This window comes from Streptomyces avidinii (assembly GCF_014650695.1).
Lineage (GTDB): Bacteria > Actinomycetota > Actinomycetes > Streptomycetales > Streptomycetaceae > Streptomyces > Streptomyces avidinii.
Map to the genome: position 1 here is coordinate 521,798 of NZ_BMVL01000005.1, position 57,542 is coordinate 579,339.

Consider the following 57,542-nt stretch of genomic DNA (forward strand, 5'->3'; position numbering starts at 1 on the left):
GGCGATCGCCCGCGAACTGGCCCGGCTGCCCCTGCGGATCGCCCTGGTCGACGCGTCCGACGACGTGGGGAACGGCACCTCGAAGGCCAACACCGCCATCCTGCACACCGGTTTCGACGCGGTGCCCGGCTCCCTGGAGTCCCGGCTCGTCCGCGAGGGACATCGGCTGCTCTCCTCGTACGCCGCCGACAGCGGCATCCCGGTGGAACCGCTCGGGGCGCTCCTCGTCGCCTGGGACGAGGAGCAGCGGGCCGCGCTGCCGGGCCTCGCCGACAAGGCCGTCCGCAACGGGTACCGCGCGGCGCGCATCGCCCCCGCCGAGGAGGTCCGGGCCCGCGAGCCGGAGCTCGGCCCCGGGGTACTGGGAGCGCTCGACGTGCCGGGCGAGTCCGTCATCTGCCCCTGGACGACCACCCTCGCGTACGCGACGCAGGCCGTGCGCGCCGGGGTCGCCCTCCACCTCAACTGCCGCGTGCAGCACATCACCCCGGGCGACGTGCACACCCTGGCCACGAGCCGGGGACCGCTGCGCACCCGGTACCTGGTCAACGCGGCCGGCCTGTACGCCGACGAGATCGACCGGCTCCTCGGCCACGCGGACTTCACCGTGACGCCCCGCCGCGGCCAGCTGATCGTCTTCGACGAGCTCGCCCGCGGCCTCGTACGGCACATCCTGCTCCCGGTACCGGGAGCCCTCGGGAAGGGGGTGCTCGTGTCGCCGACGGTCTACGGGAACGTCATGCTCGGGCCGACCGCCGAGGACCTCGACGACAAGACGGACACCGGATCGACCGCCGAAGGGCTCGCGCTGCTGCGGGAGAAGGGCCGGCGGATCCTACCGGCGCTCCTGGACGAAGAGGTCACCGCCGTGTACGCGGGCCTGCGGGCCGCCACCGGCGACGAGGACTACGCGATCCGGGCCCACCCCGCGCAGCGGTACGTCACCGTGGGCGGGATCCGCTCGACGGGGCTGACGGCCTCGATGGCGATCGCCGCCCACGTGGTGGAACTGCTCGCAGACGGCGGCCTGCCGATGGCAGGGGCGCGGGACCTGGAGCCGGTGCGGATGCCGAACCTGGGCGAGGCGTTCCCCCGGCCGTACCGCGACGCGGAGTTGATCGCGCGGGACCCCGAGTACGGCCGGATCGTCTGCCACTGCGAGCGCGTGACCCGCGGGGAGATCCGCGACGCGCTGGCCGCGACCGTCCCGCCCGGTTCGCTCGACGGACTGCGGCGGCGCACCCGCGCACGGGGCGGCCGCTGCCAGGGCTTCCACTGCGGGGCCGCCGTCCGCGCGCTGTTCGAGGAGGCCCGCCGGTGAACCGCGACCGCACGGTCGACGTCCTCGTCGTCGGCGCCGGCCCCGCCGGGCTGGCCCTGGCCGCCCGCCTCGCCACCGCGGGCGCGGGCCACGTGGAGGTTTTGGAGCGCGAGGAGGACGCGGGCGGCGTGCCCCGGCACTGCCACCACGGCGGCTTCGGGGGCCCGGTACGCCCCTGGCTCACCGGCCCGGCGTACGCACGGCGCGCCGTGCGGGCGGCGGTCGAGGCCGGGGCCGCCGTCCGTACCGGTGTCACCGCCACCGGCTGGGCCGGCGCGCTGTCCCTGGAGACCACCGGCCCGGCGGGCCCGGAGCGGATCACCGGCCGGGCCGTCGTCCTCGCCACGGGTGCCCGGGAGCGCCCCCGCAGCGCCCGGCTGGTGCCGGGCTCCCGGCCGGCCGGTGTGCTGACCACCGGGGAGCTCCAGCAGGCAGTGCACCTGTACGGCCAGGACGTCGGCCGGCGGGCGGTGGTGGTGGGCGCCGAGCCGGTGGCCCGCCACGCCGTACGCACCCTGCGCCGGGCGGGCGCGGAGGTGGTGGCCGTGGTCACGGAGCGCTCCCGCGGCACCGCCGTGCCGGGAGTCCCGCTGCTCACGGCCACGACGGTGGGCGAACTGCGCGGCCGGGGCCGCCTGTCGGGCGTGGCCGTTCGCCACGAGGACGGCCGCTCGGGGGTCCTCGCCTGCGACACGGTGGTCTTCACCGGCGACTGGATCCCCGACCACGAGCTGGCGCGCCGCGGCGGCGTCACCCTGGACCCGGGGACGCGCGGCCCCTCCGTGGACGCCTCCTTCCGTACGTCGGTGCCTGGGGTCTTCGCGGTCGGCAACGCCCTGCACGGCGTCGAACCCGCCGCCACGGCCGCTGCGGCCGGCGCCGCCGCCGCGGCCCCGGTCCTGGCCCGCCTCTCGGGTGCGCCGTGGCCGGAGCCCGGTCCGCGGCTGACCGTCCGGGCCCCGCTGCTGTGGGTGGCCCCCAACCGGCTCACGAACCTCACGGACCTCACAGACCTCGCGGGGCGGCCGCTGCTGCTGCGGTCCGGGGAGCCGCTGACCAACCCGGTGGTGACGGCCGCCCAGGACGGCCGGCTGCTGTGGAGACGGCGCCACCCGGGCCGGGTGCCGCCGTCTCGGTCGCTGCGCCTCGCACCGGGATGGACGTACCGGGTCGACCGGGCGGGCGGTCCGGTCGTGCTGGGCCTCGGCTGACGGCGGCCCGTACGGTGCGCCCACCACGCGGCGACGGCCGCCGGGGCCGATGATGGGTGGTGTCCCGGTACCGATCAACCGATCACCGGAACCGATCACCGGGACCGAGGTGGGTTGCCGATGCCCCGCATCACCCCCGACGGCGCCGGGCGGCGACGCCGACGGCATCTGCTCCTGCGACGACCGCTCGGCACCTGGACGGCCGTGGCGGTCACGGTGGCCGTCCTCGTCGCCGCCAATGTGGCCGTGCACCTCTGGTCGGGCCTGTGGGGCGTGCTTACTGCCCTCGTCGTCAGCGGCCTGCTGCTCGGTGTGCTCCGCGCGGCCGGCGGGACCCTCGCGGACGCGGGCCTGGCCCCCGGCACGTACGCCCGCGGTGCGCGGTGGGCGCTGGCCCTGATCGGCCTGGTCGGTGTCGTCTACCTGGCCGGAGCCCTGCTGCCGGCCACCCGGGGGCTGTTCGAGGACCAGCGGTACGCCGGGATGGACGGGGGCGAGGTGCTGCTGCGCGCCTTCGTACTGGTGCCCCTCGGCACGGTCCTGGTCGAGGAGGTCGCCTTCCGCGGGGTGCTCTACGGCTTGGTGCGCCGCGCCCGCGGGGCGGTGTGGGCGACCGTCGCGTCGAGCGCGCTGTTCGGGCTGTGGCACGTGCTCCCGTCGCTGCACCTGGCGACCGCGAAGCCTGCCGTGGGCACGGTCGTCGGTCAGTCGGCGCTCGGAGCCGTTCTGGCGGTCCTGGGTGCCGTGCTGTTCACGGCGGCAGCGGGCGTCCTCTTCTGCGAACTGCGCCGCCGCAGCGACAGTCTGCTGGCCCCGATCGGCCTGCACTGGGCGGTCAACGCGCTCGGCTACCTCTTCGGCTTCCTGCTCCGCTGACCGGGCTCCGCCGGCCGGGCTACTGCGGCGGCGAGACGATGTTCCTCAGCCGGTCCAGATCCTGGGCCGTGAACCCGTCGGGCCGCATCACGGCGTTCCACGCATCGACGTACGCGGCCTTGTACGTGTGGCCGTGGCCGTCCGGAACGCCCGTGGAGAACGGCAGGTCGGCGGTGACCTGCCAGAAGGTCACGAACGGGATCCAGACCATCGCCTCCAGCACGTCCGAGCCGGGCGCCTCACCGATCCAGTCGGGCTCGGTGAGGGCCAGCCGCGGGCTCCACCAGACGATCGGGTCGGACGGGTGCATGAGGTAGAGGACCCGCGTGCCGTCCCACGGCCGGTCCGCCGGAGGCATCCCGGCGGCCGGATCGTCGGTGAACCGGACGGTCCGGCCGTCCCGGAAGACGGGCCCGATCTCGGAACTGCCCGGGTCGCGGTCGTCGCTGAACTCGCGGAACAGGGTGTTGAAGTTGGGCGGGCCGGCGAACAGGGTGCCGGCGGTGCGGTTGCGCAGGTCGTACTCCCCGCTGAAGGCCGTCTCGCCGCCGAACGACCCCAGGCTCTCACCCGCCACGAACAGCCGCGGGCGCTGGTCCTGGGGCAGCTTGGACCACTTGTCGTAGACCGCGTCGAAGAGGTCGCGGCCGGCCTCGCGCGCCTTGGACTGGTCGACCAGGTACGACATCCACGAGGGCAGGTACGAGTACTGGATCGCCACGCTGGCGGAGTCGCCGTTGCCGAGGTACTCGAACGAGTCCACGGCGGCGGGATCCACCCAGCCGCTGCCCGTGGTGGTCATCACGAGCAGGTTCTCGCGCTGGAATCCGCCCGCCCGTTCGAGGTCCGCGACGGCCCGCTCCGCCCGGGTCTCCGTACTGTCGGATGTCTCCAGTCCGGCGTAGGCCCGGACGGGCTCCTGCGCCGTGCGCCGGGTGAACGCGCCGATCTCCTGGGCCGTCGGTCCCTTGCCGGTGAACGCCCGGCCCTCCCTTCCCAGCGAGTCCCACGGCACCAGCGAGCCGGGCCCGCCCGAACGCAGGGACGACGTGGGCTGGTGCACGCCTTCCGGGGTCTCGGTGTCACGCAGCGAGAAGGCCTCGTTGGAGGCGTTGACGAAGCCGGACAGCAGCAGCCCGGAGAACGCGGCCCACGCCAGCCCCACCACCAGGACCCAGCCGACCACCCGCGCCGCCCGCCGGCCGATCCAGCGCCCGAGCAGACGGGCGGCCCGGTGGTACAGCGCGCGCAGACCCCGCCCGGCCAGCAGCAGGAGCAGGAAGACGAGAACCGCGACGAACGGGCAGGCGACAACGGTCAGGGCGTTGTGATCGGTGACCCCCATGAGCCGGCGGATCTCGTGCTGCCAGTACTGGCCGAGCCCGAAGGCGATACCGAAGAGCACGACCGCGCCGACCGCCAGGACGAGCCAGGACCGGCGTGAGGGAGTGCGCGCGTCCCGGTCTGCGAAGGCGCGCCACACGAAGGCGGCGACCACGCCCAGCCCGTAGCCGATGGCCGCGCTGATGCCGCAGACCAGACCCTGGAGTACGCCGCCGCGGGGGAGCAGTGACGGGGTGAAGGACAGGCATGCCAGCAGGAGCGCGCCCCAACAGCCGGGCAGCGTCAGGCGGGGCAACCAGCGGTGCGTGCGCGGAGCCGGTCCGTCCGAAGGAGGAACCGGCTGGTCATCGGTCATGGCGCCCTCCGTGGACATCGTCCCCCCGCCCGGTCGCTCCTGCCATCCGGAGCCGGCGGCCCCGGCCGCTCACTCCTCGCCGGTGGGCCGTTCGGACGGAGCGGGAGGGGTCCACTGCGCTCCGGTGCGCAGCCGGAACGCGGCGACGGCGGCCTCCACGGTAGGGAAGAAGTGCCGGGGATCGATGGTCCGGGTGAGTTCGTACCGCTCGATCTTGTGCCGCACGGGGTCCTTGAGTTCGGCGAACACCAGGTGCACGTCCTTCGCGTTGAGCGACTCGTCGAGCTCCTCCAGGACGTCGGCGGCGGTGGTGTCCACGTCGGTCATCGGCTCGGCGGCGACCACGATCCAGCTGGGCCGCGGATCAGCGGCCGCCAGCCGCCGGACCTGGTCCCGGAAGTTCTTGGCGTTGGCGAAGAAGAGCGGGGCGTCGAACCGGTAGATCACCAGGCCCGTCAGCTGCTCGGCCCGCGGGTACGAACGGACGTCGTGGTAGCCCTCCAGGCCCGGCACCCGCCCGAGCACGGTGGCGTACGGCCACCAGGCGCGCCGGAAGACGTTGAGTACCGACAGGGCCACGGCGATGGCGATGCCGGGCAGTACTCCGAGCAGGGCCACGCCGGCGAAGGCCGCGAAGCACAGCAGGAACTCCGCCCGGCGCTGGCGCCACAGCCGCACGGCCCCCGGGATGTCGGCCAGCGACAACGACGCGGTGATGACGACGGCGGCCAGGGCCGGCTGGGGGAGGTTGCGGAACAGGCCCGGCGCCAGCACGAGCATGAGGATGATGAGCGCCGCTCCGACGACGCCGGTGAGCTGGCTCCTGGCCCCCGCCCGCTCCGCCACCGCCGTTCGGGACCCGCTGGTGCTGACGGGGAAGCCCTGGAAGAGCGCGGCCGCCAGGTTGGCCGCGCCGACGCCCGCCATCTCCTGGTTGCCGCGGACCTCCTGCCCCGTGCGCGCCGCGAAGGCGGACGCGTTGGAGATCGTGTCGGCCAGGGACACCAGGGCGATGCCCAGCGCACCACCGAGCAGCGGCACGAGGTCGGCCGCCCGTACGTCGGGGATCGTGAACGGCGGGAAACCTTCGGGCAGCACGCCGACCAGGCCGACGCCGTGCGCGCCGAGGTCGAGGACGGTGGTCGCGGCGATCGCCAGGACCACCATCGCGAGCACCGCGGGGATCTTCGGCAGGAAGCGCTGCAGGACCAGGATCAGGGCGATCCCGCCGAGGCCCACGGCGGCAGCGGCCGGCACAGCCGCCCCGTCGGCGAGTTGCTGGACCAGGCCGACGCACTCGCCGATGAGGCTGTCCGCCTCGACCTTGAAGCCGAGCAGCTTGGGCAGTTGGCCGACCAGAATGGTCAGGGCCAGGCCGTTCATGTAGCCGATCATCGTGGGTTTGGAGATGAGGTCGGCGATGAAGCCGAGCTTCGCCACCGAGGCCAGGATCATGATGGCCGCCACCATGAGCGCGAGCATCGACGCCAGCGCGACGGCCCGGTCGGGATCACCGTCGGCCGCCACGAGCGGCAGCACGGTCGCGGCGATCATCGGCCCGAGCGAGGAATCCGGGCCGAGCACGAGAATCCGGGACGGCCCGAACACCGCGTACCCGAGCAGACAGAGGATCGTCGTGTACAGGCCGGTGATCGCCGGCAGGCCCGCCAGCTCGGCGTACGCCATGCCCTGCGGCACCAGCAGCGTGGTCAGGACGACCCCCGCGACCAGGTCCTTCGACAACCACGCGCGCCGGTACGAGGACACCGCGCGGACCCCCGGGACGTAGCGCAGGCGGGCGAGCACTCCGCGGCTGCCCGGCCGCCCGGTCACGGACCTGGTCACGGACCCGCCTTCCTCAGCCGGCCTTCGACCGGCGGGCCACGAGCTTGCCCAGCTCCCATACGAGCAGGAGCGCGAGGCCGGCCAGCACCGCCCAGCCGAACTGCCGCGCGTCGATCTCGGTCGTCCCGAGGATGCGCTGGAAGCCGTCCAGTTGGGTCACGAGCACCGCCAGCGCGAACTGGGCCAGGGCGACCCAGTTCATCTGTTTGCTGTCGAACGTCGACGTCGTCAGCACGGAATCCGTCTCGCTGCGGCACTCGAACGCCGCGACGATCAGGCAGAGCGAGAAGGCGGTGAAGGCGATCGACCGGCCCGTCGCCGTGCTCCCGTAGCGGCTCTCTCCGAGCTGGATCAGCCCGAGCAGGAGGACGGTGACCGCCAGTCCGCCCAGTCCGACCGTGACCAGCACGGGCCGCGTCAGCACCGACTCCCCGCGCGGCCGCGGTCTGCGCCGCATGAGTCCGGCGCTCTCCCGGTCGAAGCCGAGCGCGAAGCCGAACGAGGCGTTGACGACGAAGTGGATCCACAGCACCTGCGGAGGGGTGAACGGCTCACCCGCGGCGATGTTGAAGACGGTGGCGCCGAGGAACGTCAGCACGAAGGTGACCAGCAGGAGTAGGACGAACCGGATGTACTTGGTCAGGTTGTCGTAGATCGTCCGGCCCTGCTCCACGGCGTAGACGATGGTCGCGAAGTTGTCGTCGGAGAGGATCATGCGGCCGGCGTTCTTCGCCACGTCCGTGCCGCTGCCCATGGCGATACCGATGTCGGCGGCCTTGATGGCGGGCGCGTCGTTGACGCCGTCCCCGGTCATCGCCACGACCTCGCCCTTCTTCTTGAGCGTGTTCGCGAGCAGCACCTTGTGTTCCGGCGCGACCCGCCCCACCACCCCGATCCCCTCGATGCGGGCGAGCTGCTCCTCCTCGCTCATGGCGGCGAAGTCGGAGCCGAGCACCGCCTCGCCGGGGATCCCGATCTGCCGGGCGATCGCCGCACCCGTCGTGACGTCGTCCCCGGTCACCAGGCGGACCCGGATGTGCGCCGCCTGCGCGTCGGCCACCGCGGCCCGGGCCTCCTCACGGGGCGGATCGACCATGCCGACGAGACTGGTCATCCGCAGCCCGGTGACGTACGCGAGCAGGTCGCCGTCCGGATCGAAGCCGTCCGGGTCCAGGTCGCGCATGGCCGCGGCCATCACCCGGCGCCCCTCGCCGCCCATCCGCTCGCTCTCCTCCTCGGCCCGGCGGAGCAGGTCGGCGTCCCAGGGGACGCTCTCGCCCGCCGCGAGCGCGGTGGCGGCCCGCGCCATCACCGCCGGGGCCGCTCCCTTGACGAAGCAGCGAACGACCGGCCGCCCGGAGGCGTCGACCGCCGAGTGGAAGGTGGCCATCAGCTTGTACTCGGGGTCGAACGGGAGGGTGGCGAGGCGGGGCAGCGCGTCCCTCGTGGCATCGGTGTCCAGGCCGGCCTTGTGCGCGAGCACCAGCAGCGCGCCCTCGGTGGGGTCGCCCACCACCGCGCCGTCCACCAGCTTGGCGTCGCTGGCCACCACGTAGGGCAGGATCGCGTCCTCGATCCCCGCGGCGGACCCGGCCGCGTGGTGGACCTTGCCCTCGAGTCCGTAGCCCGTGCCCGAGACGGTGTACCGGTCGGTCGGGCTCAGCACCTCGACGGCGGTCATCTGGTTCATGGTCAGGGTGCCGGTCTTGTCCGAGTTGATCGCCGAGGTGAACGCCAGCGTCTCCACCGACGGCAGCTCCTTGACGATGGCGTTCCGCTTCGCCAGGTTCAGACTCCCGACCGACAGGATCGCCTGGGTCACCGTCGGCAGTGCCTCGGGGATCGCCGCGATGGCCAGCGAGACCGCGCTGACGAACAGCACGTCCCAGGCCTGGTCCCGCTGGCGTCCCAGGGCGAACATCACGATCATGGTCAGGCCCGCAGCCGCCGTGATCCACAGGGTCAGCCGGTCGAGCTCCCTGGTCAGCGGCGGCACCTCCTTCTCGGTGGCCGCCAGCATTCCGGAGATCTTGCCGAGCTCGGTGCCCGCACCGGTCGCGGTGACGACCATGACGCCGCTGCCGTGGGTGACCGGGGTGTTCATGAACGCCGTGTTGGTCCGGTCCCCGGGCGAAAGGTCGCTGCCCGGCAGCGCGCCGGTCTGCTTCGCGGCCGGCACGCTCTCGCCGGTGAGCGCCGACTCGTCGATCTGCAGGGCGCTGGCCTCGACGAGACGTCCGTCCGCCGGCACCTGGTCCCCGGCGGAGATCAGCACGACATCGCCCCCGACGAGCAGTTCGGCGGGGAGCTCGGCCTCCGTACCGTCCCTGCGCACCCGCGCCGTCGCCTTCATCATCGACTTCAGCGCGTTCATGGCGCTCTCGGCCTTGCCCTCCTGGCGCAGACCCACGACCGCGTTCAGCAGGGTCAGCACGATCAGCAGGATCGCGGTGGTCCACTCCTGGATGACCAGCGAGACGATCGCCGCGGCCACGAGGACGAGCTGCATGTAACTGCGGTACTGCGCAAGGAAACGGCGCCAGGCCGGAGTCCGCTGCTCCTCGGGCAGCGCGTTCGGGCCGTGCGCGGCCAGGAGCTCGGCGGCCCGCGCGGCGGACAGGCCGGACTCGGGATCGACACCGAACGCCGCCACGACCTCCTCGGGGGAGCGCGCGTACCAGCTGTCCCCGGCAGCCCGGGACCGTTCCGCCGGGGAATCCGACCGCACCGTCATGGTTGTGCCTCCGATCCGGGGCCGCGGACGCATCCGGGCCGGCCGTACGCCGTACGCCGTCCGAGGGCCGCTAGCGGCCCTTCTTCCTCGCCCTGCCCTTGGCCCTGGCCCTGCCCCTGCGCCCGGCCCTGTCCTCGTCCCCGTGTCCGCCGGCCCGGGCCCCCGCCGGATGCCGGGCGGCGTACGGATCGGCCGGCGCCCCGGCAGGGGCCTCCCGCTCCAGGCCCCGTTTCGCGACGAGGAGGTCCTTGCGCACCTCCTCCGCCACCTCGGGGTACTGCGGATCGATCTCCATCAGGGTGTGCGCGAGGATCGCCGCCGCGGAGATGCGCGCGAACCACTTCCGGTCCGCCGGTACGACGTACCACGGCGCCCACTTCGTACTCGTGGCCGACAGCATCTCGGAGAAGGCGTCCTGGTAGTCGTCCCACCGGCGCCGCTCCCGGACATCGGCGGCGGAGAACTTCCAGTTCTTCTCCGGCAGGTCGATCCGTTTCAGGAAGCGGGTGCGCTGCTCCTCCTTGGACAGGTTCAGGAAGATCTTCACCACCTTGAACCCGTTGTCCGTGAGGTAGTGCTCCCAGCGGTTGATCTCGCGGTAGCGGCGGTCCCAGAGGCCCTCCCCGAGCGCGCGCTCCGGCAGCTTCTGGCGCAGGAGGACCTCGGGGTGGACCCGTACGACGAGGACCTCCTCGTAGTGCGAGCGGTTGAAGATGGCGATCTCGCCGCGCGAGGGCAGCCGCCGGGCGTAGCGCCACAGGTAGTCGTGGTCGAGTTCCTCGGCGGACGGCACTTTGAAGCTGCTGACCCGGACGCCCTGGGGGTTGACGCCGCTCATCACGTGGCGGATCGTCCCGTCCTTGCCGCCGGCATCCAGCGCCTGGAGGCAGAGCACCACGCCGTACGTGCCCTGGGCGGCCAGCCGTTCCTGGTACTCGGCGAGCAGCGACACTCCGGTCCGCAGCAGCTCGACGCCGTCCCGCTTCTTCATGCCGGCCTTGTAGCGGGGGTCGAAGTCGCGGGCCAGGTGCACCTCGGATCCGGGTCGTACCCGCAGTGGCTCGATGAAGTCGGCGATGCGTTCTGCTCTGTGGTCCGCCATCAGCCCTCGGCCTCCCCCTTGCGTGCCGGGCCGGGAACGGCGCGGAAGGCGGCGGCGAGCGCCTTCCGGGACCTGCGCTCGGCCAGGATCGGGACGTAGTTCCTGACCCGGGCCCCGCGGAAGGAGTCGTAGGCGGCCGTGACCGCCGCCTCCACGGTGGCCGGGTCGACCGAGGGGTAGGCCGTCCTCAGCCGCTGGACGGTGTCCCGGACGGACGCGAGTTCCTCCGCAGGGGGCTGCACCTCGGCGGATTCCGGTGCCCCCGGTTCGTCGAGAACCTGGCCGGTGCCGGCCCGTTCCGCGCCCGCGAGCGTTTCAGCTGCCATGTCCCACGACCTTCGGACCGTCGATCCGCACATTCCCGCCAACGGATGTGTCTCGGGGTCATTCTCTGCTCAACCGGACAAGATCGCCCTCTGTCGGACCGGAGGCGTCCTCAGCGCGCGGCAAGCCGCTCCATGAGGGCGGCGCTGCGCGCCAGCACCTCGCGCTCCTCGCCGGTGAGCTCCAGCTCGATGGCCTGGGCGAGCCAGCCCGCCCGGCGCCCGCGCTCCGCCTCCAGAGCGGCCTGTCCCGCGGGCGAGAGCTCCACCAGGGACTTGCGGCCGTCCGTGGGGTGCGCCCGGCGGACGACCAGCCCCTGTTCCATGAGCAGCCCGACCGAGCGGGCCATGGACTGGGGCCGTACGCGCTGATCCGCCGCCAGATCGCTGGTGGTCATGGCCCCGTTGCGATCGAGCGTGCCGAGCACGGAGGCCTGGCCGAGCGGGATCCGGTCCTCGTGCTTCACGCGCCGCGTGAGTTTGCCCATCGCGGTACGCAGTTCGGTGGCGACGGCGGCGGGTTCCGGGATGGGCATACGGCACTTTAACCGGTGATCGCCAGCCAAGCTGTGCAGGTCAGCTGCACAGCAGAGCTGTACAGCCCAACTGAACAGCAGAACTGCACAGCTGAACTGAACAGCATTGCTGTAGAGTCGATGGTGTCGCGGCACGCGCCAACGGTGTCGCAGCAGGCCGCGGCGTGCGTCAACGCGAAGGACCTCCCATGGCTTCCACCGCAGTCGAATCCACCGTCATCCGGTCGGTCACCGCCCGCAGGATCCTCGACAGCAGGGGCAACCCGACCGTCGAGGCCGATGTCCTCCTCGCCGACGGATCCCTCGGCCGCGCCGCCGTCCCCTCCGGCGCCTCCACCGGCGCCCGGGAGGCCGTGGAGCTGCGCGACGGGGATCCCGGGCGCTGGCACGGCAAGGGTGTCGACCGCGCGGTCGCCCACGTCAACGGCGACATCGCGGCAGCGGTCGTCGGGCGTGACGCCGACGACCAGGCGGGTCTCGATGCCGCGCTCGTCGCGCTCGACGGCACGGCCGACAAGTCCCGGCTCGGCGCCAACGCGCTCCTCGGCGTCTCCCTCGCCGCCGCGAAGGCCGCGGCGGCGGCCCACCGCCAGCCGCTCTACCGCTACCTCGGCGGCGCCGACGCCCGCCTGCTCCCGCTGCCGATGATGAACATCGTCAACGGCGGCGCCCACGCCGACAACCCGCTGGACTTCCAGGAGTTCATGATCGCTCCGATCGGTGCGCAGACCTTCGCGGAAGCCGTCCGGATGGGCTCCGAGGTCTTCCATACGCTCCGTCGCGATCTGCTGGCCGCGGGGCACGCCACGGGCGTCGGCGACGAGGGCGGCTTCGCGCCCGCACTCCGCAGCGCCGAGGAAGCGCTCGACTTCGTCATGTCGGCCATCGAGCGCACCGGCTACCGGCCCGGCACGGACATCGGCCTGGTCATGGATCCGGCCTCGTCGGAGTTCTTCCGCGACGGTGCGTACGTGTACGCGGGCGAGGGGGTGCGCCGCACGCCCACCGAACACGCCGACTACCTGGCGAAGCTGATCGACGCGTACCCGGTCGTCTCCATCGAGGACCCGATGGCCGAGGACGACCTCGAGGGCTGGCGGGAGCTCACCGCCCGCGTCGGGGACCGCTGCCAGCTCACCGGCGACGACGTGTTCTGCACCAACGAGAATCTGCTGCGCGAGGGCATCCGCACCGGCGTCGGCAACTCCGTCCTGGTCAAGGTCAACCAGATCGGCACCCTGACCGAAGCCCTCGCCACGGTCGCCACCGCGCACCGCGCCGGCTGGACCGTCGTCATGTCGCACCGCTCCGGCGAGACGGAGGACACCACGATCGCCGACCTGGCGGTGGCGACGGGCTGCGGTCAGATCAAGACCGGCTCGCTGTCCCGGTCCGACCGTACGGCGAAGTACAACCAGCTCATCAGGATCGAAGAGGAGCTGGGCGCAACCGCGCGGTACGCGGGCGCAGCGGTGCTGGTCCGTTCCTGACGAACTGCGACGCCCCGGTGCGCGCGGGGGGAATTCCGCTGATCACTCCGCCGTGCCGGCGGCGTCGCACTCCGCGGCGCCGCCGCGGATGACCTCCGTGCACAGAGCGGATTCGACCTTGCCCAGGAGGCGGGTCAGTTCGGCGCGTTCGGCGGCGTCCAGGCCGTCCAGGGTCTGGCGTTCCAGTTCGCCCCAAGCCCTGCGGACCTCGACCAGCAGCCCGCAGCTGGCATCCGTCGCCTCGACCAGCGAGGCCCGCCGGTCCGCGGGGTCCGGGCGGCGTCGCACGTGACCGGACTGCTCCAGGCGCTGGAGCATCTTGGTCACCGTCGACGGGTCGAGGCCGACCGCCTTGATCAGCTCGGACTGGCGCACGGCCCCGCTGTCCCAGAGGTGCATCATCAGGAACTCCTGCCCCGGGTGCAGCCCCAGGTCCCGCAGGACCCGGCCCGCCGCGATCCGGTGGAGTCGGGCGACCCGACTGATCGCATGACTCACCGGGCCGTCCAGCACCGCGCCGGGCACCGCCGCGCACTGCGCGGCGGCGTGCGGCTCCTGTACGGATTCCGCGGTCATGGGAGTGCTCCTCCTGGTCGGTCCGTCCGGCAGGTCCGGAGGGGGTTCTCGACCTGATTCTACCTACTGCCCACATTTTACTTTGGTCGGCCAAGTAATGAGGTACGCTGCTTCCCGGAGCCAATCATTGGCCGACCAATTAACTATGTGAGGCAGAAATGACCAGCGCTTTCGAACCGGTTCACGTAGCCGGCGCCACCCTCTCCAACCGGATCGCCCTGGCGCCGATGACCCGCAGCCGCGCGGGCGCGGGCGGCATCGCGACCGGCCTCGTCGCCGAGTACTACACCCAGCGCGCCTCCGCCGGCCTGATCATCAGTGAGGGGATCCAGCCCTCCGTCGTCGGACAGGGCTACCCCTTCACCCCCGGCCTGCACAACGCCGAGCAGGTCGCGGCCTGGCGCGAGGTCACCGACTCCGTGCACGCGGCAGGCGGCCGGATCTTCGCCCAGCTGATGCACTCCGGCCGCATCGGCCACCCGACGCTGCTGCCCGACGGCCTCGTCCCCGTGGCTCCGTCCGCGGTGGCCGCCCAGGGGCAGCTCTTCACCGGCGACGGCATGAAGGACTTCGTGACGCCCCACGAACTGACCGGCGCCGAGGTGCGGGAGGCCATTGCCGACTTCGCGGAGGCCGCCCGCAATGCCGTGGAGGCCGGTTTCGACGGCGTCGAGCTGCACGGCGCCAACGGCTACCTGATCCACCAGTTCCTGGCCCCCGGCTCGAACCTGCGCACCGACGAGTGGGGCGGGCCGGTGGAGAACCGGATCCGCTTCGCCGTGGAGGCGGTCGAGGCGGTAGCCGCTGCGATCGGCGCCGAGCGCACCGCGCTGCGCGTCTCGCCCGGCAACCCGTACAACGACATCTCCGAGCCCGACCCGCAGGCCGCATACGAGGCGCTGGTCAAGGAGATCGACGGACTCGGCCTGGCCTACCTCCACGTCCTGGAGTACGGCCCCGAGGCACGCGAGGCCACCCTCGCCCTGCGCAAGCAGTTCTCCGGACCGTTCGTCCTGAACCCGGCCACCGAAGGCCCCACCGACCACCGCGCCCTCAGCCTGATCGAGGACGGCGTCGCCGACCTCCTCGCCTTCGGCGCGCTCTTCCTGGCCAACCCCGACCTGCCCGAGCGCCTGCGCACCGCGGGCCCGTACAACACCCCGGACCCCACCACCTTCTTCGGGGGCGACGCCCGCGGCTACACCGACTACCCGACGCGCTAGCCGTCCGTCCCCCGGGGCTCCGGCAGGATGACCCCGTGAAGCTCATACCGGGAAGCCATGACAGCGCAACCCGCCTTGCGGCGGCCGCGGCCGCGCTGGTGACCGTGGGCGCGGGGCTGGGACTGCGGGCCGCGGCAACGGGGAGCGTGGCGAAGTACGGCGGGGACGCGCTGTACACCGTCCTGCTGCTGATCCTCGTCGTTCTCGTCGCGCCCCGGCTGACGCCCCTGCGGGCGGCCGCGACCGCGCTGGCCGCCAGCTGGGCCGTCGAGTTCCTCCAGCTCACCGCCCTGCCGGCAGACCTATCCCGGCACAGCACCGTGGCCCGCCTGGTGCTCGGTTCCACCTTCAACGCACCCGACCTGTTCTGGTACGCGGCCGGCGCGGCGGCCGGCTGGCTCCTCCTCACGGCGCTGCGCCCGTCAGGCCCGTACGGGAGGGCGCCCATGGCCTTCGGCGCGGGATCGCCGTCCCGCGGCCGTTGACGCGTTCCGTACGGGGCTCGCGCGTGCGACCCGTCAGTGGGACAGGAGGGCGTTGAGGCGGGCGGCCTGGCGCGTCAGGTGATCGCGCTCGGCCAGATTGGGAGCCCTCCGGGCCGCCTCGGCGTACAGCCGCGCCGCTGTCACCGGGTCGCCGTCGCGCTCGCGGAGGTAGGCCTCCACCGCGGCGCGGCGCGGCACGGCGTCGTCCAGCGCCGCGAGCGCCGCAAGCCCGGCGCGCGGGCCGTCGGCCTCACCGACCGCCACCGCCCGGTTGAGCCGGACGACCGGGCTGTCCGTCAGCCGGGTGAGCTCGTCGTACCACTCGACGATCTGCACCCAGTCGGTCTGCTCGGCGGTGGGCGCGTCGGCGTGGAGCGCCGCGATGGCGGCCTGGGCCTGGAACTCGCCCAACCGGTCGCGGGCGAGGGCCGTCTGCAGGATCCCGATGCCCTCGGCGATCGACGCGGTGTCCCAGCGGCGGCGGTCCTGCTCGGCGAGCGGTACCAGGCTGCCGTCGGGCGCCGTCCGGGAGGCCCGCCGGGCGTGGTGCAGGAGCATCAGGGCGAGCAGCCCCGCCACCTCGGGGTGGTCGATCGAGGCCGCGAGCTGCCGGGTGAGCCGGATGGCCTCGGCGGCGAGGTCGACGTCGCCGGAGTAACCCTCGTTGAAGACCAGGTAGAGGACGCGCAGCACGGTGGAGACATCACCGGGCCGGTCGAACCGCACGCCGGAGACGGTGCGCTTGGCCCGGCTGATGCGCTGCGCCATGGTCGCCTCGGGCACCAGGTAGGCCTGGGCGATCTGACGGGTGGTGAGCCCGCCGACGGCGCGCAGCGTGAGCGCGACCGCGGACGACGGCGTCAGTGACGGGTGGGCGCACAGGAAGTACAGCTGGAGGGTGTCGTCGACCGAGGGCGCGGGCCCGGGCGGCGGCTCCTCCTCGACGAGGTCCTCACGCCGGCGCCGGGCGGAGTCCGACCGGGCGGCATCGAGGAATTTGCGCCAGGCGACGGTGACCAGCCAGCCCTTCGGGTCCCGCGGCGGGTCGGCGGGCCAGGTCCGGACCGCTTCGATCAGCGCCTCCTGCACGGCGTCCTCGGCCGCCGCGAAGTCGGCTCCGCGGCGGACGAGGATGGCGAGGACGCCGGGAGTGAGGCTCCGGAGCAGAGCCTCGTCCATGGACGAGGTCACTCGGTGATGGTGGGGTGCGAGCCCAGGAACGGACGCAGTTCGAGCCACTCGTGGATCGGCTTCCCGTCCGCGCCCGGCGCGGCCGACAGCTCTCCGGCCAGCTCGACGGCGCGCTCGTAACTGTCCACGTCGATCACCATCCAGCCGGCGATCAGGTCCTTGGTCTCCGCGAACGGGCCGTCGGTGACCGGCGGCCGCCCCTCACCGTCGTACCGGACGAAGGTCCCCTCCGGGGCGAGGGCCTGGCTGTCGACGTACTCGCCGGTCTCCTCGAGCCTGGCCGCGAAGTCGTTCATGTACTTCACGTGGGCCGAGATCTCCTCGGGCGTCCACTTCTCCATCGGCACGTCGTTGACCGGAGCCGGGGCGCCGCGGTAGTGCTTGAGCATCAGATACTTGGCCATGGTGGTTCTCCTCGGTACTGGTGCGACCACCATTGTGGTGGCCTTCACCCCGGGGACGAAGCCGGCCACGGGTTCTCGACATCCCCGTCCGAAGTTTTTCGGCGGACGACAAGGGGTGTGCTGAAGGCGGCTCCGATCGGAACAAGGTCGAGCTGTGCTTCACCCCGACCTACGCCTCCTGGGCCGGACGGACCACCTCGGCTGAAGCATCAGCCGAGTGCAGGGCTGGAAGCCGAGCACCACCCTGGCAGGGGTTCCGCATAGGGCAGGAGACGTTCGGCCGCGGGCACCGCCGTTCCCCGAGGCCGCGGGCTCGGGGTAGAGACGCGGAAGGCCCCGCACGGAACCGGGAGGCCGGGTTCACGTTCGGGGCCGCGCTCACGGGGTGGGGCTGTCAGACTCCGGTCAGGGTGTACGTACCCGTGCCGTCCTGCCTGCCGCTGGAGTACTGGCGGATGAGCTCCCCGTCCGCGTACCGGTCGTGGCCCATCATGGAGCCGGTGTACTTGTTCTGCAGACCGATCTTCGAGCTGCCGGGCACGTCGCGGTAGATGTAGAACCGCTGGAGGTCGTCCTGCCCGCAGGTGGCCGTTGTCAGGTAGGCCTGCTCCTGGTTGGCGATGTTCGCGGGGATGGTCGCGCATCCGCCGTTGCCCCAGTTCCACAGGGACGCCTCGAGGACTCCGTTTTTCTCCGTCACGTTGCACAGGCGCCAGTTGTCGAGGTGGGCGCTGAAGAAATTGGATTCGCGCAGGCGGACGCCGTCGTTGGCCAGGAGCGGTGCGCTCCAGTTCAGGGGCTTGCCGGGAACGTCGATCTTGTAGGCGCCGGGTTGGCAGTTCAGGGCGGCGCGCGGGGCGGGCTTGGCGGCCTGGGTGGCCTTCATGCTCTGGGCGGCCCTGGCTGCTGTTTCGGCGTTGTCGGCGTCGTGCTTGGCCTGGTCGGCCTTGGCCGAGGGGACGGGACCTGCCGGGCGTATCGCGGTGGCGGCGGGGGAGCCGCAGTCCAACAGGCCCTGGGCCTTGGCCATGATGCTGTCGGCGGGGACCTTGTCCTCGCAGCGCACCGCGCCTTCTTCCAGTGCGGTGTAGGTGGTGTAGCTGCCGGTGTCGGCCCCTTCGATCCACTTCAGCGCCCAACTGCCGTCGTTCTGCTGGACGCGGTTGCAGTTGAGGCTGCCGTAGGTGCCGGTGACCTTCTTGGTGCCCTTGTACACGCCGTAGTAGCCGGGCTGGAAGAAGCTCCAGTTCACCGTGTCGGACACGCTGGACGTGGAGGAGTAGTCGACCTGCACGTTCAGGCCCAGAGTCGCGCCCACGCTGCCGAGGGCCTCGACGGCGAAGCTGCCCTGAATGTTGGCGTTGAGGCCTACCGAGACCGAGATGGTGGTCTGCGTGCTGGTGGTGACGGAGTGGCTTCCGGTCGTGCCCTGGGTGACGTACCAGCCCTTGAAGTGGGTGACCGTGGGGGCGACTTCGGTGGTCTTGATGAAGGGGTGGCGCTTGCCGAGGTCGGCCGCCGTGCATGCCTGCCCGGCGGCGACGGTCGAGGCCGCGGTGGTGGTGGCCGGTTGGGCGGTGGCCGGTTGGGCGGCGGTGAGGCCCATAGTGGTGAGTGCGGCGGTGGCGCTCACGACGGCGGTGATGGATCCGCGTATACGGCCAACTTGGCTTTTGCGACGCATTGTTGTCTTCCCCCTGCTTTTCCGGCTCGGTCGGGTCGGTGGTCGGTCGCTCGGGCCCGGCCGACGGTAGCTCACCGACGGGGCGAGGCGGGAGATCAGAATGAGCCGGAAACGATCACTAGGGGCTCTTACCGCCCTTCGGTGCGGGCTGTAGCGTGCGGCTTCGATCCCCGATTGGGCCAGGGCATGTCAACTCGACCTGAAGGAACGCTCGTTGAAGCGCGTGAGATCACTCCTGGCGGTGCTTGCCTCACTCGCACTGACCGCGACGCTGATAGCCCTGACCGGCTCACCGGCCGTCGCCGCCCCTGCCACGAGCCGGGCGGCCCCCCAGGGCCACGGCACGTGCGCGGCGACCGCGCCCGGCTCCAAGTCCCAGCGGCGGGGCATGGTGTGGTCCTGCCCAGAGGTAGGACCCGCCCCCGCGTGGGTCGCCTCCCGCATGACCCACAAGGCCGCCCCGGCTACGTCCACGGCCCGGGCCGCCGGCCCCGGCGGCGGCCAACACGACGGCCGCACCCCGGAAGAGCTCTGCGCCGATGCCTCCCCCGCCGCGGTCGTCTCCAACCGCCTCGCCTACTGCGTACGCGGCGCAGCCAGATACACGCGCCTCGGTGCGGACAACAAGGTCGAGGGCGAAGCCATCGTGGGGATCCTCATCAGCTCCGGCATCAAGGAGACCCCGAACGCGGCCTGGCAGGAGAAAGTCCACGTCGTGGCCCTCAAGATGGAGAACATGCCTGACGGTGTGTCGATAGCCGTCAGTTCCACCTGCAGCGGCATATGCACTACGCAGGGACCCGCCTGGGGCGGTTCGGCCGTGGTACTACGCGAAGACGGCGAGGGCAGGAGCGACGGGGTACTCGGCTACAGCTCTCCTGTCGGCAAGGGCAGCAAGGCGCCGCATATCCGGCCCTCTTACCACTTGGTCGGCAGAATCCTCGGCGGCGGCATACCCCAACCCCCGGTCAACGCGGACCATCCCGGCCCCTCCCTGCGCTGTGACGACCAGGTCACCAGATGGCCCGGCTGCATCGTGGAAGGGCACAGCATCCTCGACCGTGAGCCCGTCCAGGTGATCATCGCTGACTGACCGTCCGCAGCGTGTCCCGCGACCTGGGCCGATGCCAGCGATCTTTCCGGCGGGCAGGCCCAACGTTTCCCGGGAAGTACGGCTTCAGCCCGGCCCACTCCGCGTCACTGAGAACTTTCCGTCCCACATGCCTGGGAACGAGTTCTCGTCTCGGTTCGTCACCGACCCATCAGGCAGGCCCTAGTCAAGTTCGAAGGGGTGCGGGTCGGGTGCCAGCGGGTGGCGTATGACGCCCTTGAACAGATCGAGCACACGCTCGTGCACGTCGCCCACGCGGTCGACCACCCGCACCCGGACCAGCACCGTCTCGATCTCGGACAACGCGCGCTCGGCGAACCAGGCCAGGAACATGATTCCCTGACCGGGAATCGGCCGGCCGGCCCCGATCAGGTCGAGCCACAGGTCCTCGCGATCGACCAGTCCCCGCGCGACGCAGGCCCTGATGGCGTCATCCCTGTTCAACCAGGACGAGGGACCCTCGTCGGGGTCTGCATGTCGGCTCCCCCTGTCGGCACACAGGGGTCCTGCCCGACTCGGCACCGGAGTACGCGCGCCCCGTCCGGCTCAGCCGCCGATGTCCCGGCTGTGGAAGTCCGCCAGGGTCTCGCGCCGCATGAGGAGGCGGGCCCGGCCGTTGTCGACCGCGACGACCGGCGGGCGGCCGACCATGTTGTAGCCGGAGGCCATGGACACCTGGTACGCGCCCGCCACCGGTAGGGCGAGCAGGTCGCCGGGGTGGACGTCCCCGGGCAGTTCCACGTCGGCGGCCAGGATGTCGCCCGCCTCGCAGTGCCTGCCGACCACCGTCGCCACGCACGGCGCGGTGGGGGAGCGGCGGCCGACGAGGCGGGGCGCGTAGCGCACCCCGTACAGGGCCGGCCGGGGGTTGTCGCTCATGCCGCCGTCCACGGCGACGAACACGCGGCCGCCGGTGCGCTTCACGGCGAGGACGCGGTACAGGGCGACCCCCGCCGGACCGGCGACCGCGCGGCCGGGCTCGATCGCCAGCCGTGGGACGGCGAGCCCCGCCGCCGCACAGCTCTCGATCAGCTCGGTACGGAGTCTGCGGGCCAGGGCGGCGACGTCCAGCGACGGGTCGCCCGGACGGTACGCGATGCCGTGGCCGCCGCCCATGTCCAGCTCGGGCAGGACGACGCCGTGGGCGTCGCGGACGCGGGCCATCAGTCCCACCATGCGGCGCGCGGCGGCGAGGTACGGTCTGACCTCGGTGATCTGGGAGCCGATGTGGCAGTGGAGCCCGGTCAGTTCGAGCTCCGGCCGCCCCAGGATCCGGGCGATGGCGTGCTGGGCGGAACCGTCGGACAGGGCCAGACCGAACTTCTGGCCGTCGGCGCCGGTACGGATCTTCTCGTGGCCGCCGGCCATGATGCCGGGCACCACCCGGACCATCACCTTCTGCGGACCGCCCGTTCCCACCGCTGCGGCCAGCCGGGCGATCTCGGACGGGCTGTCGATGACGATCCGGCCCACCCCGAGCCGTAGCGCCGCCTCGATGTCGCGCGGGGATTTGACGTTCCCGTGCAAGGCGATGCGGTCCGGCGGGAAGCCCGCGGTGACGGCGAGTTCGAGCTCGCCCGCCGAGCAGACGTCCAGCCCGAGGCCCTCCTCGTCGACCCAGCGGACCATGGCCCGGGACAGGAAGGCCTTGGCGGCGTACAGCACGTCGGCGTCGGGGAAGGCGTCCCGGTAGCTGCGGCAACGGGCCCGTACCTCGCCCTCGTCCAGCACGTACACGGGGGTTTCGAAGCGGTCGGCGATCTCGGCGAGCGACACCCCTCCGACGGCGAGCCCGCCGTGCGGCAGGCCGTGTGCGGAGGCCGGCCAGACGGACAGGTCGTCCGTGCCCGCGGTGGCTTCGGACAGTGCGGCAGTGGTCATGAAGTTCCCCCTCGGGCGAGGCGGACCGGGAACCGGTCCGGCCGCTGAGTCGCCGTGGTCGCCCTGGTCGCCGCCCCGGTCGCCGCGGGAGCCGACAGTGTCGGATCGACGGTGATCAGCTCCGCGCCGAGCGGCTCGCACAGCTCGCGCAGCAGGGACTCGGACAGCCGGATGTACCCCTGACCCCCACCGAGGGTCGCAGCCAGCCGCTCCGGGCGGGTGAAACCGACGGCCGTACGTACCCCCAGTGGGGTGCGGAACAGCCGGACCACCGCCCCGGCGCCGGTTCCCGGCCGGACGGGCACGTACAGCAGCCCGGCCGGGGTCCGTTCTTCGGGCTCGGGGTCGTCTTCGTACTGGAACAGGCACATGGGCTCTCCCTGGGGAACCGCGAACGATGGGTGAGCCCCGGGCGGCGCGGGGAGGCGGTCCGGGGCACGTGATCGAAGCTATCCCCGCCCGGGGGCCCTCCGCGTGACGTCCTGACGCCACCTTGACGGACATCGGCCGACTCCATACACATCGCTGACGGAGGCCGGGCCGTGGCATCAGGAACCCGTACGGGTTTCCCGTTCCGGCGTCAGAAGCGCGTCAGCGGTGCGTCCGGCCGGACCGCCACCGCTGTTTCATGGACGGCGAGAGCCGACACAGGAGCAGAGGGGCGGGCGAGCGTGCGAGGAAGAGTGGTGGCGGGGTCCTGCGGTTCCCTCGGAAGCCTGACGGCCCTGCACCGGGCGGCCGCCGAGGCCCGGGCGCGGGACGCGGAGCTGTGGGTCGTACTCGCCTGGCAGCCGCCGATCGGCGGACCGGGTTCCAGGGGCTCCACCGGCGGTACGCCGCTGCTCGCCGGTTGTCGCGACGCCGCGGTCGAGCGGCTGCGAGGGATCCTCGACACCGCCTTCGGCGCGAGCCCGCCGGGCGTGCACCTGGCCGGGCTGACGGTCCGGGCCACCCCGGGTGCGGCGCTGGTGGACACCGTCCGCGACCCCGGTGACCTGCTCGTCGTCGGTACGGGCTCACGCGCCCCCCTGCTCCGCGCGCTGCGCCCGTCGGTGGCGCGCTACTGCCTGGCCCACGCCCCCTGCCCGGTCCTCGCCGTGCCGCCCAGCCCGCTCCAGGCCGACCTGGACGCCGTGCACCGGCGCAATGTGTGGCGCCGGCCGCTGGACGCCGGGGACCTGACCCGGTGAACGCCCCGCCCCGGCGGCCCCTCGTACGGGACAGGGGCCTAGAAGCGGCTCGCCCGGTGACGGGCGCGGCGGTTGCCGCCGCGGTGGACGAGCAGCAGGGCCAGCACCATGGGTGCGATCAGGAGGGTCATCGTGGTCATGGAAGTGCACTCCTCTCCTCGTGGTCCGTTCTCCCGCACGTGTGGCCGCCGAGAGGTATCCGAAACCCCCGGATCACCCCGATGCGCGCGGAATCAGCCCATCCGGATATCGGCGTCCCGCCCGGCTCCACGGCGCTTCCCGGACCCCTGCCGAGGTGAGAGGGCCACAAGCCGCCCAGGGGTGGCACTGGAGGAGCGCCCGGGTCAGGCCATGCGCCCCCGCACGCCTCCCGCGGAGACGTTCCCGCACGGTGGTAGCTGGGCAGCCGCTTGGTGCTGATCGATCGTCACGTGAGGGGAAGCCGATGACCAAGGTCCTGGTGCTGCACAGCGTGTGCCTCGTGAGGTCCGCTCTGGCCGCGTTGCTGAGATCCGAAGGCGACTTCGAAGTCACCTCCTCCGGCTGGCGGGCCGCCGCACGCCAGGCGGAGTTCTTACGACCCGACGTGGCGGTCGTGGACCTCGACTGTCCGGGGGTCTCGGCCGCACTCCTCGCGGACGCCGGGGCCACCCGCCTGCTGCCCGACTCGTCCGTGTCCCTGCTCGTGCTCGCCCGGGCCGACAGGCCCGGCTCGCTGCGGCGCGCCTTCCTGACACGGGCGCGCGGCTACGTCGACAAGGACGGTTCGCCCGAGCGGCTGGTCCGGGCCATCGGCAAGGTCGCGGCGGGCGAACGGTTCATCGACGCCACACTCGCGTCGGCCTTCATGGAGGCCGATCCCATGCCGCTCAGCCCCCGCGAGCTGAGCGTTCTGGCGCGGGCCGCCGAGGGGGACTCGATCGCGGAGATCGCGCACGCCCTGCACCTCGCCAGTGGGACCGTACGCAACTACATGGCCGCCGTGACCCGGAAGACCGGCGCCCGCAACCGGATCGACGCCATCCGGATATCCCGGCGGGCCGGCTGGGTCTGAGCCCCCGGACCGGGTTTCCCCGGATCCCGCCTCATTCTTGTGCGTTCCACATACCCACCAGATCCCGGTACAGGGGCGACCTGGCCGGGAGTTCCGCATGCGTGCCGCACACCGCCCGGGTCCCGTCGAGTACGAGGACCCGGTCGGCCCTGGCGGCGGAGGAGATGCGGTGGGCGACCACCACCAGGGTGCCGGGGCGCTCGGCGAGCGCCCGCTCGGCGCGCGCCTCGGCCCGGGGGTCGAGGTGACAGGTGGCCTCGTCCAGCAGCAACAGGGGGGCGGGGGAGAGGTAGGCGGCGGTGAGGGCGAGGTGCTGCCGCTCGCCCGGGGAGAGCCGGCCCGGGTCGACGGGCGCGTCCAGTCCGCCGAGCCGGGCCACGAGCGCGTCGGAGCCGAGGGCGGCCGCGGCCCGCTGCACCTCGCCCCCGGTCACCGGGCCGGGGCACAGATGGGTCAGGTTCTCGCGGACCGTGCCGGTGAAGACGTACGCCTGCTGGGGCAGCAGCGTCCGGCGCACGTCGGGGCCGCCGGGGCCGTACCCCGGGGCGCCCCGGGCGGGGGCGCCCGCCACCCGAACGGTGCCCCGGCCGGGCGGCAGCAGGCCGGCGATCAGGGCTGTGAGGGTGGACTTGCCGATCCCGCTCGGCCCCACCACGGCCAGGTGTTCGCCCGTCCCGACCACCAGGTCGAGGCCGTCGATCACCGGGTGGGCGCGGGGGCCGTAGGCGAAGCGGACCCGATGCAGTTCGACGGCGGGTGCGGACGCGGACGCGGGTGCGGACGCGGGTGCGGACGCGGCCTGCGCCGGCTGCGCGGGGACCGGGGTCGTCCGCGCAGTGCCCGCCTCCGTCCGCGTATGCGTCCCCGCCCCCGTCCCCGCCCCCGTCCCCGCCGGTTCCGGATCGCAGAACCGGTCCAGCACCACCAGCAGCCGGGTACCCGCCGCGCCCACCGCCGTCATCAGCGCGTCCAGGGCGGGGAGCAGCGACTGCAGGAGGTAGGTGAGGGCCCCGGCCACCGCCCCCGCACTCACCCCGCGCCCGAGCAGCCACGGCGTCGCGGCCAGCAGCACGACGACCGGCAGCCGGCCCGCGACGCCCAGGGACAGGGTGCGCAGGGCCGCCCACCGGGCGAGGCGCCCGGTCAGCCGTTCCTGCGCGGCGACCAGCCGTTCCACCCGGGCGCCGGCGCTCGCCCCACCACCGCACGCGACCACGTCGCGCAGCCCCGCCGCCAGTTCGCCGGTGCGCGCGGCGAGCGCCTCGTCGGCGTCCAGCGCCGCACGCTGCACGCGTGCCATCGGGCGCAGCGTGGCCAGGAATGCGACCGTACCCAGGAGCAGGGCGGGTACCACGAGGGGCAGCAGAACGGGATCCAGCGCCGCCAGGCCGAGCAGCGCTCCCAAGGCGGTGAAGACGAACGACCGGGCGATCAGCACCAGTCCGGCGAAGGAGTCCCGGGCCATCTCGGTCTGCTGCGTGAGCCGGGAGACCGCGCCCGGGTCACCGGCCCGCCCGGGATCGGCGACAGCCCGCTCGATCGCCCGGTGCACGGCGCGCCGCACGAGAGCGTCCCGCAGCGGTTCGACCAGGTCCGCGAGCCCGCCGAACACCCCGCGCAGCGCCAGGGCGCCCAGGAGGGCGCCCGCAGCGGCCACGGCCAGCCAGCCGATGCCGGTTCCGGTACGGCCCGCCAGGAAGCCGTCGTCGAGGGCGCGGGCCACGGCGTACCCGCCGAGGAAGGTGTGCGCGGACTCCAGCAGGGACCAGAGTGCGAGCCGGCGCAGCGGCCGGGGCCGCCCGCGCAGGAAGCGGCGGCCCTCGCGGGACACCCTGCGCCAGGAACCGTCCCCGCTCACCGGACCGCCTCCGTGCCGGGCGGTTCCACGGCCGCTTCCGCAACCGCTTCCACGGCCGCTTCCGCAACCGCTTCCGCGGCCGGTTCTCCGGCCGGCTCCGGCCCCTCGCCGAACACTGCCCGGTAGTCGGGATCCCGCCACAGCTCCGCGTGCGTACCGGTCGCCCGGACCCGCCCCGCGTCGAGCCATACGACGAGGTCCGCGCGGGCTGCCGAGGAGACGCGGTGGGCGATGACGAGACGGGTGCCCGGCCGGACGTCCCGGGCCAGGGCCCGCTCCACCTCCCGGGCGGTGACGGTGTCCAGGCTCGACGTCGCGTCGTCCAGCACCAGCAGCCGCCCGGCACGGCAGAACGCCCTCGCCAGGCCGAGGCGTTGCAGCTCGCCACCGGACATCGGGGCGTCCGCCAGCGCGGTGTCGTACCCCTCGGGCAGGCGGCGGACGAAGGCGTCGGCCCCGGCCGCCCGAGCGGCGGCGCGCACGGCCTCCGGGCCCGGCGCCGGCCCGCCGCCGAACGTGATGGCATCGGCGACGCCCTCCCCGAACAGGGCCGGTCGTTCGAAGGCGTGGCCGACCTCGCGGCGCAGCTCCTCGCCGGACAGCTCGTCCAGCGGCACGCCGTCCAGCAGGACGAGGCCCGCGTCGCACACGGTGAGCCGCCCCGCGACGGCGGCCAGCGTCGACTTGCCGGAGCCCGACCGGCCGACGACGGCGGCGGTCACGCCGCCGGGGATCCGCAGGTCCACGTCGCGCAGCAGCACCGTGCCCGCGCGCACGACCCGTACCCCGCGCAGCTCCAGCGTCCCCGGCCCGGCTCCGGGCAATCGGCGCTTGCCCTGCGGGAGTTCGGGCAGCTCGAAGAGGGCCGCCGTCCGGCGGGCGGCGGCCCGGCCGCGCACCACGGCCGCCAGCCGCCCCGTCACGGCGCCGACGCCGGCCGCGAGGCCCGCGTAGCGCACCGCGGCCAGGAGCCCGCCCACCCCGACGGCCCCCTCCGCGAGGCGGACCCCGCCCACGCCGAGGACGACGTACAGCAGCAGGGGCATGAGGGCGCTCGTCCGGGCCATGGTCGCCCCGTAGATCCGCCACGTGCGCCGCCCCTCGGCGCCGAGCTCCGGCAACCGGTCCAGCACGCGCGCCTGTTCGCGTTCGGCGGTGCCCGCGGCCGCGATGGTACGGGCGCCCCCGAGGGCCTCCACGAGGCGGCCGGCCATGGCGAGCTGCACCTCCTGGTAGCGGCTGACGCTGGCGCCCGAGTCGCGGGCGAACGCCCTCAGCAGCAGCGCGAGCAACGGGATCCCGGCGAGGAAGGCCAGCGCGGTCCACACGTCGACCAGGATCAGCGCCACGAGTGAGCCGAGCGGGGCGAGCAGGGCCACGACCGCGCTCACGGCGGCCGCCGGTACGGCGCCGGCAGTGGTGGCCTGCGCGGTCAGCCGGGCGGAGAGGTCACCGGGGGAGTGGCGGGCGGCGTGGTGCGGCGCGGTGCGCAGCAACCGGGCCAGTCCCAGGCGCCGCAACCAAGCGGTGGAGCGGGCGTCGACGCCGCCGGAGAGCCGGGCCGTCGCCGCGTCCAGCAGCACCTCGGCGGCGATCACCGCCGCGCACCACCCGGTCCAGCGGGCGCCGGCCGGGTCCTGTCGCAGCAGCAGGTCGAGGGTGTGGCCGAGGACCGCCGGTTCGGCCAGGGCAGCGCCGGCGGCGGCCATCGAGCAGAGGGAAGCGGCGGTGAGGCGGCCTGCGCTGTGCCGCGCGGCCGCCCGCAGAGCCCGGTCGGCGCCGCGGGCGGCCGCCGCCTCGCCGGTGGGATCGGGCGCAGTCATGGGCGCAGGCTCCAGGGGTGTGATGCGGGCCCGGGCGGCGAACCGCCCGGGCCCGGGAGGACCTGATCAGTTACAGGTCGTGATGCTCAGGCTGCTGTCACCGCAGAGGAGCAGGCTGGCGCGGCTGCCGCCACCCCCACCGTGCGCGGCCTCGGTGGTCTCTTCCTTCGGGGTGTCCATCGACTGCAGGTCGAGAAGCGTCATGTCCGTTTCCTCTTCACTGTGGTGTTCCGATGGGTCACGGCCCCCGCGAGGGGGACCGGCTCTGGGGCCGCCGCGGCCGACCGCGGCGGCGGGAGGAACGGCAGGTGCGCGCGCCCGCCGGGCGCGGCGCTGCCGAGGGCGAGGAGAGCGCCGGCCGTGCCCGTGGACAGGTCCATGGACAGGCGCATCATCTGCTCGCCGGGGAAGGCCAGGAAGCCTTGGTACGGGACCGCGTGGCGGGCCAGGGCCTCCACCTGCCGGGCGATGTCCTCCGGGGCGGAGCCCGGGCCCGGCGTCGTGGTCCGCGCCAGGTGCAGGATCATGCCGGCCGCGCCTCGGAACAGACCGGGCTGCGCGTAGAAGGTCGCCTGGGCGGCGCGGACGATCTCCGGCCGGGCCCGTTCGAAGCGGTCGTCCCGTGCGTGCTCCAGCCAGTCGTCCAGCACCATGCCGATCCCCACGCTGCCGCCGCCGAGGTAGGGCATCGTGCGCCATCCCTCGTCGACCTGCAGGGTGCCGAAGACGCTGGTCACGCAGCGGTCGAGATCGCGGTGCAGCGCCCGGCCGGCCCGGAGCAGGAACTCCTGGTCGCCGGTGCGCTCGTAGAGCCGCAGGTGGAGCAGTGCGGGTCCGCTGTGACCGTGGAGCAGACCGGCCCGTTTCGTCCCGGCGGAGCCGGAGCCGGAGCCGGAGCCGGAGCCGGAGGTCGGACCCGCGGTCTCCGCGAGGAGGTCGGCGCAGCGCAGGGCGGCGGCGCCGAGCTCCGCCTCGCCGGTGGTCCGGCCCAGGGAGTCCAGGGCCAGCCCGATGCCGGCGAGTCCGCCGTGCAGGTCGGGTCCGGCCGACTCCCACGGCTGGCCCAGCAGTTGCTCGGCGAGCGCGAGCGCGCGGTCCCGGTGCCCCAGACGCTCCAGGGTCCATGCGAGACCGGCGAGACCGTCGTAGAAGCCCAGCGGCATACCGGAGGCCGGCTCCTTCGTCCGGGCCAGCAGCCACTCCTCGGCCTCGGGCCACGGGTCGGCGCCGGTCTCGGCCAGCGCGTACAGCACACCGGCCGCTCCGTGGCCGAAACAGGTTCCGCCGCCCGCGGCCGCGAACTGGGCCGGATCCCCGGGAAAGAGGCGGTCCTCGCGGTCGAAGGTGGCGCTCGCCCGCAGCGCGGCCGTCATCGAGGCACGGGCGGCTTCCCCGTCGCCCGGCTCGACGGGCAGGTAGGGGCGGCGGAGCAGCACCCCACGACCCCCGGCACCGGCACCGGCGCTGGCCCCGGCACCGGCCGCGTCGGCCCCTTCGGCACCGGCGAGGATCTCCCGTACCGCCTCGTCCAGGAACGCACGGGGTACGGGGAACTGCCGGGCGGCGATGTCCGCGAGGTGCGCCGCCTTCGCCCGGTCCATCACCAGCAGGCTGGTCAGCGGCAGGAACAGGGCCAGGCGCAGACAGGCCAGGGCGTACCGGTCGACGGCGAATCCGCGCCGGTCGGCCGGGGCGACGAACGCCGGGTTGGCGACCGTCTGGCGGAGGTTCTCGTCGGCGTGGGCGGCGGCCTCGAAGTCGAGCAGTGCGACCGACGGTTCGCCGGTCTCCTCGTCCTCCGCGACCATGATGTTGAACAGGTGCAGGTCGTTGAAGACGATGCCGCGGGCGTGCACCGCCCGGACGGCCTCCGTCACCCGCCGGTGGACGTCCAGCGCCCACCGGGTGTATTCGGCGAGTTCCGCAGGGTCCGGGTCCGCCTCGATCAGCGGGTGCCGGCGGGCGAAGTAGGTGTTGAGGGGCTTGCCCTCCAGGTGCTGCATCACCAGGAAGTGGTGGTCGCCGACGGTGAAGGTGCCGTGCACCGAGGGCACGCAGTCCAGCCCGGCCAGTTGCTCCAGGGCCATGCGTTCGCGGTGCAGCCGGGTCACGGCGTCCGCCCCGTCGGCGGCCAGCCCCGCGAAGGGGCGTCCCTCCTTGAGGACGACCGGTTCGCCGGTGCGGACGTCCCGGCCGGCGTAGACCCCGCCGCCGTTGGAGAAGTGCAGGGCACGTTCGACCGTGTACGGAAGACCTGCGAGGGTGACGGCGGCCCGCCGGTCCAGATGGGGGGCCAGGAACGCGGGCAAGTCGACCCACTCCGGCGGCTGGAACACCGGACCACGGGCATCCGGAACGAGCCGGCCGTCCGGGGCCTCGATCGCCGGGACCAGCTCGCCGCGGTCGTCGTAGCAGTGCCGCAGGGTGAAACTGCCGTAACGCAGGTGCACGGGCCCGTCGTTCCAGCGCAGGTCGCTCAGGATGTACGGGCCGGGCTCGCCGGTGAGCAGCGCGTCGAGCTCCTGGGCGATCGACCGGCACTGCGCCTCGTCCGCCGGGTACACGGTGAGGAACTTGCCGCTCGCCGCACGGTCGGCGTACTTCGCGTTGCGCAGGTGCAGCAGGTACCGGCTCGGCACGAACTTGAACGCGATCCGGCGGTCCACGCAGTAGCGGTGGACCCGTTCGAGGACGGACTCGGCATTGTCCAGGCACGCCGAGACGTGGATCTTCCAGCCCTGGGAGGGCAGCCGGGCGTCCAGGGGCCGCAGCGCCAGCCAGTCCCCGCTGCGGTGTGTCTGCCACCCCGCCGGTACGGGGGCGAGCGCGGCCGGATAGCTCTCCTCGGCCCGCCGGTACGGCGCGTCGTAGAACCAGCGGTCGGCGTCGCAGAAGGCGGCGTACCCCTTGTTCACTCCTGCTCCCTCGGTCGGTGACGTCCCAACGCTGTCACGCGGTGCGAGGGCCGCGACAGTCACGGCTGTCACCGATGGGGTGTGCAGTACGCACGAGTCAACAAGCCCCGTACCGGGGCGGGCGGGTCAGTCCTTGCTCGCCGGCTGCCAGCCCATACCCCACCCGTACTCGAGGTCGGCGGCCTGCTGCTTGAGGATGCCGGGCGCCAGCAGGAGGTACTTGGCCTCACGCCGGACGATCAGTTCCCCCCGCACGTTCTCGATCAGGGCGATCGCGGCGACCGGGGAGGGAACGGTGCACTCGTCGAGGAGCACCTCGATCGGCGGACCGGCGGGCGGGTACAAGGTGGCGACGCCGCGCAGGCCCGCGAAGCCGGTGGCTCCGGAGTAGACGACCACGAACACCAGGAGCCGCTTGATCTCGGCCGCGTGATCGAGGTTGATCATGAGGTTCTCGCCGGCCTCGCTCGCACCGGTCCGGTCGTCGTGGTCCAGCTGGACGTAGGGCGGCTGGTCGAACGAGCCGAACTGGTTGTTGATGGGGTGGACGATCCCCTTCGTTCCGTTCTGGAGCTCCCAGAGGCAGGAGAGGTCGAGGTCGACGTCCTCCAGCCGGACGGCGTCCCTTCCCTTCCTCATCCAGCCGCGTGGTGGCTGGGCGGTGCTCCATGTGAGATTGACCCGCATGCGCCCGGTGGTGGCCCCCTGCTTGGTCAAGGAGACCGCGGGCGCCGCCTTCGTCAAAGTGATCTTCGACAGCTGCACCGGCCGGGCCGGCGCGGGCACCACGGGTGCAGGTGCAGGTGCAGGTGCAGGTGCAGGTGCGGGTGCGGGCGGCAGGGCTACGGGCACCACAGGCGCGGGCGCAGGCGGGGCGGGATCGTCGACCGTGATCCCGAAATCGGTGGCGAGCCCCGCGAGGCCCGAGGCGTAACCCTGCCCCACCGCACGGAACTTCCATGCACCGCCCCGCCGGTACAGCTCCCCGAGCACCAGCGCGGTCTCCGTCGTGGCGCCCGTGGCGTCGAACCGCGCCGTCTCGGCGCCGCTCTGCGCGTCCAGCACGCGTACGAAGAGGCCGGACACCTGGGCGAACGTGCCGTCGGTGGAAGCCGCGAGCACGACGGTCCCGATCTCCTGCTCCACCGCGGTCAGTGCGACCCCGATCGTCTCGATCGCTCCGGTGCCGTCCTGGCGCCTCCCCTCGTGGCGCACGGCTCCACTGCGGTGGACGGGCTGGTTGTAGAAGACGAAGTCGTCGTCCGACCGCACCTTGCCGGCCGCCGTCAGCAGCAGGGCCGACACATCCACATCGGGCGCTCCGGGACCGCCCCGCCAACCCAGTTCCACCCGGACCGTGTCACTCGGCACCGGTACGTTGGCACCCTTCAGCAAGGACATGTGGGTCCCCCTTCCGAGACGTCTCCCACCCCCGCAGCGTACGAGGATCGGACGCGCCTGCCGCCCCGAAGACGGCGATTGCCTCTGCTCCGGGGGAAGTTGCGGGGGCAGCTCGGTGTACCCGGCGCCTCAGGCCTCGCGGTCCATGACGCGGCGGGCGGCCTCGGCCTCCGCAGCCGGCGGAGACAGTTCATCGAGGGTGTCGAGCTCGTCGTCCGAGGCCAGCTCCCGCTCCCAGGCCGCCGCGAGTCGCTCCTGCTCCTCGCGCGACCGGCTCGTCACGGCTTCCCGTCGGTGCGGTTCCAGCACCGCGAGGAAACGCCCGACCGCATCCGTCGGCATGCCGTACTCCTTCTTGCTGTGGGGGAGGGGCAGCGGCGGTCGCGATGCCGTGCCCGGCCCAGAATGGCGAACCGGCCCGTCGCCGGCGGCCCGACACGGCGGGCCGCCGTCCTGAACTTCAACTTCACTCACCCGAACCCGGTGCCGCCGCGCGGCCGGCCGGACGGCGTCGGGCAGCGGTCGTCCGGATCAGCCCCGGCCGATGAAGGCGAGGCCGGCCGCCCCGGGGCGCAGGTCCGGCGGGAGCGCCAGGTGGGCCTGGCGCAGGGCCTGCGGCAGGGGCACGCCGCGGCGCAGGTGCCGGTCGTAGGTGTCGGCCAGCAGGCGTCCGGCCAGTTCGTCGTCGATGGCCCAGAGACCGCCGACGACCTGCGAGGCACCGGCCACCAGGCAGGACAGCGCGGCGGCCGTGGTATCGGCGCGCTCGGTGGACTTGGCAGACCAGCAGCAGCCGAGGACGACCACCCGGGGCAGTCCGAGCCGCAGCAGAGCGGCCGGCGAGGAGGGGCCGTCGGGCAGCAGCATGCGGTACTCGAAGCCGTCGTTCTGCGTGCCGTGCACGCTGACGGTGAGAATGTCGTACGGGGCCGCCTCCAGCGCGTCGTGGAGCTCGGCCAGCGAGTGCACCCGGGTGAAGCGGATGTGCCCCTGGGCGGCCAGCTGCTCCAGGGCCCGGGCTTCGAGGCGGGAGCCTTTGAGCTCGGTCTCATCGAAGATCCCGATCACCCGGGGCACGACGACCGCCGGGGCGGGCCGGGTGCGCAGCGCCGCGCCCGCGGACATGCTGATCGTCAGGTCCGCGGCGCCGTCCGGCGCCAGCTCGTTCCAGGGCATCGCCCACGTGACCGAGTCGGGCACCACGAGGATGCGGGCGCCCGCGGCATCGGGATCGACGTCGGCGAAGAACAGGCGGGAGATCCGCCGGACGGCCTCGGCGGGGGCGTCCTCGGAGTCCTCGCCCAGGCACTGGGCCAGCGCCTTGCCGTCGGCCGCCGATACGTGGGTGCGCCGCACGAGCGGTACCGGGTGCGAGGGACGGAGCGTCACGACCGTCAGGCAGTGCTCACCGACTTCCGCACCGGTGACGTTCACCCAGAGCACGTGATGCCCGGGGAGGGCGTGCGTGATCTCGGCCGGCGTCACCGGTGCCGTGGTCCGCGCCAGGAAGTCCACGAGGGTCATGTCCGCGCGGGCGTCGGTGTCGTAGGCGCCGCTGTCCTGGGGGCGGCCGACGGCGGTGCCGCCCCGGAACTCGCCCAGGAAGTCGGCGAGTTCGGCGACGATCTCCGCGTCGTGGCCCGCCTCGTGGAGATCGACGGCCCTCATCAGCAGGCCCGTGAGGAGCAGCTCGACGTCGGTGACGGTGCGGGCGGCGAAGAGATCGTCGGCGCAGAGCCGGGACAGGCACTCCCGGAGGGCGTTCGCCGAGGGCAGCAGACCGCCCTGCACCCGCGCCGCCTCGGCGAACAGGCGCATCGCCGACCTGAAGGGGCCGGCGGGCAGCTCCTCGGCGCTCTGCCCGTACCATCCCGACGCCCCCACGTGGTCGCCCCGCAGGGCGGCCTCGGAGGCGCGGGCCATGGCGCTGTCATGCGGCGTGGTGCTCGCCAGGGCGGAGGCCACCAGCTGATGGGCACGGTCCTTCGGGCCGATCGCGGCAGCCGCCCGCGAGAACTCCCGCTCCGCCGCCAGCCCCTCGTCGACCCGGCCGCCGGCGATCAGCACGCGGGAGCGGTAGTAGGTGACGAGGGCCCGGTAGCCGGGTGTGTCGGCGGCCGCAGCCAGCGCCTCCACCGCGACCCGGAGGCGTTCGGCGTTGCCCGTCGTGTGCGCGGCGTAGGCGACGGCGCCCAGGATCTTCGCGCGGCGGATCCGCCGGCCGCTGCGGCCCACCTCGTGGAGCAGCGCGCGCAGGACGGCGTCGACCGTGAGGGATCCGAGGACGTACAGCTGCTGCCGGCTGGAGATCGCGGACACCAGGTACAGGATCGTCCGGTCCGGCCCTCCCGGCGCCAGCTCGGCGGCGATCCGGCGGCATTGCTCGGCTTCCTGCGCACGGCCCAGTTCCTCGAAGTGCCCGCCGGTCTCGTCCAGGAGCGACGCCAGGAGGCGCCGGGTGAGCGGCTTGGGCGAGGCGCGGGCGTAGTGCTGATCGACGGTCTCGACGATGTGGTCGAGTCCGACCGAGTACACCGGACGCCGGTCCAGCACCTGGTAGAGCCTGGTGATGGCCCGGACGTCGGTGGCGTCGACGTCCTCCAGGTCGGTCACCAGGTCCACTTCCAGGTGGCGGCGGACCGCGGTGACGACCAGCGACTCGAAACGGCTGCGCCAGGTGCCCATGGCGTGGCGGTCAGACGGCGTCGGTGTCGGTGTCGCGGAGGGCGGCCCGGTCGACGTTCTGCGCGGGAAGGATCGTCCGCTGGAGCAGTCGCTCGATCTCCTCCACGGTAGCCTCCCCGTCGAAGCGGATCTGGCCGTGCGGGCCGATGGCCTCGACGTACATCCTGGCGCGGTCGTCCGGGCGGCCGGCCCGCCGCCGGGACGCGAGCGAGCGGATGGCTCCGGCCAGGTAGGCGATGGTCTGCGGGGCCTGCAGCAGGGCGATGACCGTCGCGGTCCCCGTGATGAAGTCCCCGTCGAGCCCCCACTGGGAGCTGCGCCGGCCGCGGGTCGGCGTGGCGTGCCCCTCGGCGACCAGGAGCTCCGCGAGCTCACCGGGAACGCTCATCTTGATGGTGTCGCTCATGTACGCCCTTTCACCGAGCGGGCCCGTCCGCACCGCTCAAGGTCCGGGGTCGATCCCTCAACTCGCCTGTCCCCGTGCAGTATGGCCCGGCGGCCGTCCTGCCATCCGGCATTCCGGGATTCCCGTTCCGCTTCCCCGGCCGGCCGGGGAGCCGTCGCCCGCACCGCCCGCACCGCCCGCACCGCCCGCACCGGGAGAGACGCCTGGGCCTTCACTTCCGGATCCTGTCGGCCGAGCCCGGGGCGATCCCCGGGCCGCCCTGCGGGCCGTACACTCGGCCCATGGGTCGCACACGTTCCTCGAGGCAGTGCCTGCAGCAGGCCGCCTTCGGGATGCGCCCGACCGCCGGGGTCGCGACCCTCGTCGACCCGGCCGGCACGGCCCTCGCCGTAGCGCCCAAGACGCGCCGTACGGCTCTGCACGGCCACGGCTAGCGCTTCGCGCCTCCGTCTCCTCCGCTCCACATCACCACAGCAGCTTCCCGGCATGCCGCCGGCGCTGCCGCCTGGCTACGGCCGCACGCCCGGGCCCGAGCCCCCTCGAAGGGATCATTGTGAAGCTGAGCGCATTGCTGGCCGGGCAGGAGCACCACGTTCTCCAGGGTGATCCGGACACGACGCTGATCACCGCGGGAACCACCTTCGACGCCGACCGGGTGACGCCGGGCTCGCTCTTCATCGCCGTACCCGGGCACCGGGAAGGCGGCCCCGGCGCCGTCTCGCCCGCGCTGGCCCGGGGCGCCGCCGCCGTACTCGTCGACGGCCGTGAACCCGACCTGCCGGCCGCGGCATGGCCCCCGGGCACCTGCACCGTGCGGGTCCCCGACACGCGGACGGCCGCCGCGGTGGTGAGCTCCCGCTACTTCGGCGAGCCCGGGCGGCACATGGACATGGTGGCGATCACCGGTACCAACGGGAAGACCTCCGTCTCGTACATGGTCGAGTCCGTCCTGCGGATCGCCGAGGGCTCCAGCGTGGGGGTGATCGGAACCGCCGGGAGCCGGATCGGCGACGAGCCGATCCCCATGCCGCCATCGGTGCTGACCACACCGGAATCTCCCGACCTGCAGTACCTGCTGGGGTGCATGCGCGACCGCGGAGCCGCCGGCGTGGTGCTGGAGGCCACCTCGATGGCACTGCTGACGCACCGGATCGACCGGACGTTCATCGACGTCGGGGTCTTCACCAACCTCACGCAGGACCATCTGGACGACCACGGGACGATGGCGGACTACCGGGACGCCAAGCTGCGGCTCTTCCAGGGCCTGTGCCGGCGTGCGGTGGTCAACGTCGACGACCCGGTGGGCGCGGGCATCGTGTCGATGATGCCGGGGGCGGTGACCACGTACGCCCTGGACCGTCCGGCCGACTACCGGGCCACCGACCTCGTGGTGACGGCCTCGGGCACGCGGTTCACCCTCCATCACGACGGACGCGCCTACCCGGCCTCGATTCCCGTCCCCGGCCGCTTCTCGGTGGCCAACGCGCTGGCTACCGTGGCGGCCTGCCACGTGCTGGGGCACGAGCTGGGCGCCCTGGTCGACGCGCTCGACCGGATGCCGCCGGTCCCGGGCCGGCTGGAACGCTTCCGGACCCCGCTGGGCACGTCGGTGATCGTGGACTACGCCCACTCGCCGGACTCCCTGGACAAGGTCCTGACCACCATCCGGGGCTTCGCCCGCGGCCGGGTGATCACGGTCTTCGGCTGCGGCGGGGACCGCGACACCTCCAAGCGGGTCGAGATGGGCCGGATCGCCGGGACCCATTCCGACCTCTGCGTCCTGACCTCGGACAACCCCCGCAACGAGGATCCCGAGGCCATTCTGGACCAGGTGGCCCCCGGCCTCACGGCGACCGGCACCCCCTTCCGGCGCTACGCCGACCGCCGCCGGGCGATCGCCTTCGCCCTGTCCGCGGCGGGCCCCGACGACACGGTCCTGATCGCCGGCAAGGGCAGCGAACCGCACCAGATCGTCGGCGAAAAGCTGCTCCCCTTCAGCGATATGGCCACGGTGCGCGAGCTGGCCCAGATCTAGGGGGTGGAGTTCCAGCCCTGCGCGTGGAGACGCTCGAATCCGTCGAGGAGGAGGTCCAGCGCGAATGCGAACTCGAACGCGTCGTCGCAGCCCGGGCCGATGACGGAACCCCGGTCGTGGGCCACCGATCGGGCCAGTTCGGTGACGTGGGGGTAGCGCCGGGCCATCTCCTCGTACGCGGCCGCCTGCGCCCGCTCGTCCTGCGGTGCGGTGCTCGCCGGGTCGTCGAACAGCTCCTCGGTGAAGCCCAGCACCCGGCTGCCGAGGGCGTGCATCACGTGGTGGGTGAGGTCGAGGGAGAAGCCGCCGGCCCGGAACATCGCGATCACGGAGTCCAGGTAGGCGAGTACGGCCGGGGTCGGGCCGCTGCGTGAACGGATCACCTGGGCCGCCCAGGTGTGTGCGAGGAGGGCGCCGCGCGCGCCGAGGATCCGCCCGCGGACCGCGCTCTTCCAGTCGGATCCGGGGGCCCGGCCCCCGATCCCGGCGACGACGACCTCCACCATGCCGTCCAGCAACTCCTCCTTGCTGGCCACGTGCTTGTAGAGCGCCATCGGTACGACGCCCAGCTCCTGGGCGAGTCGGCGCATGCTCAGCGCCTCGATGCCGGAGCCGTCGGCGAAGGCGACGGCGGCGCGCAGCACCCGGTCCCGGCTCAGGGGGGTCCGGCGTGGTTCCTGCGGCTGCTCGGGCATGTGGGCTTCTCCCTCGATCCGTTCCCGGGACGGCGGCGCGGGTGCATCCCGCCTTGACGAGTGTACGGCGTACACCTAGGGTGAGCGGCAGCTGCCAGGTGTACGCCGTACACCTTTTGAGGGGGGTCCGTTCCGCATGAGCTCAACCAGGAGAACCGCGGTCGTCGCGGGAGTGCTGTTCCTCGTCACCGAGGTCGCCGCGATCGGCGGCCTCGCGCTCTACCGTCCCGTCCTGCACGACGCCGCGTACGTCATCGGTCCCGGCGCCGACACACGGGTGTTCCTGGGGGCGTTGTGCGAATTCGTACTCGCCCTGGCGGTCACGGGCACCGGGGCCGTGCTGTACCCGGTCCTGCGGAAGCGGAACGAAGGGGCCGCCGTCGGCTACGTCTGCGGCCGCCTGCTGGAGGCCGCCGTCATCGTCATGGGCATCATCGGCGTGCTGTCGGTCGTGACCCTCAGGAGGCAGGCCGAGGGCGCGGCGGGCGCCGACGGCGCCTCCCTGGTCACGGCCGGCCGTGCGCTGGTGGCCTTCCACGACTGGACGTTCCTGTTCGGGCCGAACTTCGTGCTGGGCGCCAACACCCTGGTGCTGGCCGCCCTGATGTACACCGCGCGGCTCGTGCCGCGGTACATCGCGGTCCTCGGACTGGTCGGCGGGGCGATGATCTGCGCCTCGGCGACGGCCGTGCTGTTCGGGATCTACGAGCAGGTCTCGGTGGCGGGGTCGCTGGCCGCCCTGCCCGTGTTCGCCTGGGAGGTGACCCTGGCCGTCCGGCTGCTCCGCAAGGGCTTCGACGAGGGCGCCGACGAAGGCGCGGGCACCTTCGCCGACGAACGCGTCGGCGAAGGTGCCCGCGTCGGGTGACCGTTCTCAGGACATTCGGGCCACGTGCCACAGCGGCAGGCTCCGGAAGAACTCCACCGCCTCCTCCCGCCAGTACGGCCCCCAGGACGCGGCCTCGGCGGAGGCTTCCTCCGCGTACCGCCGGATCTCCGCCTTGAGCCGCCGGTCCACGCCGGCGCCGCGGGCGATCTCCCTGATCCGGCCGAGAGTGGCCTGCGGGCAGTCGGGATCGCCGAGCGCGGCCTCGACGAGGGCCGCCTCGGCCCCGGTCGCGGCGGCCAGGAGCGCGCGGACCGCGTAGGTGCGGCGGCCCGAGCGGATGTCGGCCCCGGTGGACTTCGCCTCGTCCGCCGGGTCGTCGCCGAACGGGCCGAAGAGGTCGAGGAAGTCGTCGCGCATCTGCTCGCCGATGCCCACCAGCCTGGCGTACCGGTGCAGTCGGGCACGGTGCGGCGCCGGGTCCCCGCCCGCGGCCAGCAGACCCATCGTGAGTGGCGCGAGGATCGAGTAGCGCGCGCTCTTGAAGTCCGTGACGGTGTGCAGGAACTCCTCGTCGGGCAGCGCGTGCGAGTCCCGCTCCAGGTCGGCGAGCTGCCCGGCGACCGTCTCCGCCGCGGTCCGGGTGTGCACGGCGAGCAGCGCCTGGCGCAGCTCGGCGGGAGCCTCGGCCTCCAGCAGGACCTGGGTGGACAGGAACGCGGCGAGGTCCCCGGCGAGTATCGCGAGCCCGAGGGCCGTGGCACCGTGGTCGGGGAACTCCCGGCGGTAGGCGTAGTACGTCGAGGGCCCGCCGCGGCGCAGCGGCGCGTCGTCGATGATGTCGTCGTGGACGAGCCCGTGCGTCTGGAGCAGTTCGATGCTCAGTGCCGCCTCCGCGAGCCCCGGCACCTCGTCGGTGGTGACCAGCCGGGCCGCCTCGTACAGCAGGACGACCCGCAGCCGCTTGCCGCCGCGCATGGAGAACTCCCGCAGGAGCTCCAGGCACCGGGGAACGTACCGGCTCGGCACCGGCACGTCGAAGCGCTCGCCGAGGCCGTCGAAGTACTGCTCGAAGCGGGAGTCGAAGCGCGTCCGGTGCAGGGCGGCGCGTTCGAGGGCGGCGGTGACGTTGGCATGCATGAAGATCAGTATCCCTACGACTGCGGGCGGCGGAGCATGGAGAGGTGACGGGCCGGGTCCCACAATGGAGGCCGGCGAGCGGGAGGGGTGCGGTATGGCGGACGAACAGGCCTCGGTGCGGGTGGAGCGGGACGGCCCCGTGTACACGGTGATCCTGAGCAGGTCGGGGGTGCGCAATGCCGTGGACGGCCCGACGGCCGAGCGACTGGCCGACGCGTTCCGGGCGTTCGTCCGGTCGGCGCGACCGAGGCGCACGGGATCGGACTGGCCAACCGGCTGGTCCCCACGGGCCGGTCGCGGACGGCGGCGGAGGAACTGGCCCGCGAGATCGCCGGGTTCCCGCAGATCTGCCTGCGCCACGACCGGTTGTCCGTCCTGGAGCAGCACGGACTGCCCGAGGCCGAGGCCCTGGCGGGGGAGCACCGGCACGGCCTGGTGCCACTGGAAGCGGGCGAAACGCAGGCGGGCGCGGGCCGGTTCGCCTCGGGTGCCGGTCGGCACGGCTCGTTCGGGCAGTGACCGGCGAGCCGCGGCGCCACCCGTAGCCGCCCAGGGGCTGTACCACGGCCCACCCGTGGTGTGACCCGGATCACCTCCTGGGGAAAACCTGCTGCCCCGGCCGCACGTCTAGCAGGTGTGAAACGGGTTGGGGCGGCAGCGCCGCAGGAACTGGACGAGGAACGTCTCCTACGACGGGTGGCCCGGGGAGACCGGGCCGCCTTCGAGGAGCTGTACCGGCGCACGTCGCCGTGGCTGGCGGTGCGGCTGCGCCGCCGCTGCGCCGACCAGCAGATCGTCGCCGAGGTCATGCAGGAGACTTACCTCGCGGTGTGGCGGGCCGCCGGCTCCTTCGCCGGGACCGGGAGCGGGAGTGGGACCGGCGGAACGGCCGTCGGCTGGCTCTGGACCATCGCCGCCCGCCGCCTCGTCGACGCGTTCCGGCGCAGGGCCCACCACGCGCAGCCGCCGCCCGCCGCCGCCCCGTACCCCGTCGCGCCCGCAGCCGAGGAGGAGGCGCTGGTCGCCACCGTCGGCGGTGACGTCGGGGACGCGCTGCGGCGCCTCGCGCCGGAGCTCAGGGACGTACTGCAGGCCATGGTGCTCGACGGACTCTCCGTCCGTGAGACCGCGGTCCTCCTCGGACTGCCCGAAGGAACGGTCAAGACCCGCGCCCGCCGGGCCCGGACGGCTATGCGGGAGGCGCTGGCATGAACGTGGAACACGCGTCGGCACGGCTGATCGACGGTTACGCGCGCGGCGGGACGGATCTCGCCGCCGACGAGCTCTGGGCCCTGGAGGCCCACCTGGAGGGGTGCCGGGTCTGCCGTGACCGGCTCTCGGACGCCGTCACGGCCGGGGCGCCCGCCGTGGCCGCCCTGACCGAGGCCGTCTGGTCCGACCTCGAACACCACATCGCCACCGCCCCCCAGGCGCCGCCGCGCCGGCTGCTGGCACGGCTGTCGGCCTGGACCACACCCGCCATGACGCCGTGGCTCGCCATGGTCCTGGCCGTCACCCTGCTCGCCCTGCTGCTCGACCTGACGGGGCCCGGCTCCGGAGTCGGTTCCGGCTCCGGCCGGGTGTCCCTGATGCTGCTGCTCGCCCCGGTCCTGCCCGTGTGCGGAGTGGCGGCCTCGTGGTCGCGCGCCCTGGACCCGGCGTACGAGCTGACGTCCTCCACCCCGAGGGCCGGGCTGCAACTCGTGCTGCGGCGCACCGCCTCCGTACTCGCCGTGGTGATCCCCGCACTGCTGGCGGGGGGATGGGCGACGGGGGTGACGGCCGCTCAATGGCTGCTCCCCTGCCTGGCCTTCACCTCGGCGACCCTGGCGCTCGGCGGGGTCATCGGCGTGTCCCGCGCCGCCGCCGTACTGGTGGCCGCGTGGGCGGCGGTGGTGGTGGCGCCGACCCTGGCCACCAGCCGGACGGCCGTCGCCCTCGGGACGGACGGCATGCCGGTGTGGGGGGCGGTCCTCGCGCTCGGCGTCGCCGTCGTGATCGTCCGCAGGGGCGCCTACACCACGCCGGGAGCCCACCGTTGAACCCGTCGAAGACAAGGAACCGCATGAAGCCGACAGTCAGCAGGGCCGACCTCGCACCCACGGCCTACGCCTGGCAGATCCGGGCGACCGGACTGAAGGTCAGGGCCGGCAGGAAGCGGATGGCCGTCGACGGGCTCGACCTGTCGCTGGGCACCGGAGTACACGGTCTGCTCGGTCCCAACGGCGCGGGCAAGACCACCCTGATTCGCGCCCTGGCCACCGTGCTGCGTCCCGCCGGGGGCGAGCTGGAACTGCTCGGCCAAGCTGTGGGCGCACTGGGCGAGCACCGTGCGCTGCGCCGCCGGATCGGCTACCTGCCGCAGGAGTTCGGCTACTACAAGCGCTTCACGGTACGGGAGTTCGTCGAGTACATGGCATGGCTGAAGGAGGTCCCCACGGCCGACATCCCCGGTGCGGTGCAGCGCGCCGTGGAGCGGGTCGGCCTGGCCGACCGGGCCGACGAGCGGATGAAGGCCCTCTCGGGAGGGATGGTGCGGCGGGCCGGCATCGCCCAGGCCATCGTCAACGACCCGGCGGTCCTGCTCCTGGACGAACCGACGGTCGGCCTGGACCCGGCACAACGCCTGCGCCTGCGCGAACTGCTCCAGGAACTCGGGACGGACACCTGTGTGGTGGTCTCCACCCACCTGGTGGAGGACGTCGCCGCGGCCTGCACCGATGTCGTGCTCTTCGCCGAGGGAAGGCTGGTCTTCCAGGGCACCCCGGGCGAGCTGGCCGCGGCGGGCGGCCCGGAACACGACGGCGACAGCCCGCTGGAACGCGGCTACTCGGCGCTGCTGGTCGACCCCGCGCGGACGAGGGGCGCCTGGTGAACCTCCGTATCCTGGGCATCGAGCTGAGGCGGTCCGTCGCCCCCTGGGCCGGCATCGTCGTTCTGGCGACCGCGCTCGCGTTCCTGTACCTCGTTCCCGGACCGTGGTGGAGGGGCACCGCGCTGTGGACGGCCCAGTGGACCTCCATGGCCCTCTGGACCCGGTACCCGCTGGTCTTCCTGTGGCCGCTCGCCGTGGGACTCGGGGCGCTCCAGGGCCTGCGCGACCACCGCTCGAAGATGTCCGAACTGCTGATCAGCACCCCGCGGCCGGCCCGGCACCGCGCCGCCGCCCTCGCGGGCACGACGGCCTTCGCCCTGGTGTCGTCCTTCGCACTCCTGGTCGTGCTGGGCGCGGTGCGGGTGCTCGCCGGCGACGCCACGTACACCCACCTCGGCTGGCTGCCCATCTCCCTGGTGGGGGCGCTCGCACTGACGGCGGGGGCCGTCCTCGGCATGGGGATCGCGCGAACGGTGCCCTCCGCCCTCACCCCGCCGGCCCTGGCCGTGGGCGCCTTCCTGCTCACCAGCCTCCTGCGGCAGACCTCGGACGCCGCGACGCCGACCTCCGCCGTACCGAACCGCCTCTCGCTGCTGTCACCGGCGGTGGCGGAGGCGCGCGAAACGCTCCTCACGCTCTCCGCCCCCGTGCACCTCGGCCAGACCATCTGGCTTCTCGGCATGGCCGTGACGGGCTTCGTGCTGCTGGCGGCCGCCACCCCGCGGGCCCGGCTGCTCGCCCTCACCCCCTTGCTGGCGGGCGCGGCCGTCGCCCTGCTCCAGTTCCCGGCCGACCCCCGCGCCACGTACGTGGTCGACCGGGAGGCGGCAACCCTCGTGTGCGAGGGCCCGGTGTGCGTGACGACGGCCCAGCGGGCGCGGATGGAGGACCTGGAGGCTCCCGGCGCGGAGGCACTGCGCCTGCTGCGCGAGACACTGGGGGACCGGGCGCCGGTCGGCCTCCGCGAGACCACCGTCCCGCGGGCGCTCGGCGATACGCCGGAACGGTCGCGCGCGTACGTGCTCGTCGACTTCGACGACGCGGCGATCGGCGACGCCGAGGGCGAGGAACTGACCCGGGCCCTGGTCGGCCAGGGCATCGCCCCGCTGTGCCGCCCCCGCAGCGACACCGAGAGCGGCACGCTGGAGGAGGCCGTCGCCCAGAGCATCGCGGCCGCCTGGGTCCTCGGGGAGCTCCGGCCGCTCGAAGGCACCATGCACGACCCGAGCGAGCAGGCCGCCGTCGCCGACCCCGTGTGGAAGCAGTTCATGGCGCTTCCCAGGGCGGAGCAGCGACAGGGGATCACCGCCCTGCACGCCGCCGCCGTCTCCTGCTCGGGCGACCCGCTCGGCGCGCTGACCGGCGGGGCGTCCCGGTGAGATGGCTGACGCTGTACGCCCGCTCGCGACGGGCCCCCGCATCGCTCGCCGCGGTGCTGATCAGCGCGGTGGCCGTAGGGGCACTCGCCCGGATCGGCGGAGGCGGGCCCGTGGATCCGCGGCTGTCCACGCTCGCCCTCGCCGCGGGCGCGACGGCGCTCGCGGTCGGACTCGGCGGGCAGGACCTCGCGTTGGACCGCACGGCCGCGATCCGCTGGGTGCCGCGCAGGGCGGTGCACGTACTGCTCTGCGGGATGCTGATCGGCGCGGTGCTGCTGGCGGTGCAGACGATGGAAGGGCAGCCGGCCTCCACCGCGCTCGTCGTGCGCAACAGCGCGGGGCTGATGGGGCTGGTCGCCCTGGGAGCGGCCTGGTGCGGCGGTCCGTACGCGTGGATCCCGCCGTTCGCGTCGCTGTCGCTGTCCTTCGTCGTCCCGCCCGCCCCGGACCCGGCGACGCAGGTGCTGACCTGGATGCTGCTCCCGCCCGGCACGACGGCCGGCGTCTGGACGGCCCTCGTCCTGGCCGTCGCGGGCACCACGGCCTACGCCGTCGCGGGCCCGAGGCGCTAGCGAGCACCGGCGGGCGGGTCCGGGCGGGGTGTGGTGCCTGCCACAGCCCGGCCCGGGAACCCGGCCGGCCGCGGCCCCGACTCCTGGTGCGGAGCGCATGCAGGCACATGCTCGGAAGGGACCAGCGGATGAACCGCAGGAACGTGCTCCGTGCCCCGGTCGTGGTGGGCGGGGTAGCGGTACCGGTAGTCGCAGGTCAGCGGTGCAGGCGCCGGGTCCAGTCCTCGGGGACCCGGTCGGCCGGGCCGGGGGTCGGCTGGTCCGCCGGGCGGTCGCTGGGCGGGGTCAGCCGGGGTCCGGAGTCGTACAGGGCGTCGGTGTCGTAGTTCCAGAACCACTCCTCGCCCGGCTCGAAGCTCTGCACCAGCGGGTGGCCGGTGGACTTCCAGTGTGCGGTGGCGTGCTGGGCGGGGGAGGAGTCGCAGCAGCCGATGTGGCCGCACTGGGCGCAGCGCCGCAGGTGGAACCACCAGCCGCCGAGCTCGTCGCACTCGACGCAGCCGGTTCCGGTGGGCGGGGTGCTCGGGTCGATACCGTTCATGTCGGTCATGCGGGCTCCTCGGCGGTAGCGGTCGCGGCAATCTCGGATGCGGCGGTCTCGGTTGCGGCGGTCTCGTTCGCGGGGTCCGGGGCGGTCAGCGGCAGCAGCACCTGGAAGCGGGTGTCGCCCGGGGCGGACTCGACCTGGAGGCTGCCGTGGTGCTTGTTGACGATGATCCGCCAGGAGATGTCGAGGCCGAGTCCGGTGCCCTCGCCGACCGGCTTGGTGGTGAAGAAGGGGTCGAAGATGCGGCTGCGGATGTCCGCCGGGATGCCGGGTCCGGTGTCGCGGAACTCCACCATCAGACGGTCGCCCTCGCGCGCCGTGCGGACGGTCAGCGTGCCCTCGCCGCCCGTGCTCCCGATGGCGAAGACCGCGTTGTCGACGAGGTTGGTCCATACCTGGTTGAGCTCCGCGGGGTAGGCGGGCACGTCGGGCAGGGAGCGGTCGTAGTCCTTGACCACCCGCACCCGGGAGCCGATCTTGCCGGACAGCATCAGCAGAGTGCTGTCGAGGAGTTCGTGGACGTCGACGACCCGGTACGGGGCGCGGTCGAGCTGCGAGTACTGCTTGGCCGCGTCCACGAGGTGGGAGATGCGGGTGGTGGAATCGTCGATCTCATCCATCAACAGCTCGGTCTCGACCGTGTAGTTGAGCCAGCCGATGGCCGACGGCAGGATCTCCTCCGCCACGGCCGCCGCGACCTGGTCCAGCCAGTCCGTGTCCAGTCCGGCCTGCACGAAGACCGGCGCGATCCGCCAGCCCTCCGCGATGTCGTGGTCGTCGAGCCAGTCGGCGAGCTCGTCCTCCCGGTCGGAGGCCTCCAGGGGGCTGAGCGCCGTCGCCTTCGCGACGCGTTCGACGGTGCGCTCCTGCATCTCGATGAGGTCGGCGATCACCTCGCGCGAGTACTGGCCCTGCGAGATGTGGGCCAGCTTGTGCCGCATCTTGCCGACCCGTTCCCGCAGCGTCGCCGTGGCCCGGACGGCCGCGGCCGCCGGGTTGTTGAGCTCGTGGGTGAGACCGGCGGACAGCGATCCGAGCGCCAGCAGCCGCTCACGCTGCCCGATCGCCCGCTGGGTGTTCTTGGAGCCGAAGAACAGCCCTTCCAGCAGGTGCGCCGCCATCGGGAACCACTCCTGCATGATGTCCGCGAACGACTGCGCGGGCAGCACGAAGAACCGCGTCGGTTCGGTGACCCGCATCGAGTTGGTGTACGTCTGCGGCACCTGGTCGCCCAGGTACGCCTGCATGGCCCCCGCGTACACACCGCGCTGCGAGGTGCGGCTCACCTCGACGTCGTCGCCGCCGACCCGGCGGAACAGCACGACGGTGCCCTCGATCATCACGTAGAAGCAGGTGGCCGGGGAGCCCTCGGTGTACACGGGGCCGGCTTCGAACCGCTCCACCCGCCCCTCGGCGCACAACCGTCCGAGCTGCTCCGGGGTGAGCTTCTCGAACAGGAACAGCGAGCCGATCTCCTGCGGGCTGCACGGCATGACCTGTCCGCTCATGACTGCTCCAGATACCGGTGGACGAGCATCACGGCCATGGCCCCCTCGCCGACGGCGGACGCGACGCGCTTCGCGGACTGGGCGCGCGCGTCGCCCGCCACGAACACGCCGGGAATGTTGGTCTCCAGGTGGTAGGGCGGCCGGTCCAGCTCCCACTCGGCCGGCGGCCGACCGTCCGGGGTGAGGTCCGGTCCGGCCAGGATGAACCCGTGCTGGTCGCGCAGCACCGTACCGTCCAGCCAGTCGGTCAGCGGGGCGGCGCCGATGAACACGAACATCCACTGCGCGTCGACGAGTTCGGTGGCACCGCTGTCCACGTCCCGCAGCGTCAGCTGCTCCAGGTGGCCGTCGCCGTGCGCGGCCTCGACGACCGTCCGGGTGCGCACCGTGATGTTCGGCATCTCCTGGATCTGCTGGATCAGGTAGTACGACATCGACGCCGCCAGGGACTCCCCGCGCACCAGCAGCGTCACCGACTTGGCGCCCCGCGCCAGGTACATCGCCGCCTGCCCGGCCGAGTTGGCGCCGCCCACGATGTACACGTCCTGGCCCTGGCAGGAGGTCGCCTCGGTGAGGGAGGAGCCGTAGTACACCCCGCAGCCGGTCAGCTGGTCGCAGCCCGGCGCGTGGAGCTGCCGGTACGACACGCCGGTCGCCAGGATGACGCTGTGGGCGGCGATGGCCGAGCCGTCCGAGAAGTGGACGACGCGGGCCGCTCCGTTGACCTCCAGCCCCGTGACCTCGCGCGCCGTGAGGATCTCGGCGCCGAACCGGCCGGCCTGGCGGCGGGCGCGGTCCGTGAGCTGGGCGCCCGACACGCCGTCCGGGAAGCCGAGGTAGTTCTCGATGCGGGAGCTCTGGCCGGCCTGACCGCCGGTCGCCGACCGCTCGACCAGTACGGTACGCAGCCCCTCCGAGGCCCCGTACACCGCCGAGCCGAGGCCGGCCGGGCCGCCGCCGATGACCACGAGGTCGTAGAACTCGGCCGTCGGCGTCGTCGCGAGCCCCACGTGGGCTGCCAGCTCGGGCGCCTCCGGCTCGATCAGCGCGGTGCCCTCCGGCGTGATCACCAGGGGCAGCCGCTGCCCGTCCGCCCCGGCCGCCTCCAGCAGGCGCTGCCCCTCCGGCTCGTCGGAGGAGTACCAGCGGTACGGCACCTGGTTGCGGGCCAGGAACTCCCGTACGTCCGAGGAGCGCGCCGACCAGCGGTGCCCGACCACCTTGGTCGCGGGTACCGGCCGGTAGTCGCTGGTGCGCCAGGCCGTGAGCAGGTCGTCCAGGACCGGGTAGAGCTTCTCCTCCGGCGGGTCCCAGGGCTTGAGCAGGTAGTGGTCGAGGTCGACGACGTTGATGGCGTCGATGGCCGCGTTGGTATCGGCGTAGGCGGTCAGCAGCACGCGCCGCGCACCCGGGTACACCTGGAGGGCCTGTTCGAGGAACTCGATGCCGTTCATCTGCGGCATGCGGTAGTCGGCCAGGATCACGGCCACCAGGTCGCCCCGCAGCTTCAGCTCGCGCAACGCCTCCATCGCGGAGTCGCCGGACTCGGCGCGCACGATCCGGTACTCGGCGCCGTAGCGGCGCCGCAGGTCACGGGCGATGGCCCGGGAGACTCCCGGATCGTCGTCCACGGTCAGGATGACGGTCCGCGCTGCGTCGGCGGCCTGTGCCATACGTCGTCTCCACCCCGAGTGCTCTGGGCAGGCGGCACGGCGAGCCGCCCGCGCCGGTTCCCGCCCATCGTATGGTCGATCCTGCGGGACCGCTCCGGGACGCCGCGGCCGGTGCGCTCCCGGTACACACCCGGTCGCTCCTGGTCAGCAGCCTGCGGCGGCCCGCTCCGGGCTGCGCGGACGCCGGGGCGTGCCCGGCCACCGGCTCACGCGCCGGTGTCGACGATGCGGCCGTCGCGCAGCTCCACGACCCGGTCGGCGAGTTCGATCAGGTTCGGGTCGTGGGTGGCGACCAGGATGGTGACCGACTCGCTGCGCACCACGGCGCGCAGCAGCTCCATGACCGAGCGGCCGGTCTCCGAGTCCAGCTGGCCCGTGGGTTCGTCGGCGATGATCAGGTCGGGGTCGTTGGCCAGGGCGCGCGCCACCGCGACGCGCTGCTGCTGGCCGCCGGAGAGTTCGCCGGGGCGTTGCTCGGCGTGGTCCGCGAGCCCGACCAGGGCGAGCAGGGTCCGGGCCCGCTCCTCGCGGATCCTGGCGGGGACGCGGCGCAGCCGCATCGGCACGCCCACGTTCTCGGCGGCGGTGAGCACGGGTATCAGGCCGAAGGACTGGAAGACGAAGCCGATGCGGTCGCGGCGCAGGGCGAGCAGGCCCGGCTCGTCGAGGTCCGCCAGGTCGGTGCCGTCGAGGGTGATCCGGCCGCCGGTCGGGGTGTCGAGGCCGCCGACGAGGTTCAGCAGGGTGGTCTTTCCGGAGCCCGACCGGCCCCTGAGGGCAGTGAGTTCGCCGCGGCGGACCTCGAACGAGACGCCGCGCAGGGCGTGCACGGCCTGCGGCCCGCTGCCGAAACTGTGGTGCACGTCGTCCACCACCACGATCGGCGAGCCGTCGCCCTCCCGCACCGCCGTCGCGACCGTGGCCGGTTCCTGTTCCTGGTGGTCCCTCATCGCGTCTGTTCCCCCGTCGCGTTGTCCGTGTGGGGCGCCCGGCCCCTCGTCCCGCACACCCTGCCGTTGCAGCTTTCTGATCGCATTTGCGCATCTGCCGCACCAATCACGCAAGCCCCTTCCCTCGATCGACCATTTCTGAAAGCATCGTCCGCTATCCGGTACCGAGGGTCCGGACGGGGGAGGAATTCAAGACGTGCTCGGCTTCGTCGTGCGCCGACTGCGCGGGCGATGGCCGCTCGCGGTCGCCGTACTGCTCACCGTACTGATCACAGCGACCACGCTGACCGCCCTGACGGCGTTCACCCGAGGGGTGGGCGAGGAGGGGCTGCGCAGGGCCCTCACCGGCGCCGAACAGCCCCGGACCACCGTCGTGATCACCAGCGGCCGTCCCGCATCCTCCCGCGCCGAGGACGACAGGTCCGTACGGACCTTCGCGGACGAGGTGTTCGGACGGTTGCCGGTGGCCGCCGAGAGCGTGGCCCGCAGCCGGTCCTACGGGCTCCCCGGCGCCGCCGGCTCCGGCCGCGACGCCGACCTGACGGTGCTCGCCGCCCTGGGCCGGGACCACGTAGAACTGCTCGCCGGCCAGTGGCCCGGTCCGGTCGCCGCACCCACCGGTGCCGCCGCCCCCGCGGCCCCGACCCAGGTGGCCGTGCCGCGCGCGGCGCTGGCCCGGCTCGGCCTCGCAGAATCCGCACTGCCCGCTCCGGTCCGCCTCGACGACCGGTTCGGCGGGCCGCCGTTGACCGTGCTGGTCACCGGCGTGTACCGGGCCGCCGACCCCGACGCCGCGTACTGGCGGCTCGACCCGCTCGGCGGCCGCGAGGTCCAGGCCGACACCTTCGCCATCTACGGCCCGCTCCTGGTGGACGACAGCGCCTTCACCACGGGCGGCCTCCTGCAGAACCACCGCCTCACGCTGCTGACCCCGGACCTGCGCACGGTCAGCGGCTCCGAGGCCGAAGCCGTCCGCGCCGCGACCGAACCCGCCGGCGCCGCCCTCGAACACGCGAGCTCCCTGCGGACCGCCACCGAACTGCCGAAACTGCTGGCCGAGCTGCGGGCCGGCACGGTCGTCGCCCGCTCCACCCTCCTGATGGGCGCGCTCCAACTCGCCGTCCTGTCCACCGCCGCCCTGCTGCTCGTCGCCCACATCCTGACCGTCCGGCAGGAACCGGAGCGGGTGCTTCTCACCGCGCGCGGAGCCTCCCGCCGCCGTCTCGGCGCGCTGACCGCGGCCGAGTCACTGCTGCTCGCCCTGCCCGCAGCCGTCCTGGCCCCGCTGCTCACACCGCCCCTGCTCCGGCTGTTCGGCCGGTTCGGCCCGCTCGGGCGGGTACACCTGGAGATACCGGACACCTGGCTGGTCTGGCCGGTCGCCGCCGGCTGCGCCCTGGCCTGCGTCCTGCTGACCACGCTGCCCTCCGTCCTGCGCGGTGCCTCCGCCGCCGTACTGCGCCGCGTGGGCAGCCGGCAGGCCCTGGTGACCGGCGCCGCCCGGTCCGGCGTCGACCTGGCCGTCGTCGTCCTCGCCGTCCTCGGCTACCAGCAGCTGGCGCAGTACGGCGGTACGGACGCCCCCGCCCCCGACTCCTCCGGGCTCGGCATCGACCCGGTCCTGGTGGCCGCCCCGGCGCTGGCCCTCTGCGCGGGCACCCTGCTCGTCCTGCGGCTGCTGCCGTTCGCCGCGCGCGCCGGAGGACGGCTGGCGGCGCGTGGTCGGAGCCTGGCGCCGGCCCTGTTCGGCTGGCAGCTCGCCCGACGACCCGGCCGGGCCACCGGGCCCGTGCTGCTGCTCGTACTCGCCGTCTCCAGCGGGATCCTGGCCCTCGGCCAGCACGCCGCCTGGTCCGCCTCCCAGCGCGACCAGGCCGACTTCGCGACCGCGGGCGGCCTGCGGATCTCCGGCAGCAGCATGTCCCCGATGGGGCAGGGCGGCCGCTACGCCGCCCTGCCCGGCGGCGACCGCCTCGTCCCGGTGGTCCGCCGCGAGCAGAAGCTGCCCGACGGCCACCCCGCCGACATCGTCGCGCTGGACGCCGCCAAGGTGGGCGAACGGGTCCCGCTGCGCGCGGACCTGCGCGACGGGCGCACGATGCGCGAGCTCTTCGCACCGCTCGCCGCAGGAACGGACCCGGCCCCCGCCGGCCCCGGCATCGCCCTGCCCGGCTCTCCGCGCCGCATCGACCTCGCCGTGTCCGTACGGTCCTCCGGCATCAGCTGGGCGGCCGTGAGCCTGCTGCTGCGCGACCGCTTCGGAGCCACCTACGGAACGGCCTCGGTCACCCTGCCCGCAGGCGGCGACGCCACCCTGCCCTTCCTCCTGGACGCGCTGACCGGCGCCCCGGTCGGATCCGCCGCCACCCCGCTGACCCTGGCGGGGATACGCCTCTCGTACGCCGGGGACGGCGACCATCCGGGCGACGGCAGCCAACTGACCGTGCGCGGGATCGCCGTCTCCGACACCGCCGAGGGGGCCGCCGCGAGCGTCCCCGCACCCGCGGCCACCGGCGGCTGGCGCTCCTCGCCCCTGCAGGGAGCGGGCTCCCCGCGCGCCCCCGAGCCGACCCCGGTCCCGGACGGTTCCACCGAGCTGGTGCGGCTGCGCTACTGGGGCGGCTTCGGCACCCTGCAGGGCGTGAACACCGTGCTGTTCCCGGCGCCGGCCGCACCGCCCGCCCAGGCCGTCCCGGCCGTCGCCACCACCCGCTACCTGCGGTCCCTGGGCGCCTCCGTGGGCGATACGGTCCCCGTCACGCTGGACGGCGCCAGCGTCCCGATGCGGATCACCGCCTCCGTGGACTCCCTCCCCGTGGCAGGCCGGTCGGCGCTCGCGGTCGACCTGCACGTACTCGGCCGGTTCCTGCTGGAGTCCACCGGCCGGCAGCCCGCCTCGCCCACCGAATGGTGGCTGCCCGCAGCCTCGGCCGCCGATCCGGTACCGGCCCGCGCGGCCGCCGAGTTGCGCGCAGGCGCCCGCATCGAGCGCGTCCAACTGCGGGAGGAGATCACCGAGCGGCTGCTCGACGACCCGCTGAGCGCCGGCCCGCAGAGCGCGCTGGCCGCCCTCGCCGCCGCCTGCGCGGTCCTGGCGGCCATCGGCTTCGCGACCTCCACCGCTGCCGAACGGCGGGTGCGCGGCCGGGAGTTCTCGGTCCTGCTCGCCCTCGGCACCCCGCGCCGCTCGCTCGCCCTGGCGTCCGCCGCCGAGGGCGGGGTGCTGATCGCCATCGGGACCGCGGTCGGGACCGGGCTGGGGATCGCCCTCATCCACCTGATGGCGCCCCTGGTCGTGCTCACACCCGCCGCGGGGCGGCCCTTCCCGCCCGTACATGTGGACATGCCGTTCTGGCAGACCGTACTGACGGTCGCCGCCATCGCAGCCGTTCCCCTGCTGCCGGCCGCGCTCAGCGGCCCCCGGGGCCGCGACATCGCCGCCCGGCTGCGTCCCGTGGAGGAGATGTGACCACCCCGCCGTCCGCCACCCCGCCGTCCGCCACCCCGCCGTCGTCGAGCGCCGCGACGTCGTCGGCCGCCGCACCGCGGCCCGCGCCCTGGGTCCGGACCCGGCTTCGGGCGGCGCCGCTGGGCACCTTGCTCGGCGCCGCGCTGGCCTTCGCGGCCGTGCTGCTGGCCGCCGCGCTGCCGCGGGCCCAGGACCGGGGCGCCGATCAGGCCCTGCGGTCCTTCCTGGAGCACAGCGGATCGACGAAGACCAGCCTGCAGGTGACCGCGCCCGCCCCGGAGACCGGGCAGAGCGCCCAGGCCCTGGACGCCACGCTGGAGAAACTCCTCGCCCCCACGGGGTCCACCTTCCGCGTGGACCCCGACGAGACGGTCCACGGCACGCGCACCACCAAGCGGCAGCCGCTGCTGAACCCGGAACTGTCCCGCCCGTCCGGGAACCCGCCCGCGATGAACCTCCTGCACGTCCGCCAGGCGGAGTCGCACGTCAAGCTGGCGGAGGGCCGCTGGCCGAGCAGCACACCCACCGCCCCGCCCCAGGGCGCCCCCGGGGAGATGGCGCCCCTGCAGGTCGTCCTGTCGCAGAAGGCAGCCGCGACCCTCGGCGCCCGCGTCGGATCCGTCCTGAAGAGCGCCACCCGCGTCGACGGCACTCCCTCCGTCGAGGTCGTCGGCCTCTTCGCGGTCCTCGACGAGACCGACGACTTCTGGGTGGACAACCTGGGATGCCTCGCCCGCGCCTGCGAGCACTACGACGGGGAGAACCTCTCCTGGCACGCCGACGCCCTGGTCGGGACCGGGGACCTCGACCGGATGGCCACCTGGAGCCGCACCGCCGAGGACTTCTGGCGGCTGCCGGTGGACGTCGGCCGGCTGCGGGCCGACCGGCTCGACGCCACGCGGGAGGAGGTGGCCTCGTACATCGCCGGGCCCACCGCCGCCGCCCTCGCCCGGGAGACCGGCCGCGCCCGGCTGCACACCACCTCGTGGCTGCCCGAGCTGTTCGAACAGGCCCGCGTCCGCACCCAGGCCGCCGCGCCGCTCGCCGCGATCGGACCCGCCGGGGTCGGCGGCGTCGCCTTCGTCGTCCTGTGCCTGGCCGGCGCACTCGCCGCCGACCGCCGTGACGCCGAACTGCGGCTGCTGCTGGCCCGCGGCGGCTCGCGCGCCGCCATCGTCGGCCGGCTCCTCGGCGAGGGCGCCGTCACCGTGCTCCCGGCGGCCGCGGCCGCGGCCGCACTGGCCGTCCTGCTGCTGCCCACACCCCGGCTCGCACCCGCCCTGCTCTCGGCCGCGGCCGTCGCCCTGCTCGCCCTGCTCGCCTTTCCCGTGCGGGCGGCCGTACTGCTGTCACCGGCCCGCCCGGCCGGGCGGTGGCGCAGGCCCGTCGCCGAACTGCTCGTCCTCGTCGCCACCGCCGCCGCCGTACTGGAAGTCCGCCGCCGCGGGGTGGCCCCACCCGGCAGCGACCTCGACCCGCTGCTGATCGCGGCTCCGCTGCTGCTCGCCCTGTGCGGCGGGCTGCTGCTGGCCCGGCTCCAGCCGGTGGTGACCGGCTGGCTCGCCCGGGCGGCCGGCCGCCGCTCCGGACTGGTCGGCTTCCTGGGACTCGCCCGGGCCGCCCGCGGCCCGGCGTCCACCGGCACCGGGGCCCGCGGCCGCACCGGCCCCTCCGTCCTGCCGATGGTCGCGCTGCTCCTCGCCATCACCACCGGGGGATTCGGCGCCGCCGTCCTGGAGTCGGTGGACTCCTCCCGGCTGGGAGTGGCCCGGCTGAACGTCGGGGGCGACGCGGCGATCTCCGCCTACGGGAAGTCCCCGCTCCCGCAGGGGCTGGCCAAGGCCGCGGGCGAGCTGCCGGGCGTACGGACCTCCGTACCACTGTGGATCGACCACGACTCGTCGGTCCTCGGTACCACCCAGCGTTCCAGCCAGGTCACCGTCGTCGTCGCCGAACCGGCGGCGTACGCGGAGCTGTCCCGGGTCCTCGGCTGCGGTTCCTTCGACCCCGCCCTGCTGGCCACGCCTGGCACACAGCCCGCCGACGCCCCGGTGCCCGCCCTGTTCAGCGCGGGCCTGGCCGGGCAGGCCGCGCAGGGCGGCACGTACACGGTGCTGCCCGGCGAGGGCGGCCAGCTACGGGCACGGGTCGTGGGCGTGATCGAATGCACCCCGGCCCGTCCGGCCCGGGACGCCGCGACCGTGGTCCTGCCGGCGGGCGCCGCGACGACGGCCCTCATGGGCGGCGCCGACCACCCCAACCGGTGGTTCGGCCTCGGCCCCGTCGACGGGGACCGGCTGCGCGCGCTGGTCCGGTCCAGGCTCCCCGCGCCGTCCGCGACTCCCTCCCCGGCCCCGGCGCCGATCCCGGGTTCCGGTTCCGCCGCGGGCCCGGCCCCGGTCCCGGCCGACGAGGTGTACCCCGTCAGCACCAGCGCCGAGGCCGTCACCGAGCTCGGAGCCGATCCGCTCCAGCGCTCGGCACAACGCCTCTTCTGGGCCGCCGTGGCCGGGGCGGCGGGCTTCGCTCTGCTGGCCGTACTCCTGACGCTGATGCGGACCGTGCCGGAACGCGCGGCGCTGCTGGCCCGGCTGCGCACCATGGGGCTGCGCCGCAGGCAGGGCGTCGCGCTGATCCTCGCCGAAACCCTGCCGCAGACCCTGGCCGCGACGCTGGGCGGAGCCCTGGTGGCGGCGGCCGCGGTGGCCCTGCTGGGCCCCGCGATGGACCTGTCCACGCTGGTCGGCGCGCAGGTGCCGAACGGAGTACGGCTCACGGCGGGGCCCGTACTGACCCAGGCCCTGGGCCTGGCCGCCCTAGTCGCCGCGGCCGTGTTCGTCGAGGCGGCGACATCCGGGCGACGGCAGATCACCACCGAGTTGAGAGCGGGAGACCAGCGTTGAACACCGACCAGCCGACGTACGAGGAGCTCCGCCGCCGGGCGACGGCGGCCGCGGAGCCCCGCACCCCGGCGGCGGACGCCGCGATCGCCTGCGACCGCCTGGTCCGCATCTTCAGCCAGGACGGCATCGAGGTGCAGGCCCTCCAGGGGCTGGAGCTGACGGTCGACCAGGGCGACCTGATGGCCCTCGTCGGCGCCTCCGGCAGCGGCAAGTCCACCCTGCTGAACATCCTGGCGGGCCTGGACGTCCCGACGGCGGGCAGCGCCGCGGTCGCCGGCTACGACCTGCTGGAACTGTCGGCGCGGGACCGGCTCCGCTACCGGCGCGAGGCGGTCGGCTTCGTCTTCCAGCAGACGGCCCGCAACCTGCTGCCCTTCCTGACGGCCGCCCAGAACGTCGCCCTGCCGATGCAGTTGAAGGGCGACAGCCCCCGCCGCGGCGCGGGCGCCCGCCGGGCCGCCCGGGTCGCGGAGATCCTGGAGGCCCTCGGGATAGGCGACCTGGCGCACCGGCGCCCGGCGGAACTGTCCGGCGGCCAGCAGCAGCGCGTCGCGATCGCCGTGGCGATGGCGAACGACCCCAAGGTGCTGCTCGCCGACGAACCCACCGGCGAACTGGACTCGGAGACGGCCGGGGCGGTCTTCGAGACCTTCCGCACGGTGAACAAGGAACTCGGCGTGACCGTGGTCATCGTGACGCACGACCCGATGGTGGCGGGCGAGGTCCGCCGCACCGTCGCGATCCGCGACGGCCGCACCAGCAGCGAGGTCCTGCGCCGGCTCGTCACCGACGAGCACGGCGAGGAATCGATCAGCGAACGCGAGTACGTCGTCCTGGACCGCTCGGGGCGCGTCCAGCTCCCGCCGAAGTTCCTGGAGGCGCTGGGCATGGAGCACCGCGTGGCGGTGGACCTGGCCCCCGACCACATCGAACTGCGCCCGGACCGGAGCTAGGTTCTGTCGTCAAAGTGATCATGGAGTGGTGGTACGCCGCCATGAACCGTCCGACGCTGAGTGGGAACTCGTGCAGCCGTTGCTGCCCCGGCCTGCGCCGGGGCGACCACGGCTGGACGACCGGACAGTCCTCAACGGGATCGTGTGGAAGTTCCGGACCGGGGTGGCGTGGCGGGACGGGCTGAGCGATACGGGCCGTGGGCCAGCCTCCATACCCGTTTCCGCAGGTGGGCAGCGGACGGGGCTTTTTGACCGGATGCTCCGGGCCGCGCAGGCGCGGGCGGATGCCGCGGGAGACATTGAGTGGCTGGTGTCGGTCGACTCCACCGTCGTCCGCGCCCACCAGCACGCGGCCGGAGTCCGAAAAGGGGGCTCCGCAACCCGGCGCTCGGACGGTCCCGCGGCGGTCTGACCAGCAAGATCCACTTGGCGTGCGACGGAGCTGGCCGAGCCGTCGATGGCGCGCATCCGTGGCCGGTTGATGGCACCCGGCGCCCGCCCGACACCACCGGTCCGTGCCCGGTGCCATGGTTCGTCTCGACGTTCTTCTGGTACCGCTTGGTCACGGTGGTCCCCTATCAACGGGTTGTCCGGGAAGACACCGAGGCGTACGCAGGGCAGGTTTCAGGTAGGGGACCACCACCTCAACCTCTACGAGTCCCAGGACCACCTCAAGACTGCCTCCATAGAGGTTTGATCACCTTGGATGTGGCCGCTTCCCCTGTTGCTGCTGTGGCGTGGTGGACCGGCCTGCCTTTTACTTGTAGACATACAGAGAGTGGCCAGCGCTAGGCCTGGGCACCAGAGGGCGCATCCGATAGGCCAACCCGAGCGCCCACTCACCCCACGGGTGTTCCGATCCCGCACCTCATCTATCAGATGCGTCAGCTCCGCGAGCACGTCGGCCCTTCCGGCTACCACCAGATGGCCCAGGTCGCGCATTACCGCGGAAGGTGAGCTTATGCTCAAGCTTCGAACATGGGGCACGGCCGT

Annotated in this window: 47 protein-coding genes and 2 pseudogenes (1 of these 49 cut by a window edge); 22 read left to right on the forward strand and 27 right to left on the reverse strand. The window is 73.4% G+C overall.

Annotated elements, in window-relative coordinates; translation table 11 throughout:
- The 3 genes from IE257_RS16110 to IE257_RS16120 all read left to right on the forward strand — a co-directional run.
- Positions 1-1,321: the 3' portion of an FAD-dependent oxidoreductase gene (locus IE257_RS16110; protein ID WP_372453168.1), read on the forward strand. The gene continues 125 nt to the left of window position 1, outside the view; only the last 1,321 of its 1,446 coding nucleotides appear in the window; its start codon lies off the left edge, out of view; the stop codon is at positions 1,319-1,321.
- Entirely contained in the window at positions 1,318-2,532 is a 1,215-nt protein-coding gene (locus IE257_RS16115) for an NAD(P)/FAD-dependent oxidoreductase (RefSeq protein ID WP_189969082.1), read from the forward strand. Before IE257_RS16110 ends, IE257_RS16115 begins: the two co-directional genes overlap by 4 nt.
- Positions 2,533-2,652: 120 nt before the next feature.
- The gene (locus IE257_RS16120) at positions 2,653-3,408 is read left to right on the forward strand and encodes a CPBP family intramembrane glutamic endopeptidase (RefSeq protein WP_189969084.1); all 756 of its coding nucleotides are present in this window, start codon (positions 2,653-2,655) and stop codon (positions 3,406-3,408) included.
- Between the two features lie 19 nt (positions 3,409-3,427).
- Here IE257_RS16120 and IE257_RS16125 read toward each other — a convergent pair whose 3' ends face one another.
- The 6 genes from IE257_RS16125 to IE257_RS16150 form a co-directional block, all read right to left on the reverse strand.
- A complete protein-coding gene (locus IE257_RS16125) occupies positions 3,428-5,107 on the reverse strand; it encodes an alpha/beta hydrolase (RefSeq protein ID WP_229920397.1) in 1,680 nt (559 codons plus the stop codon).
- 69 nt (positions 5,108-5,176) lie between these two features.
- Positions 5,177-6,913 (reverse strand): SulP family inorganic anion transporter, encoded by a 1,737-nt coding sequence (locus IE257_RS16130; RefSeq protein WP_189969275.1) that lies wholly within the window; start codon positions 6,911-6,913, stop codon positions 5,177-5,179.
- 52 nt (positions 6,914-6,965) lie between these two features.
- Positions 6,966-9,686, reverse strand: a complete 2,721-nt coding sequence (locus tag IE257_RS16135) for a cation-translocating P-type ATPase (RefSeq protein WP_189969088.1) — start codon at positions 9,684-9,686, stop codon at positions 6,966-6,968.
- 70 nt (positions 9,687-9,756) lie between these two features.
- Positions 9,757-10,788: a polyphosphate kinase 2 family protein gene (locus tag IE257_RS16140; RefSeq protein ID WP_189969090.1), complete on the reverse strand. Its 1,032-nt coding sequence runs from the start codon at positions 10,786-10,788 to the stop codon at positions 9,757-9,759.
- Positions 10,788-11,114, reverse strand: coding sequence for a three-helix bundle dimerization domain-containing protein (locus tag IE257_RS16145; protein ID WP_189969092.1), 327 nt, complete (start codon positions 11,112-11,114; stop codon positions 10,788-10,790). The genes IE257_RS16140 and IE257_RS16145 overlap by 1 nt, the downstream gene beginning before the upstream one ends.
- Positions 11,115-11,224: 110 nt before the next feature.
- Complete coding sequence (locus tag IE257_RS16150; protein WP_189969094.1) at positions 11,225-11,647, reverse strand: MarR family winged helix-turn-helix transcriptional regulator; 423 nt, start codon at positions 11,645-11,647, stop codon at positions 11,225-11,227.
- A 188-nt stretch (positions 11,648-11,835) separates the two neighbouring features.
- Between IE257_RS16150 and eno the strand changes: the two genes are divergently transcribed.
- On the forward strand, positions 11,836-13,137 hold the full coding sequence (eno, locus tag IE257_RS16155) for a phosphopyruvate hydratase (RefSeq protein ID WP_189969096.1): 1,302 nt from the start codon (positions 11,836-11,838) through the stop codon (positions 13,135-13,137).
- A 42-nt stretch (positions 13,138-13,179) separates the two neighbouring features.
- On the opposite strand, the gene IE257_RS16160 is transcribed toward eno, so the two are convergent.
- Positions 13,180-13,713, reverse strand: a complete 534-nt coding sequence (locus IE257_RS16160) for a MarR family winged helix-turn-helix transcriptional regulator (RefSeq protein ID WP_189969098.1) — start codon at positions 13,711-13,713, stop codon at positions 13,180-13,182.
- Positions 13,714-13,871: 158 nt separating this feature from the next.
- Here IE257_RS16160 and IE257_RS16165 point away from each other — a divergent pair, with 158 nt between their 5' ends.
- Positions 13,872-14,936, forward strand: coding sequence for an alkene reductase (locus IE257_RS16165; RefSeq protein WP_189969100.1), 1,065 nt, complete (start codon positions 13,872-13,874; stop codon positions 14,934-14,936).
- Between the two features lie 35 nt (positions 14,937-14,971).
- Complete coding sequence (locus tag IE257_RS16170) at positions 14,972-15,421, forward strand: ribosomal maturation YjgA family protein (protein WP_229920398.1); 450 nt, start codon at positions 14,972-14,974, stop codon at positions 15,419-15,421.
- A gap of 33 nt (positions 15,422-15,454) precedes the next feature.
- Here the strand turns inward: IE257_RS16170 and IE257_RS16175 are convergent, their stop codons facing one another.
- The 3 genes from IE257_RS16175 to IE257_RS16185 form a co-directional block, all read right to left on the reverse strand.
- Positions 15,455-16,600, reverse strand: a complete 1,146-nt coding sequence (locus IE257_RS16175; RefSeq protein ID WP_189969280.1) for an RNA polymerase sigma factor — start codon at positions 16,598-16,600, stop codon at positions 15,455-15,457.
- An 8-nt stretch (positions 16,601-16,608) separates the two neighbouring features.
- Positions 16,609-17,016 carry a YciI family protein gene (locus tag IE257_RS16180; protein WP_189969102.1) on the reverse strand — a complete coding sequence of 136 codons (408 nt, stop codon included), beginning with the start codon at positions 17,014-17,016 and terminating at the stop codon, positions 16,609-16,611.
- Positions 17,017-17,410: 394 nt separating this feature from the next.
- Positions 17,411-18,700, reverse strand: coding sequence for a hypothetical protein (locus tag IE257_RS16185; protein WP_372453167.1), 1,290 nt, complete (start codon positions 18,698-18,700; stop codon positions 17,411-17,413).
- A gap of 214 nt (positions 18,701-18,914) precedes the next feature.
- On the opposite strand from IE257_RS16185, the gene IE257_RS16190 reads away from it, so the two are divergent.
- Positions 18,915-19,793: a hypothetical protein gene (locus tag IE257_RS16190; protein ID WP_189969104.1), complete on the forward strand. Its 879-nt coding sequence runs from the start codon at positions 18,915-18,917 to the stop codon at positions 19,791-19,793.
- A gap of 180 nt (positions 19,794-19,973) precedes the next feature.
- On the opposite strand, the gene IE257_RS16195 is transcribed toward IE257_RS16190, so the two are convergent.
- The 3 genes from IE257_RS16195 to IE257_RS16205 form a co-directional block, all read right to left on the reverse strand.
- On the reverse strand, positions 19,974-20,255 hold the full coding sequence (locus IE257_RS16195; protein WP_189969106.1) for a hypothetical protein: 282 nt from the start codon (positions 20,253-20,255) through the stop codon (positions 19,974-19,976).
- A 102-nt stretch (positions 20,256-20,357) separates the two neighbouring features.
- Positions 20,358-21,692: a diaminopimelate decarboxylase gene (gene lysA, locus IE257_RS16200; RefSeq protein WP_189969108.1), complete on the reverse strand. Its 1,335-nt coding sequence runs from the start codon at positions 21,690-21,692 to the stop codon at positions 20,358-20,360.
- The gene (locus IE257_RS16205; protein WP_189969110.1) at positions 21,689-22,063 is read right to left on the reverse strand and encodes an SAV_915 family protein; all 375 of its coding nucleotides are present in this window, start codon (positions 22,061-22,063) and stop codon (positions 21,689-21,691) included. Before IE257_RS16205 ends, lysA begins: the two co-directional genes overlap by 4 nt.
- Before the next feature lie 300 nt (positions 22,064-22,363).
- Here IE257_RS16205 and IE257_RS16210 point away from each other — a divergent pair, with 300 nt between their 5' ends.
- Together IE257_RS16210 and IE257_RS16215 are read left to right on the forward strand one after the other, a co-directional pair.
- Positions 22,364-22,882, forward strand: a complete 519-nt coding sequence (locus IE257_RS16210) for a universal stress protein (protein ID WP_189969112.1) — start codon at positions 22,364-22,366, stop codon at positions 22,880-22,882.
- A gap of 445 nt (positions 22,883-23,327) precedes the next feature.
- Positions 23,328-23,936 (forward strand): response regulator transcription factor, encoded by a 609-nt coding sequence (locus tag IE257_RS16215; protein WP_189969113.1) that lies wholly within the window; start codon positions 23,328-23,330, stop codon positions 23,934-23,936.
- Between the two features lie 31 nt (positions 23,937-23,967).
- On the opposite strand, the gene IE257_RS16220 is transcribed toward IE257_RS16215, so the two are convergent.
- The 8 genes from IE257_RS16220 to IE257_RS16255 all read right to left on the reverse strand — a co-directional run bounded on the left by IE257_RS16220 (position 23,968) and on the right by IE257_RS16255 (position 35,024).
- Positions 23,968-25,794, reverse strand: coding sequence for an ATP-binding cassette domain-containing protein (locus tag IE257_RS16220; RefSeq protein WP_189969115.1), 1,827 nt, complete (start codon positions 25,792-25,794; stop codon positions 23,968-23,970).
- Positions 25,791-27,617, reverse strand: a complete 1,827-nt coding sequence (locus IE257_RS16225) for an ATP-binding cassette domain-containing protein (RefSeq protein WP_189969117.1) — start codon at positions 27,615-27,617, stop codon at positions 25,791-25,793. Before IE257_RS16225 ends, IE257_RS16220 begins: the two co-directional genes overlap by 4 nt.
- A 66-nt stretch (positions 27,618-27,683) precedes the next feature.
- Positions 27,684-27,821, reverse strand: coding sequence for a SapB/AmfS family lanthipeptide (locus tag IE257_RS16230; protein WP_030389872.1), 138 nt, complete (start codon positions 27,819-27,821; stop codon positions 27,684-27,686).
- Positions 27,818-30,532, reverse strand: coding sequence for a class III lanthionine synthetase LanKC (gene lanKC, locus IE257_RS16235; RefSeq protein WP_189969119.1), 2,715 nt, complete (start codon positions 30,530-30,532; stop codon positions 27,818-27,820). The genes IE257_RS16230 and lanKC overlap by 4 nt, the downstream gene beginning before the upstream one ends.
- Before the next feature lie 126 nt (positions 30,533-30,658).
- On the reverse strand, positions 30,659-31,933 hold the full coding sequence (locus IE257_RS16240; RefSeq protein WP_189969121.1) for a TerD family protein: 1,275 nt from the start codon (positions 31,931-31,933) through the stop codon (positions 30,659-30,661).
- Between the two features lie 129 nt (positions 31,934-32,062).
- Complete coding sequence (locus tag IE257_RS16245; RefSeq protein WP_189969123.1) at positions 32,063-32,275, reverse strand: hypothetical protein; 213 nt, start codon at positions 32,273-32,275, stop codon at positions 32,063-32,065.
- A gap of 189 nt (positions 32,276-32,464) precedes the next feature.
- Positions 32,465-34,618 carry a CHAT domain-containing protein gene (locus IE257_RS16250; protein WP_189969125.1) on the reverse strand — a complete coding sequence of 718 codons (2,154 nt, stop codon included), beginning with the start codon at positions 34,616-34,618 and terminating at the stop codon, positions 32,465-32,467.
- A 10-nt stretch (positions 34,619-34,628) separates the two neighbouring features.
- Complete coding sequence (locus IE257_RS16255; protein WP_189969126.1) at positions 34,629-35,024, reverse strand: hypothetical protein; 396 nt, start codon at positions 35,022-35,024, stop codon at positions 34,629-34,631.
- 281 nt (positions 35,025-35,305) lie between these two features.
- Here IE257_RS16255 and IE257_RS16260 point away from each other — a divergent pair, with 281 nt between their 5' ends.
- Positions 35,306-35,458 carry a hypothetical protein gene (locus tag IE257_RS16260; RefSeq protein WP_189969129.1) on the forward strand — a complete coding sequence of 51 codons (153 nt, stop codon included), beginning with the start codon at positions 35,306-35,308 and terminating at the stop codon, positions 35,456-35,458.
- Between the two features lie 119 nt (positions 35,459-35,577).
- Positions 35,578-37,059, forward strand: a complete 1,482-nt coding sequence (locus tag IE257_RS16265) for a UDP-N-acetylmuramoyl-L-alanyl-D-glutamate--2,6-diaminopimelate ligase (RefSeq protein WP_189969131.1) — start codon at positions 35,578-35,580, stop codon at positions 37,057-37,059.
- Here IE257_RS16265 and IE257_RS16270 read toward each other — a convergent pair.
- Complete coding sequence (locus tag IE257_RS16270; RefSeq protein WP_189969133.1) at positions 37,056-37,754, reverse strand: TetR/AcrR family transcriptional regulator C-terminal domain-containing protein; 699 nt, start codon at positions 37,752-37,754, stop codon at positions 37,056-37,058. The two genes, IE257_RS16265 and IE257_RS16270, sit on opposite strands and share 4 nt — an antisense overlap.
- A 136-nt stretch (positions 37,755-37,890) precedes the next feature.
- Between IE257_RS16270 and IE257_RS16275 the strand changes: the two genes are divergently transcribed.
- Positions 37,891-38,622: a DUF4386 domain-containing protein gene (locus tag IE257_RS16275; RefSeq protein ID WP_189969135.1), complete on the forward strand. Its 732-nt coding sequence runs from the start codon at positions 37,891-37,893 to the stop codon at positions 38,620-38,622.
- Between the two features lie 6 nt (positions 38,623-38,628).
- Here IE257_RS16275 and IE257_RS16280 read toward each other — a convergent pair whose 3' ends face one another.
- The gene (locus IE257_RS16280) at positions 38,629-39,720 is read right to left on the reverse strand and encodes a polyprenyl synthetase family protein (RefSeq protein ID WP_189969137.1); all 1,092 of its coding nucleotides are present in this window, start codon (positions 39,718-39,720) and stop codon (positions 38,629-38,631) included.
- 228 nt (positions 39,721-39,948) lie between these two features.
- Here IE257_RS16280 and IE257_RS16285 point away from each other — a divergent pair.
- The 6 genes and pseudogenes from IE257_RS16285 to IE257_RS16310 form a co-directional block, all read left to right on the forward strand.
- A pseudogene (locus IE257_RS16285) lies at positions 39,949-40,239 on the forward strand (Clp protease/crotonase-like domain-containing protein); the annotation flags it as partial.
- 177 nt (positions 40,240-40,416) lie between these two features.
- Positions 40,417-40,932 (forward strand): RNA polymerase sigma factor, encoded by a 516-nt coding sequence (locus IE257_RS16290; RefSeq protein WP_229920399.1) that lies wholly within the window; start codon positions 40,417-40,419, stop codon positions 40,930-40,932.
- A complete protein-coding gene (locus IE257_RS16295) occupies positions 40,929-41,762 on the forward strand; it encodes a zf-HC2 domain-containing protein (protein ID WP_189969141.1) in 834 nt (277 codons plus the stop codon). The genes IE257_RS16290 and IE257_RS16295 overlap by 4 nt, the downstream gene beginning before the upstream one ends.
- A gap of 23 nt (positions 41,763-41,785) precedes the next feature.
- The gene (locus IE257_RS16300; RefSeq protein WP_189969142.1) at positions 41,786-42,595 is read left to right on the forward strand and encodes an ATP-binding cassette domain-containing protein; all 810 of its coding nucleotides are present in this window, start codon (positions 41,786-41,788) and stop codon (positions 42,593-42,595) included.
- Positions 42,592-43,974 (forward strand): hypothetical protein, encoded by a 1,383-nt coding sequence (locus IE257_RS16305; protein WP_189969144.1) that lies wholly within the window; start codon positions 42,592-42,594, stop codon positions 43,972-43,974. Before IE257_RS16300 ends, IE257_RS16305 begins: the two co-directional genes overlap by 4 nt.
- Complete coding sequence (locus IE257_RS16310) at positions 43,971-44,546, forward strand: hypothetical protein (RefSeq protein ID WP_189969146.1); 576 nt, start codon at positions 43,971-43,973, stop codon at positions 44,544-44,546. The genes IE257_RS16305 and IE257_RS16310 overlap by 4 nt, the downstream gene beginning before the upstream one ends.
- Positions 44,547-44,742: 196 nt before the next feature.
- Here IE257_RS16310 and IE257_RS16315 read toward each other — a convergent pair whose 3' ends face one another.
- From IE257_RS16315 to IE257_RS16330, 4 genes are all read right to left on the reverse strand, one after another.
- On the reverse strand, positions 44,743-45,096 hold the full coding sequence (locus IE257_RS16315) for a UBP-type zinc finger domain-containing protein (protein WP_189969148.1): 354 nt from the start codon (positions 45,094-45,096) through the stop codon (positions 44,743-44,745).
- A complete protein-coding gene (locus IE257_RS16320; RefSeq protein ID WP_229920400.1) occupies positions 45,093-46,601 on the reverse strand; it encodes an ATP-binding protein in 1,509 nt (502 codons plus the stop codon). Before IE257_RS16320 ends, IE257_RS16315 begins: the two co-directional genes overlap by 4 nt.
- Positions 46,598-48,274 (reverse strand): NAD(P)/FAD-dependent oxidoreductase, encoded by a 1,677-nt coding sequence (locus IE257_RS16325; RefSeq protein WP_189969151.1) that lies wholly within the window; start codon positions 48,272-48,274, stop codon positions 46,598-46,600. Before IE257_RS16325 ends, IE257_RS16320 begins: the two co-directional genes overlap by 4 nt.
- 206 nt (positions 48,275-48,480) lie before the next feature.
- On the reverse strand, positions 48,481-49,224 hold the full coding sequence (locus IE257_RS16330) for an ABC transporter ATP-binding protein (protein ID WP_189969154.1): 744 nt from the start codon (positions 49,222-49,224) through the stop codon (positions 48,481-48,483).
- Between the two features lie 196 nt (positions 49,225-49,420).
- Between IE257_RS16330 and IE257_RS38935 the strand changes: the two genes are divergently transcribed.
- The 4 genes and pseudogenes from IE257_RS38935 to IE257_RS16350 form a co-directional block, all read left to right on the forward strand.
- Positions 49,421-52,693, forward strand: a complete 3,273-nt coding sequence (locus tag IE257_RS38935; protein ID WP_189969157.1) for an FtsX-like permease family protein — start codon at positions 49,421-49,423, stop codon at positions 52,691-52,693.
- The gene (locus tag IE257_RS16340) at positions 52,690-55,596 is read left to right on the forward strand and encodes a hypothetical protein (RefSeq protein ID WP_189969159.1); all 2,907 of its coding nucleotides are present in this window, start codon (positions 52,690-52,692) and stop codon (positions 55,594-55,596) included. Before IE257_RS38935 ends, IE257_RS16340 begins: the two co-directional genes overlap by 4 nt.
- Positions 55,593-56,549, forward strand: a complete 957-nt coding sequence (locus IE257_RS16345; RefSeq protein WP_189969161.1) for an ABC transporter ATP-binding protein — start codon at positions 55,593-55,595, stop codon at positions 56,547-56,549. The genes IE257_RS16340 and IE257_RS16345 overlap by 4 nt, the downstream gene beginning before the upstream one ends.
- Positions 56,550-56,577: 28 nt before the next feature.
- Positions 56,578-56,999 (forward strand): annotated as a pseudogene (locus IE257_RS16350) (IS5 family transposase); the annotation flags it as partial.
- Positions 57,000-57,542 lie beyond the last annotated feature (543 nt).

Coding starts and splice junctions, on each gene's coding strand:
- IE257_RS16120 (WP_189969084.1), top strand. CDS start 2,653: ATGCCCCGCATCACCCCCGACGGCGCCGGGCGGCGACGCCGACGGCAT.
- IE257_RS16125 (WP_229920397.1), bottom strand. CDS start 5,107: ATGACCGATGACCAGCCGGTTCCTCCTTCGGACGGACCGGCTCCGCGC.
- IE257_RS16135 (WP_189969088.1), bottom strand. CDS start 9,686: ATGACGGTGCGGTCGGATTCCCCGGCGGAACGGTCCCGGGCTGCCGGG.
- IE257_RS16140 (WP_189969090.1), bottom strand. CDS start 10,788: ATGGCGGACCACAGAGCAGAACGCATCGCCGACTTCATCGAGCCACTG.
- IE257_RS16145 (WP_189969092.1), bottom strand. CDS start 11,114: ATGGCAGCTGAAACGCTCGCGGGCGCGGAACGGGCCGGCACCGGCCAG.
- IE257_RS16150 (WP_189969094.1), bottom strand. CDS start 11,647: ATGCCCATCCCGGAACCCGCCGCCGTCGCCACCGAACTGCGTACCGCG.
- eno (WP_189969096.1), top strand. CDS start 11,836: ATGGCTTCCACCGCAGTCGAATCCACCGTCATCCGGTCGGTCACCGCC.
- IE257_RS16160 (WP_189969098.1), bottom strand. CDS start 13,713: ATGACCGCGGAATCCGTACAGGAGCCGCACGCCGCCGCGCAGTGCGCG.
- IE257_RS16165 (WP_189969100.1), top strand. CDS start 13,872: ATGACCAGCGCTTTCGAACCGGTTCACGTAGCCGGCGCCACCCTCTCC.
- IE257_RS16175 (WP_189969280.1), bottom strand. CDS start 16,600: ATGGACGAGGCTCTGCTCCGGAGCCTCACTCCCGGCGTCCTCGCCATC.
- IE257_RS16180 (WP_189969102.1), bottom strand. CDS start 17,016: ATGGCCAAGTATCTGATGCTCAAGCACTACCGCGGCGCCCCGGCTCCG.
- IE257_RS16185 (WP_372453167.1), bottom strand. CDS start 18,700: ATGCGTCGCAAAAGCCAAGTTGGCCGTATACGCGGATCCATCACCGCC.
- lysA (WP_189969108.1), bottom strand. CDS start 21,692: ATGACCACTGCCGCACTGTCCGAAGCCACCGCGGGCACGGACGACCTG.
- IE257_RS16205 (WP_189969110.1), bottom strand. CDS start 22,063: ATGTGCCTGTTCCAGTACGAAGACGACCCCGAGCCCGAAGAACGGACC.
- IE257_RS16215 (WP_189969113.1), top strand. CDS start 23,328: ATGACCAAGGTCCTGGTGCTGCACAGCGTGTGCCTCGTGAGGTCCGCT.
- IE257_RS16225 (WP_189969117.1), bottom strand. CDS start 27,617: ATGACTGCGCCCGATCCCACCGGCGAGGCGGCGGCCGCCCGCGGCGCC.
- IE257_RS16230 (WP_030389872.1), bottom strand. CDS start 27,821: ATGACGCTTCTCGACCTGCAGTCGATGGACACCCCGAAGGAAGAGACC.
- IE257_RS16240 (WP_189969121.1), bottom strand. CDS start 31,933: ATGTCCTTGCTGAAGGGTGCCAACGTACCGGTGCCGAGTGACACGGTC.
- IE257_RS16245 (WP_189969123.1), bottom strand. CDS start 32,275: ATGCCGACGGATGCGGTCGGGCGTTTCCTCGCGGTGCTGGAACCGCAC.
- IE257_RS16250 (WP_189969125.1), bottom strand. CDS start 34,618: ATGGGCACCTGGCGCAGCCGTTTCGAGTCGCTGGTCGTCACCGCGGTC.
- IE257_RS16255 (WP_189969126.1), bottom strand. CDS start 35,024: ATGAGCGACACCATCAAGATGAGCGTTCCCGGTGAGCTCGCGGAGCTC.
- IE257_RS16260 (WP_189969129.1), top strand. CDS start 35,306: ATGGGTCGCACACGTTCCTCGAGGCAGTGCCTGCAGCAGGCCGCCTTC.
- IE257_RS16270 (WP_189969133.1), bottom strand. CDS start 37,754: ATGCCCGAGCAGCCGCAGGAACCACGCCGGACCCCCCTGAGCCGGGAC.
- IE257_RS16275 (WP_189969135.1), top strand. CDS start 37,891: ATGAGCTCAACCAGGAGAACCGCGGTCGTCGCGGGAGTGCTGTTCCTC.
- IE257_RS16280 (WP_189969137.1), bottom strand. CDS start 39,720: ATGCATGCCAACGTCACCGCCGCCCTCGAACGCGCCGCCCTGCACCGG.
- IE257_RS16295 (WP_189969141.1), top strand. CDS start 40,929: ATGAACGTGGAACACGCGTCGGCACGGCTGATCGACGGTTACGCGCGC.
- IE257_RS16300 (WP_189969142.1), top strand. CDS start 41,786: ATGAAGCCGACAGTCAGCAGGGCCGACCTCGCACCCACGGCCTACGCC.
- IE257_RS16315 (WP_189969148.1), bottom strand. CDS start 45,096: ATGACCGACATGAACGGTATCGACCCGAGCACCCCGCCCACCGGAACC.
- IE257_RS16320 (WP_229920400.1), bottom strand. CDS start 46,601: ATGAGCGGACAGGTCATGCCGTGCAGCCCGCAGGAGATCGGCTCGCTG.
- IE257_RS16325 (WP_189969151.1), bottom strand. CDS start 48,274: ATGGCACAGGCCGCCGACGCAGCGCGGACCGTCATCCTGACCGTGGAC.
- IE257_RS16330 (WP_189969154.1), bottom strand. CDS start 49,224: ATGAGGGACCACCAGGAACAGGAACCGGCCACGGTCGCGACGGCGGTG.